Below are 56790 nucleotides of genomic sequence, written 5' to 3'. Positions count from 1 at the left end.
CATACAAACCATCCAGTTTGAGTTGGCGCAGGCTCCAGACGCTGGAGGCCAGATCGCCGACCACGGCGTCCACTTCATCGGTGGCCAGGGCCTGCAGCGCAGAGCTGACATTGGGCATCGCCACCAGGTTCAGGTCGGGATGATGGGTGCGCAGCAGTTCGTGGGGCGCGTAGTTTTCCACTACGGCGATTTTCAGGCCGTAAAGCTCCTCGAGCTTGCGCGGTTGCGGGCCGCCGACGTGGGCGAGGATGACGATCGGAAAGTCGAGATAAGGGCGGGTGAACGACAGGTAGCTCTGGCGTTCCGGGGTGGACATGATGCCCGGCAACAGGTCGATCTTGCCGTTTTTCGCTTGTTCGAGCACTACGGTCCAGCTCACCGGCTCGATGGGCGTGAGTTTGATCGCCAGGCGTTGGCGAATCACATCGATATAGTCCGCCGCCAGGCCCTGGTAGCGATTCTGGTCGTCGCGGAACTCGAAGGGCGGCCACGATGCATCGACACCCAGGCGCAGGTCCGGGTGAGCCGCCAGCCAGCTACGTTCTTCATCGTTCAGAGTCAGCGCGTCAGCCGTTGCGGTCCAGATCATCAGTGGCAGCAAAAAAAGCACGGACGCCAGTCTGGGCATAACGGTCTCGTTATGGCTCGGGGGGAATGTTTCGAGTGTAGACGGGCTGTGCGCGGGGGAGGGCGGAGCTGAGTATTTAATCTGCCATATAAACAAAACCCCCGGCCTGGGCCGGGGGTTCTGGTATCACTCGTCGAGGAAGGAGCGCAGATGCTCGCTTCGCGTCGGGTGGCGCAGCTTGCGCAGCGCCTTGGCTTCGATCTGACGGATCCGCTCGCGGGTCACGTCAAACTGTTTGCCGACTTCTTCGAGCGTATGGTCGGTGTTCATGTCGATACCGAAACGCATGCGCAGTACCTTGGCTTCACGGGCAGTAAGGCCGGACAGCACTTCGCGGGTCGCTTCTTTCAGGCTCTCAACAGTGGCGACATCGATTGGCGACTGCATGGTCGAGTCTTCGATGAAGTCACCCAGATGGGAGTCTTCGTCATCACCGATCGGGGTTTCCATGGAGATCGGCTCTTTGGCGATCTTCAATACCTTGCGGATCTTGTCCTCAGGCATTTCCATGCGTTCACCCAGCTCTTCCGGGGTCGGTTCGCGACCCATTTCCTGCAGCATCTGGCGGGAAATGCGGTTGAGCTTGTTGATCGTCTCGATCATGTGCACCGGAATACGGATGGTGCGGGCCTGGTCGGCGATCGAGCGAGTGATGGCCTGACGGATCCACCAGGTGGCATAAGTCGAGAACTTGTAACCACGACGGTATTCGAACTTGTCCACCGCTTTCATCAGACCGATGTTGCCTTCCTGGATCAGATCGAGGAATTGCAGGCCGCGGTTGGTGTACTTCTTGGCGATGGAGATCACCAGACGCAAGTTTGCTTCAACCATTTCTTTCTTCGCGCGGCGGGCCTTGGCCTCACCGATCGACATGCGACGGTTGATGTCCTTGATCTCGGCGATGGTCAAACCGGTCTCGGTTTCCAGCGCGGTCAGCTTCTGCTGGCAACGGATGATGTCCGGTTGCACGCGAGCAATGGCTTCGGCGTACTTGCTCTTGCCTTTGGCCAGGGCGTCGGACCAGCTTTCGTCGACTTCGTTGCCCGGGAACTGGCGCAGGAAGTCGGCGCGAGGCATACGTGCATCACGTACGCAGAGTTGCATGATCGCGCGCTCTTGCTGACGCAGACGATCCAGGGCACTGCGAACACGCTCGACCAGGGCTTCGAATTGCTTCGGCACCAGTTTGATCGGCATGAACAGCTCGGCCAGGGCCAACAGTTCGGCAATTGCCGCCTTGTTGTGACGACCGTGCTTTTTCAGGGCCTTGCGGGTGATTTCCATCTGGTCGGCGACAGCACCGAAGCGCTGTGCGGCAATGACCGGATCCGGACCGCTTTCGGCTTCTTCTTCGTCATCGGAAGCTTCGGCGTCGTCATCGTCGTCGGATTCTTCGGCTTTCGCCGCTTTCGCGTCGATCGGCGGCGGCACTTCGGCGGCAGGCGGCGCAATGCCGTCGTCCGGGTCGATGTAACCGCTCAGAACGTCGGACAGGCGACCGCCCTCGGTAGTGACGCGAGTGTATTCGGAAAGAATATGGTCAACCGTGCCAGGGAAGTGCGCGATGGCGCTCATCACTTCACGGATGCCTTCTTCGATGCGTTTGGCGATTTCGATTTCGCCTTCACGAGTCAGAAGCTCGACCGTACCCATTTCACGCATGTACATGCGCACCGGGTCGGTGGTGCGACCGATATCGGTCTCCACCGCCGCCAACGCAGCGGCTGCTTCTTCCGCAGCGGCCTCGTCGGTATCGGCGTCGGCCAGCATAAGGGCGTCCGCATCCGGAGCACTCTCGTGTACGGGGATCCCCATGTCGTTAATCATGCGGATGATGTCTTCCACCTGCTCCGGATCTGAAATATCCTCGGGCAGGTGGTCGTTGACCTCGGCGTAAGTCAGATACTTCTGCTCACGACCCAGTTTGATCAACTCAATAATACGAGACTGCTGTTGCGCTTTTCCGGACATAACACCCTATCCACTGAAGGTCTTGGCGGGCAAAAAACAAGCCGAGGATTATACCTGAGCTATGACCTCACGCGCCAGTTGAGGTCGGGTTTGATGCGGAAACATTGCGACTTAAAAGGTCGCGCAGTTGATTTTTCTCTTCGGCGCTCAGTTCGCTTTGACGCGCTTTCCTGAGCAGTTGTTCCAGATTTCGCTCGCGTTGGCGGGCTGACAAGCTAGTAATGGTGTCGAAAAACTGTTGTTCAAGGTTGTCTCCGTCAATCAGCCATTCCTTTTCCGCCAGCGCCTTGAGCAAGCGGCCCTGTTCGGTTCCGTGCCATCGCGCGATCAACTGAAATGAGTTTAGCTTGGGATTCTTCTGTACGGCTTCGAGCAGTGCCACCAGCAGTTGTGCGTTGGTCTGGTTCTCGTCCGCGAAGTGCCCGGCGTCCTCGACTTTCTCCGCCAGTTGCGGGTGATGCAGCAAGGTTCTCAGGGCGGCAAGGGTCGGTGGTTCGACGGCGGCCGGCACGCGCGGGGCACGGGGCTGGTCGCGATCGCCGCCACGCTTGCCATTCTTGTCCCACGGTTTCTTGTCCCATTTCTTGCCGCCGGCACCGGGTTTCTTCGGCGTCCATTCCTGCTGCGGCACATACATCTCTTGTGCCTGCGGCTGATGGTAGTCGCTGTAGTCCGGCATGGCGTCATAGTCGATGCCCGGGTCGTAGGCGGGCGGTGCTTCCTGCGGCGCGCTCTGGGCCAGCTGGCTGACGCTTTCACTGCTCAGGCCGGTGATCTCGGTCAGGCGCTGGCGCATCAGGATGCGCAGATTGGCGCCGGGGACCTTGTCGATCAGTGGTGCTGCGAGGGTGGCCATGTGGGCCTTGCCCTCCAGCGAGCGCGGGTCGGCTTCTTCGGTCAGTTGCTGGAAGAAGTAGTCCGCCAGCGGCTGTGCGTGCTGATTGATCCGGGCGCGGAAGGCGTCAGTGCCCTCGGCGCGAATCAACGTATCCGGGTCTTCGCCTTCAGGCAGAAACAGAAAGCGTGCACGGCGACCGTCCTGCAGGCAGGGCAGTGTGGCTTCCAGTGCGCGCCAGGCGGCATTGCGGCCAGCCTGGTCGCCGTCAAAGCAAAACAGTACGTTCGGCACGACGCGAAACAGGCGCTTGAGGTGTTCTTCGCTGGTGGCGGTGCCCAATGTCGCGACGGCATTGCGCAGGCCTTGTTGGGCCAGGGCGATGACGTCCATATAGCCCTCGACGACGATGATTTCGTCGAGGTTGCGATTGTTCTTGCGTGCTTCGTAGAGGCCGTAGAGTTCCTGGCCTTTATGGAACACGGGGGTTTCCGGCGAGTTCAGGTATTTCGGCTTGTCGTCACCGAGCACTCGTCCACCGAAAGCGATGATCCGTCCACGGGTGTCGCGGATCGGGAACATCACGCGATCGCGAAAGCGGTCGTAGCGTTTGCCGGTTTCGGCGTTTTCGATCAGCAGGCCGGCATCGATCATGGCTTTCTGCTGCAAGGTGTCGCTGCTCAAGTGTTTGAACAGGTTGTCCCATCCCGGCGGTGCGAATCCGAGGCCGAAGTCCCGGGCGATTTCGCCGGTCAGGCCGCGACCCTTGAGGTAGTCCACTGCAGCCTTGCGTGCCGGATGGCTTTTGAGCGCCTGTCGATAAAAGTCGGCGGCGGCTGTGAGCAGCGGGTACAGCGGTGAGTCGGTCGGCTGGCGCGGTTTGTTCGAGCGAACGCCTTCTTCGCGTGGGACTTCCATGCCGGCGGCTTTGGCCAGATCTTCGACAGCCTGGGGGAAGTCCAGGTTGTCGTGATCCATGAGAAAGCCGAGGGCGTTGCCGCCGGCGCCGCAGCCGAAGCAGTAATAGAACTGCTTATCGGGACTGACGCTGAACGACGGGGTTTTCTCTTTATGGAACGGGCAGCAGGCGGTGTAGTTTTTGCCGGCCTTCTTCAATTGCACGCGCGAGCTGACCACGTCGACGATGTCGGTGCGGTTCAGAAGGTCGTCAATGAAGCTCTGGGGAATCAGCCCGGCCATGGCGTTCTCGTCTGCGCTGTAATGGGTCCGATGCGAAAGGCGGCCGGACGCGGGTCAATGAGTGATGCGCGCACGTTGGGCGGCTCGACCGGTGTCGTTTGCGTAATCGCTGTCGGGAAGTGTATCTGCCGAAAATCCACTGACGTTAGTGCTCATCAGTCTTCGACTATTCGAAAATGTTGCGCTGAATCCGCTGACGGCTGGTAATCGGCCTCGGATAGCTCATGAAGCGGGCACGCAAGCTGGTGCCTTGGGCTGATCGTCGTAAGAGGAATCAGTGGGTGTGCTCGTCAGTAGCCTTGAAAGGCTCGTCAGAAAAGACGTGCACCGCTGGCAAAAGAGCCAGGCCTGACGCGGTGAAGCGGGTTTGTCTCGGTCGCATCTGCGGCTTCGACGGTGAAGCATCAAGCGTTTTACGCAAATGCCATTAGCCCGGCTGAGGGCCGGGCTTGGCAGAAGCTTGCTACGATCGTCTGTGTATTAGTACAGACGAACGGCGCGGCGCTGTTCGCGCTGAACTTTCTTGGCGTGACGCTTAACAGCAGCAGCTGCCTTGCGCTTACGCTCAGAAGTTGGCTTCTCGTAAAATTCGCGGCTACGAACTTCAGCCAGTACACCGGCTTTTTCGCAGGAGCGCTTGAAACGACGCAGAGCTACGTCGAAGGGTTCGTTCTCTTTAACTTTGACGGCTGGCATCCAGAGCTACCTTCATTCATTACCGGGGTCAACATCCTCGCGGCAAAAGAGCACTTGAAGACGTCGGTTTTTAAGGGTTGCGGATGTTAACCCCTCATCGCTCGGAATGCAAAGCCTCTGATCGAAAACCGCTGGTCGGGGCATCACGCGGCGACTATTATGCGCGCCTTCGAATTCAGCCTAAACAAGGCGCAAACCCATGCTAGTACTGGGATTAGAAACTTCCTGCGACGAAACCGGCGTCGCTTTGTACGACAGTGAACGCGGCCTGCTGGCCGATGCGCTGTTCAGTCAGATCGACCTGCACCGTGTCTATGGTGGCGTGGTGCCGGAGCTGGCCTCGCGCGATCACGTCAAGCGCATGCTGCCCCTGATTCGTCAGGTGCTGGCCGAGGCGGACTGCGTACCAACCGAGATCGACGCCATCGCCTACACCGCGGGTCCCGGCCTGGTCGGTGCGCTGCTGGTGGGGGCTTCGTGCGCCCAGGCGCTGGCCTTTGCCTGGGGCATTCCGGCCCTTGGCGTGCATCACATGGAAGGCCATCTGCTGGCGCCGATGCTGGAGCCAAAACCGCCGGAATTTCCGTTCGTCGCTTTGTTGGTGTCCGGTGGTCATACGCAGCTGGTTCAGGTCGATGGCATCGGCCAATACAGCCTGCTCGGCGAGACGCTGGACGATGCCGCGGGCGAAGCTTTCGACAAGACTGCAAAAATGATGGGCCTGAATTATCCGGGCGGACCGGAAATCGCCAAGCTGGCAGAGAAGGGCGTCGCAGGACGTTTCACCTTCCCGCGTCCGATGTGTGATCGCCCGGGCCTGGATTTCAGCTTCAGCGGCCTGAAGACCTTCGCCCTCAACACCTGGCAGCAGTGCGTCAGCGCCGGGGACGACAGCGAGCAAGCCCGTTGCGACATCGCGCTGGCGTTCCAGCAGGCCGTGGTGGAGACTTTGACCATCAAGTGCAAGCGTGCCCTCAAGCAGGCCGGCATGAAACGTCTGGTGATCGCCGGCGGCGTCAGTGCCAACAAGGCGCTGCGTGTTTCGCTGGAGAAGATGCTCGGCGACATGAAGGGCGATGTGTTCTATGCCCGTCCCGAGTTTTGCACCGATAACGGCGCGATGATTGCGTTTGCCGGCTGCCAGCGTTTGCAGGCCGGTCAGCAGGAGAGTCTGGCGATCAGCGTGCAGGCGCGCTGGCCGATGGAGCAGTTGTCGGCGCTGTGATGAGCGGCGCTCACGTGCGGTATTTAAAAATGCCGTTCGCGCCCGGCGAACAGGTCGCGTAGATTGCCCCGGTGGCGCCAGACGATCAGCAGTGTCAGCGTGCTCATCGGCAACAGCGCCGCCGGTTCCTGCCAGGCCAGCAACGGCAGGGTCAGCGGAGTGGCGATCAGCGCCGCCAGCGAGCTGGTGCGGGTCAGGTAGAACGTCAGCAGCCAGGCGCACACGGCCAGCAGCGCGGCGGGTGGATACAGCCCCAGCAGCATGCCGGCCGCCGTGGCAACGCCCTTGCCACCGCGAAAGCGGAAGTACAACGGGAACAGGTGACCGATCACGGCGCAGACGCCGATCCACGCCTGATCCTGCAGCGAAAGGCCCATTGCCGAAGCGATCAGCACCGGTAGCAGGCCTTTGCACAGATCACCCAGCAGGGTCAGGATCGCGAGTTTGCGTCCGGCCAGGCGCAGCATGTTGGTGGCGCCGGCATTACCCGAGCCACTCATTCGCGGATCCGGATTTCCGGTCAGGCGGCTGAGCAAAATGGCGAAGGACAGAGAGCCGAGCAGGTAGGCGAGGATCGCCAGTAACCAAAACATGCTAACTATTCCGGGCGAGGACGCCCTGATTCTAACGGCGCATTGCGCCCTTGTCGTGCAGTGGAGAAAAGTGCTTGGACAGAGTGTTTATCGAGGGCCTGGAAGTCGACACCGTGATCGGTGCCTACGACTGGGAGCGCGGCATCCGACAGTGCCTGCGTCTTGATCTGAGCTTCGCCTGGGACAATCGGCCGGCCGCCGCCGGTGACGACCTGACCCTGGCGCTCGATTACGCCAGTGTATCCACGCGGATCCAGGCCTTTGCCGAGCAATCCCGGTATCAACTGGTCGAGACTTTCGCCGAACGTCTGGTTGAAGTGCTGATGAGTGAATTCAAGATCACCTGGGTGCGCCTGAAGCTGACCAAGCCAGGTGCCGTACCGGCCGCCAAGGGTGGTGTGGGTGTGGAGATCGAGCGCGGATGCCGCTGACCCAGATCTATCTCGGGCTCGGTAGCAATATCGAGCGCGAAACCCATTTGCAGGCCGGTCTGGATGCCTTGTCCACGTTTCTGGTGGATATCCGCTGTTCGCCTGTGTTCGAAAGCCAGCCGGTGGGAATCAAGAGCGGGCCGTTCTTCAACTTCGTGGTGTCGGCGTTCACCGATCTGCCGTTGATCGAGCTGGATCGCCGCTTGAAGTTCATTGAAGCGGACAACGGTCGCTATGCGCCGGATCGCAAGGGCTTGCCGCTGGATATCGACGTGTTGCTGTACGGCGATCTGGCCGGCAACTTCGACGGGCTGATCCTGCCCCGGGCGGAAATCCTGAAAAATGCCTTTGTGCTGTGGCCGCTGTCTTTGATTGCGCCGGATCGGGTACATCCCGGTGTAGGAAAAAGCTTTGCCACATTGTGGGCCGAAGCGCAGATCGATCAGGTGCTGGCACCGGTCGGATTTGAATGGCGCGGTACTCAGCTCACGCCTTCAGGTCTGGCTTGAACGGTTTGATCCGCCCTGGCGAGGGCGGATCAAATGTTTTCAGGACGCCGCCGATTCCTTGTAAACCTTCAGCGCCTTGAGCCGTTCGCGCTTGAGTGCCTCGCCCAGTTCCGGGCCTTTGAATCCCTTCTCCAGCAACGGCTGCACTGCCACGCCGCGCGCCACATTGGCCGCACCGCGCAGGTAATCCGCCTGTGGATAACTGCGCTGCTCAAGCCCTTTGCGGCCTCGGGCATCCATCTCGCACGCGACGATGAATTCTTCGAAACGCTGTGGTCGACGGTAAACGTCAAAGCTTTGCAGCAACTCAAGCAAAGTCGACGCTTTCAACTCCAGGGCGCGATGCCCGTGGGTGTGATATTGGCCGACCAGCAAGGCCAACTCCTGACAGTCCTTCGGCGCCTTGAAGCGTTCGTTGACCGCTTTGATCAACGTCAGGCCTTTGTGCTCATGGGCGATGTGTCGTGGCCATTCCGCTTCTGGCGTCAGGCCTTTGCCGAGGTCGTGCAGCAGGCAGGCCCAGCGCACGGTCAGCGGCTGCTTGTGCAGGGCTGACTGCTCAAGCACGCTCAGGGTGTGAATACCGCTGTCGATTTCCGGATGATGGGCTTCCGGTTGCGGCACGCCGAACAAGGCATCGACCTCTGGCATCAGCACCTTCAAGGCGCCGCAATCGCGCAACACCTGAATGAACACCTGGGGCTGATCTTCCATCAGTGCGCGGGAAATCTCCTTCCAGCTGCGTTCGGCCGTAAGGGCTTCCAGTTCACCTGATTCGCTGAGCTGACGCATCAACTCCAAAGTTTCGGGCGCTACCTTGAAACCCAGCTCTGCGTAGCGGGCAGCAAAGCGCGCAACACGCAGAACCCTGAGCGGATCTTCGGCAAACGCGGGGGAAACGTGGCGCAGGATCCGCTCTTCAAGATCACGCTGACCGTGGTAGGGATCGGTCAGGTTTTGCTGATCGTCTTCGGCCATGGCATTGATTGTCAGGTCACGGCGGATCAGGTCTTCTTCCAGCGTGACCTCGGGGCTGGCGTGAAAGGTGAAGCCACCATAACCGCGACCGCTCTTGCGCTCGGTGCGGGCGAGGGCGTACTCCTCGCCGCTTTTCGGGTGAAGAAACACCGGGAAATCCGCACCGACCGGGCGATATCCCTTGGCAAGCATTTCTTCCGTGGTCGCGCCGACCACCACCCAATCGATATCGGTGACCGGTTTGCCCAGCAGGCGATCACGTACCGCACCGCCGACCTTGTAAATCTGCATAAAAAACCTCCGTTGGCCCGACAGGATAACCCTTGCGCCGGACTTTCGGAGGCCTGAACGGGATCAAAGATGAATGACGGCCAGGTCGAGTCGACCGTAGTCCCCCTCGCTGTGTTCGCTGCGGGGCGGAACGTGATGGGTTTTCATGATCTGGTCGCCCTGCAGGGTTTCCAGATGAATGTCGAAACCCCATAGCCGGTGCAGGTGTTTGAGGACCTCTTCGGTGGAATCGCCCAGCGGTTTGCGGTCGTGTTGCTGGTGGCGCAGGGTCAGCGAGCGGTCGCCGCGGCGATCGATGCTGTAGATCTGCACGTTCGGCTCGCGGTTACCCAGGTTGTACTGCGCTGCGAGCGTTTCGCGAATGATCCGGTAGCCACCCTCGTCATGGATCGCCGGTACCAGCAGATCGTCCTTCTGGTCGTCATCGAGGATGCTGAACAGCTTGAGGTCGCGGATCACCTTGGGTGACAGGTACTGCAGGATGAAACTCTCATCCTTGAAGCTGCTCATGGCGAACTTGATGGTCGACAACCAATCGCTGCCGGCGATTTCCGGGAACCAGCGACGGTCTTCTTCCGTGGGCTCTTCGCACATGCGGCGGATGTCGCGATACATCGCAAAGCCCAGTGCGTACGGGTTGATGCCGTTGTAATACGGGCTGTCGAACCCCGGCTGGAACACCACGCTGGTGTGGGACGTCAGGAACTCCATCATGAAGCCGTCGGTCACCAGGCCTTCGTCGTACAAATCGTTCATCAGCGTGTAGTGCCAGAACGTCGCCCAACCCTCGTTCATCACCTGGGTCTGGCGCTGTGGATAGAAATACTGGGCGATCTTGCGCACGATCCGCACGATCTCGCGCTGCCAGGGTTCCAGCAGCGGGGCGTGTTTCTCGATGAAATACAGGATGTTTTCCTGCGGTTCGGCCGGGAAGCGCGCGTTGTCCTTGTCGCTGTACTTGTCTGCGCCTTTGGGGATGGTGCGCCACAGGTCGTTGATCTGTTTCTGCAAGTGCTCCTCGCGATCCTTCTGCCGGCGCCGCTCTTCCTCCGCGGAAATCGGATACGGACGCTTGTAGCGGTCGACGCCGTAGTTCATCAGGGCATGGCAGGAGTCGAGCAGATCCTCCACCGCATCGATGCCGTGGCGCTCTTCGCACTGCATGATGTACTGCTTGGCGAACACCAGGTAATCGATAATCGAACTGGCGTCGGTCCAGGTGCGGAACAGATAGTTGCCCTTGAAGAAGCTGTTGTGGCCGTAGCAGGCATGCGCGACCACCAGCGCCTGCATGCAGATGGTGTTTTCCTCCATCAGGTAGGCGATGCACGGGTCCGAGTTGATCACGATCTCGTACGCCAGCCCCATCTGTCCGCGACTGTAGGATTTTTCGGTACTGAGAAAGTGCTTGCCGTAGGACCAATGGTGATAGCCAAGCGGCATGCCGACCGACGCATACGCGTCCATCATCTGTTCGGCGGTGATCACTTCGATCTGGTTGGGATAGGTATCCAGGGCATACCGGGCCGCGATACGGGCGATTTCACGGTCGTACGTCTGGATCAGCTCGAATGTCCATTCCGAGCCGGTGGAAATGGGTTGGCGCTTCTGCTCTTTGGCGGTCATGTCACTAACCTGCGCTGGAAGAGTTCACGGAAGACCGGATAGATATCCCCGGCCGAGACCAGTTGTTGCTGGGCAAAAGTGTCGGAAAAGGCTTCGGCGATGCGCTCGTACTCGTACCACAAGGCCTGATGTTCGCGCGGGGTGATCTCCACGTAAGTGTAGTACTGCACGAACGGCATGATCTGGTTGATCAGGATGTCGCGGCAGATCGGCGAGTCGTCGTTCCAGTTGTCGCCGTCGGAAGCCTGGGCGGCGTAGATGTTCCATTCGTTGCTTGGGTAGCGCTCGGCCATGATCTCCTGCATCAGCTTGAGTGCACTGGAAACGATGGTGCCGCCGGTTTCCCGGGAATAGAAAAACTCTTCTTCGTCCACTTCCCGGGCGCTGGTGTGGTGGCGGATGAACACCACGTCGATCTTGTCGTAGTTCCGCTTGAGGAACAGGTACAACAGGATGAAGAAGCGCTTGGCGATGTCCTTGGTCGCCTGGGTCATGGAGCCGGAAACGTCCATCAGGCAGAACATCACGGCCTTCGAGCTGGGGTTCGGCTGCTTGATCAGCAGGTTGTACTTGAGGTCGAAGGTATCGAGGAACGGCACCCGATGGATGCGCGCACTGAGTTTCTCGATTTCCGCCTCGAGATCCTGAATATCCCCGAAGTTATCCGGTTCTTCGCGTTTCAGTCGCGCCAGCTCTTCTTTGACTTCGCGCAGTTTGGCGCGGCTGCTGCCCGACAACGCAATGCGCCGTGCATGAGCCGAACGCAAGGTACGGATGATGTTGATCCGCGACGGGTTGCCCTCGTTGCTGATCCCCGCACGTACGGTCTTGAAGGTGTCGGTGCCGGTCAGGTTGCGCTTGACCAGGTTGGGCAGTTCGAGGTCCTCGAACATGAATTCGAGGAATTCTTCCTGGGTGATCTGGAAGACGAACTCGTCCATGCCTTCGCCGGAGTTGCCGGCCTTGCCTGGCCCACGGCCACCTCCGCCTCCCGGCGGACGGGCAATATGTTCGCCGGCGGTGAACTCCTTGTTGCCGGGATGGACCACGGTCTGCTTGCCGCCACGACCATGGTGAAGCACCGGCTCGTCGATATCGCGACCGGGAATGCTGATCTGCTCACCGTGCTCCATATCGGTAATGGAACGCCGGCTGACCGCCTCTTCGACAGCCTTCTTGATGTGGTCACGGTAACGCCGCAGGAAGCGCTGACGGTTCACCGTGCTCTTGTTCTTGCCATTGAGACGTCGGTCGATCACATAGCTCATAGGAGGCCCTCCGGGCAGCTTCAAGTAGTGAGCTGCGAGCCGCAAGTGCAGGCATATGCCCTGGCATCAGGCTCATGCGCTTTTTTACTTGCAGCTCGAAGCTTGTAGCTTGCAGCTGCTTTACTGCGATTTCCGGACCCGCAGATACCACTCGGAGAGCAGTCGTACCTGTTTGTCGGTGTAGCCGCGTTCGACCATTCGTGTAACGAAGTCGTTGTGTTTCTGTTGATCCTCTTTGCTGGCCTTGGCGTTGAAGCTGATGACTGGCAGCAGGTCCTCGGTGTTCGAGAACATTTTCTTCTCGATGACCACCCGCAGTTTTTCGTAGCTGAGCCAGGTCGGGTTCTTGCCGTTGTTGTTGGCCCGGGCGCGCAACACGAAGTTGACGATTTCGTTGCGGAAATCCTTCGGATTGCTGATGCCGGCCGGTTTCTCGATTTTTTCCAGCTCCTCGTTGAGGGCGACGCGGTTGAGGATCTCGCCGGTTTCCGGATCTCGGTACTCCTGATCCTGAATCCAGAAGTCCGCATACAGCACGTAGCGGTCGAAGATGTTCTGGCCGTATTCGCTGTAAGACTCGAGGTAGGCGGTTTGGATCTCCTTGCCGATGAATTCGATATAACGCGGCGCCAGGTATTCTTTCAGGTAGCGCAGGTAGCGCTCGCGGGTTTCGGCCTGGAACTGTTCCTGTTCGATCTGCTGTTCCAGCACATAGAGCAGGTGTACCGGGTTGGCGGCGATTTCGTGCGGATCGAAGTTGAAGACCTTGGACAGAATCTTGAACGCGAACCGGGTCGACAGACCATTCATGCCTTCGTCGACGCCCGCCGCATCGCGGTATTCCTGAATCGACTTGGCCTTCGGATCGGTGTCCTTGAGGTTTTCGCCGTCATACACGCGCATCTTCGAATAGATGTTGGAGTTTTCCGGCTCCTTCAGGCGTGAGAGCACGGTGAACTGCGCCAGCATCTTCAGGGTGTCCGGCGCGCAATGGGCCTTGGACAAGGAGCTGTTGAACAACAGCTTGTCGTAGATCTTCACTTCGTCACTGACCCGCAGGCAGTACGGCACCTTGACGATGTAGATCCGGTCGATGAAGGCTTCGTTGTTCTTGTTGTTGCGGAAGGTGTGCCACTCCGATTCGTTGGAGTGAGCCAGCAAAATCCCGGTGAAAGGAATCGCGCCCAGGCCTTCGGTACTGTTGTAGTTGCCTTCCTGAGTGGCGGTCAGTAACGGGTGCAGCACCTTGATCGGTGCCTTGAACATCTCGACGAATTCCATCAGGCCCTGGTTGGCCCGGCACAGCGCACCTGAGTAGCTGTAGGCGTCGGCGTCGTTCTGCGGGAATTCTTCGAGTTTGCGGATATCGACCTTGCCCACCAGCGCGGAGATGTCCTGGTTGTTTTCGTCACCCGGCTCGGTCTTGGCCACGGCGATCTGGTTGAGGATCGATGGGTACAGCTTGACCACGCGGAACTGGCTGATGTCGCCGCCGAATTCGGCCAGGCGCTTGGTGGCCCATGGCGACATGATGGTGTTCAGGTAGCGCCGTGGAATGCCGAAGTCTTCCTCGAGGATCGCGCCATCTTCGGTGGCGTTGAACAGACCCAAAGGCGATTCGAATACCGGCGAGCCCTTGATCGCGTAGAAGGGCACTTTTTCCATCAGTTGTTTCAGCTTCTCGGCCAAAGACGATTTACCGCCGCCGACAGGGCCGAGCAGATAGAGGATCTGTTTCTTCTCTTCCAGGCCCTGGGCGGCATGGCGGAAATACGACACGATCTGGTCGATGCATTCTTCCATCCCGTGGAAGTCTTCAAAGGCCGGATAGCGACGGATTACCTTGTTGGAAAAAATTCGCGACAGTCTCGAGTTGGTCGAGGTGTCGAGCAGCTCCGGTTCGCCGATGGCCAGCAATAGACGCTCGGCGGCAGAAACGTAGGCGCTACGGTCGTTCTTGCACAGCTCCAGGTACTCTTGCAGCGAGAGTTCTTCCTGGCGTGTGGACTCGAAGCGTTGTTGGAAGTGGCTAAAGATACTCATGACGTCACCTCGCTCGATACGTGGAGCCGACGCCGGATCACTCAGTCGATGCTGGCAAGCAGCCGCTGTGGCAGCTGATTGTTTACCCCCCAGAACACTTTCGCGGTCGACAACCTTGAAAGTCACTCCCGATGACCCGTGCGCCGGTGTACCGGCTCTCCCCTGTTTTGGATGGCCTGGGCTTAAGGATAGTTGGGAATTCGGGAGGTAAAGGCGAGATACGTAATTAGTTGTGGCAAGACCGTTCGTCTGCCGCCGCGGGCCCACGGGAGCCGGGGCCTGCGCGTTACAAAAAAATTATTCGGAGCTGCCTTGCGCGGTTTCCGAAGGAAAAGTCGTACGCCACAGTTCGAAGCCGCCGTCCATGCTGTAGACGTCGGAGAAGCCCTGGCTCACGAGGTAGGCCGCGGCACCCTGGCTCGAGTTGCCGTGGTAGCAGACCACGACGGTCGGAGCATCGAGGTCGGCGCCCTGGATGAAAGCATGCAGGGAATGATTATCCAGATGTTTCGAGCCGCTGATGTGCAGGGCGGCGAAGGTCGCCGGGTCGCGGACGTCGACCACGACTGCACCTTGCTCGCGCAGGGCCTGGGCCTGCTCCGGGGGAATACGTTTGAATTCGCTCATGGCGGGTTCCTGTTGCTCGGCTGAAAGCGCAGTCTAACGCGGGACGCTGACTGGCGAAGTTTCGGGGATAAGTGGTGCGACGGTTGGGGCAAGGCCACCATGCTCATCGCATTTGCATGACAGGCGTTCGCCGCTGTCGACGTTCATCAGGGTCAGACTGCCGCCCCAGACACAACCGGTGTCCAGTGCGCAGATGCCTGGCTCATGGACATTGCCTTCCAGCGCCGCCCAGTGACCGAAGATGATCCGCAGACCTTTGGTCTTCCGATCCTTGTGCTGGAACCAGGGCTTATATCCCGGTGGCGCGGTGTCGAGGCCTTCCTTGCTCTTGAGGTCAAGCTTGCCTTCGGCGGTGCAGAAGCGCATGCGCGTGAAATAGTTGGTGATGACTCGCAGGCGGGTGACGCCTTTGAGATCGTTGTCCCACTTCGCCGGTTCGTTGCCGTACATGCCGTCGAGGTAGGCGGGAAACAGATTGTCGTCGCGCAGGGCGGTTTCGACCTCGGCGGCGCACTTCAGAGCGCGCCGCAGCGACCATTGCGGCGGGATGCCGGCGTGGGCCATGGCGACATCACGCACTTCGTCGTAGTGCATCAGCTTTTGCTGACGCAACCACTCCATCAGCACCGGGCCGTCGGGGGCTTCGATAATCTCGCGCAGGGTGTCGGACTTTTTCAGGCGCTCGATCTTTTTAGCGGCCGCCAGCAGGTGCAGGTCGTGATTGCCCAGCACGCAAACCAGCGATTCGCGCATGCCATATAGAAAACGCAGGGTTTCCAGCGATTGCGGGCCACGGTTGACCAGGTCGCCGACCAGCCACAGCCGATCGATCGACGGATCGAACGCAACCTGCTTGAGCAGGCATTTCAGCGGTTCGAGGCAGCCTTGCAAGTCCCCCACGGCATACGTCGCCATCAGTGCAGGGCTCCGGGGACGGCGAGGCGGAAGGGCTTGATGATTGCGTCGAAATGTTTGCCGTCGCTGGCAACCATTTCGTAAGTGCCTTGCATGGTGCCGACCTTGGTGGTCATGACCGTGCCGCTGCTGTACGTGTGGCTTTTGCCTGAATCGATCAGTGGTTGCTGGCCGACGACACCGGCGCCGCGGACTTCTTCGACATGGCCGTCGCCGTCAGTGATCACCCAGTGACGCGACATCAGGCGTGCGGGCTGCTCGCCATTATTCTGCACGGTGATGGTGTAGGCGAAGGCGAAGCGGTCGTGCTCGGGTTGCGATTGGTCTGCCAGATAGTGGGTAACGACGCTGACATCGACCTGATAACGAGGATCGGACATGCAAAAGGGCCTTAAATGAAGCGGAACGCGAGGGGTAGCTGATGGGGAATCAGTCTAGGCAAGTATCGGGCAGTAAACCAGAGTGGCGTCCTGCCCGATAGCGTTCACGGCTGTCAGTCGGCGGCGGGGGTTGCCGGGATCTGTACCGCGAGCTGGTCGGCCAGACGTACGAATGCCGCCAGATCCAGTTGCTCGGGACGCAGACTGCCATCAACGCCGGCGGCTTCGATTTCAGCGTTGCTGAGCAGTTGTTTGAGGGTGTTGCGCAGGGTTTTGCGGCGCTGGTTGAAAGCTTCGCGAACCACGCGTTCGAGCAGGCGATGATCCTTGGCCGGGTGCGGCAGAACCGCGTGCGGCACCAGGCGAACGATGGCCGAGTCGACTTTCGGTGGCGGGTTGAATGCGCCTGGCCCCACGTTGAACAGATGCTCTACGCGGCAATGGTACTGAACCATGATCGACAACCGACCCCAGTCACCACCACCCGGACCTGCGGCCAGACGCTCGACCACTTCCTTCTGCAGCATGAAGTGCATGTCGCGAATAATGCCGGCGTTGTTCAGCAGGTGGAAAATCAGCGGCGTGGAGATGTTGTACGGCAGGTTACCGACCACGCGCAGGCTGTTCGGCGCAGCGTTCAGGCTGTTGAAGTCGAACTTCAGCGCATCGCCCTGATGCAGGTTGAAATTGCTCTTGCCGGCGAACTGCTGGTTGAGGATCGGGATCAGGTCCTTGTCCAGCTCCACTACGTCCAGCTGTGCGCCGGAGTTGAGGATGCCGGCAGTCAATGCGCCCTGGCCCGGGCCGATCTCCAGCATGCGGTCGCCGGCCTTGGCACTGATGGAGCGCAGGATGCGGTCGATGACGCCGGCATCATGCAGGAAGTTCTGGCCAAAGCGTTTGCGCGCCTTGTGTTGGTATTGCTCGGTCATAAACGGGTCTCGGCCATCTGGTAGGCGGTTTCCAGGGCGACTTGCAGGCTGCCGGTGTCGATCCTGCCGCTGCCGGCCAGATCCAGGGCGGTGCCATGGTCGACCGACGTGCGGATGATCGGCAGGCCCAGGGTCACGTTGACCGCAGCGCCGAAGCCTTTGTACTTCAGCACGGGCAGGCCCTGGTCGTGGTACATCGCCAGCACCGCGTCGCAGTGCTCCAGATATTTGGGGGTAAACAGAGTGTCGGCAGGCAGCGGGCCACGAAGGTCCATGCCCTCGCCGCGCAGGCGCTCCAATGTGGGTTCGATGATGTCGATTTCTTCATGGCCCAGGTGTCCGCCTTCACCGGCGTGCGGATTGAGCCCGCAGACCAGGATGCGCGGTTGGGCGATGCCGAATTTTTGTTGCAGGTCGGCGTGCAGAATCCGCGTGACCCGTTCCAGCCGCTCCAGCGTGATCGCATCGGCGATGGCGCGCAAGGGCAGGTGAGTGGTGACCAGCGCCACGCGCAAACCGCGGGTGGCGAGCATCATCACCACTTGGGCGGTGTGGGTCAGGTCGGCGAGAAATTCGGTGTGACCGGAAAACGCGATACCCGATTCGTTGATCACGCCCTTGTGAACCGGGGCGGTGATCATCCCGGCGAAATCACCGTTCAGGCAGCCATTGCCGGCGCGGGTCAGGGTTTCGAGGACGAATGCGGCGTTGGCCTTGTCCAGTTGCCCGGCGACCACCGGGGCGCTGAGTGGGGTGTCCCAGACATAGAGGCTGTTGGCGGGCGCCGGAGCGTCCGGCCAGTGGTCAGGCGCAACGTCCAGCAAACTGACGGCCAACCCCAGCTGCGCGGCCCGCTCTTGGAGCAGGTCGCGGCTGGTGATGGCAATCAGGGGGTGTGGCTGGGCTTGCGAGGCGAGCAGCAGGCACAGGTCGGGACCGATGCCGGCCGGTTCGCCGGGTGTCAGCGCGAAACGCTTGGGTTTCACTGCGCTGCCTGGTCTGCACCAGGGAGTTTGATCTCTACGTACGCTTCGTCACGGATCTGACGCAGCCAGGTTTGCAGCTCTTCGTCGTATTTGCGGTTACGCAGTACGGTCATCGCTTGCTGCTCACGGGCCTGTTCGGTGCTGTCGGTGGCGCGACGGCCAAGGACTTCCAGAACGTGCCAGCCGTACTGGGTCTGGAACGGCTTGGACAGCTGACCCTGCTGGGACTTGGCCATCACGGCGCGGAATTCCGGTACCAGTGCGTTCGGGTCGATCCAGTTCAGGTCGCCGCCGTTGAGGGCAGAACCCGGGTCTTCCGAGTACTTCTTGGCCAGTTCGGCAAAATCTTCACCGGCTTCGATGCGCTTATAGAGCGACTGAGCCAGTTCCTTGGTCTTGGCTTCGTCGCGAACCGGACTTGGCTTGACCAGAATATGGCGCACATGCACTTCGTCGCGCATCTGGCTTTCGCCACCACGTTTTTCCAGCAGCTTCAGGATGATGAAACCACCTGGGGTGCGTGCCGGTTGAGTGATGTCGCCGATAGCCATGCGGCTCAACTCACGGTCGAACGGCGGTGGCAGTTGAGCGGCTTTACGCCAGCCCATATCGCCGCCTTCCAGAGCGTTGTCACTGGCGGAGTTGGCCACGGCCATCTGGCCGAAGTCAGCGCCTTGCTTGAGCTGCTGGTAAACGTCCATCGCCTTGCGTGCAGCACTCTGAATCGCTTCGGAGTTGGCGCTTTCCGGGGTCGGGATCAGGATGTTGGCCAGGTGCAGCTCTTCTGACAGTTGCATCTTGCCCAGGTCGGAGGCGAGGAAGTTCTTCACTTCCTGTTCCGAGACCTGAATGCGCTCGGCCACGCGGCGCTGACGCACACGGCTGATGATCATTTCACGACGGATCTGCTCGCGAGCGTCGTTGTAAGACAGACCATCGCGAGACAGGGCGATGCGGAACTGCTCCGGGGTCATGTTGTTGCGCTGGGCAATGGTGCCAACCGCCTGGTTCAGTTCTTCATCGGTGATGCGGATGCCGGAACGTTCGCCGATCTGCAGTTGCAGATTTTCAACGATCAGGCGCTCGAGCACCTGTTGATCCAGCACGCCCGGAGGCGGCAGACCGCCGCCACGCTTGGCGATGGTTTGCTGAACTTCGTGGACGCGTTGATCCAGCTGGCTCTGCATGACCACGTCGTTGTCGACGATGGCCACAACCTTATCGATGGACTGCACCGCGGCGTTGGCCGCGGTACCCAGGAACAGCGCGCCCAGCATCAGCGGGCGCAGACAATCAGAAAGCTTGGTCTTCACGTTGACGATAACCTTGGATGCCTTTGTCGAGGAAGCTCTCTACCTTGGCGCCGGTGAGGCCGCCGAGTCCCTTCAGAACAATTTGGAGGAAGACGCCGTGGTCGCCTTTTTCGTTTTCCGGGGCGTTCTGACTGAATTCGTCATAGCTGACCCAGTAACGGTTGATCAGGCGCAGTTTCCAGCAGCAGTTGTCATATTCGAAACCACCGAAGGCTTCCAGCGTGCGATTGCGGTTGTAGTCGTACTGCCAGCGGCTGATCGCGCTCCACTGCGGAACGATCGGCCAGATGACCGAGAAGTCATGCTGCTGGATCTTGTAGTAGTCCTTCACGTAGCCAGGCTGGCCTGGGGTGCCGTAGTCACCGCCACCCACCGACCATTTACCGGTGTTCTGGTCGTAACGGACCTGGTCGTTGCGATAGCGATAGCCGACGTTGACCACCTTGTTCGGGTTGTCTTCAGGCTGGTAGTGGAACATCGCGCTACCCGAACGCGGGCTGCGGCTGTCCGGATCCCAGTTGTAGTCGGCCGTGGTGCGCCAGTCGCGGTTCCAGCGGTATTCGTATTCCAGTGCGTAAGGCGAAACATCGGACTTGGCATCATCCCGATCGTTGAACGCAATACCCGGGAGCTGAACCTTGCGGTCCTTGAAGTACAGAGCCTGGCCAACGCTGATGCGTTGACGCTCGAATCCGTCGTCTTCGATCCAGCGATTGGTCACGCCCAGCGACAGTTTGTTCTCGTCGCCGACACGGTCGGAGCCGGAGAAGCGGTTGTCGCGGAACAGCGATGCATAGTTGAAGGTGTATTCGCTGGTGTCGAAGACTGGAATGTCCGACTGGTCTTTCTCGGGGACATAGAGATAGAAAAGGCGCGGTTCCAGTGTCTGACGGTAGTTCTTGCCGAACCATTGAGTATTGCGGTCAAAGTACAGGCCGCTGTCGATACTGGCGATTGGCACACCACGGTTTTGGCTGCTGCTGAATTTTTCGCCGGCCAGCAGGGTGTTTTTGCCTTGCTGATCCAGATCAAGCTGGTACTGGGTGTATTGGTACTTGAGCGACGGCTTCAAGAACCCGTAAGTCCAGTTCATAGGCAGGCTGACACCTGGCTTCAGGTTCAGGCGGTCACCGTTGGCACGGGCCAGTCCGGCCACGTTGCTATCCAGACGTGGCGAGACAGTGCCGTCTTCGTTTACAAAGTCGCCGTTTTTCAGGTCGCGATCAAACCGTACGATCTCGGTTTCGTAATCGAATTTCAGACCTTGCGGGTGATACGGCAGCTGACCATTGAAGGTGATCTGCGGCAGGCGGTCATACGGTGTGATGTTCGATACGGTTGCCAGCTGGTACGCCTGGGCATTCAAACGGGCGGTGTAGCTGTCGCCACGATAAGTGACCGAGCCCTGCTGGTTCACGTAGTCGGCACTTTTCACGCCGATCTGGTCGGTCTGCAGATCCTGGAAGTAATACGGATCGCTGATCTTGGTGTAGTCCACCTGGGTGAACACGCGGGAGTCGAGACCACCCTTGTGTTGCCAGTTGTACATGTAGCGAGTCTTGTCGTAGTCGGTCTGGCCCTTGCGCTCGTCGTCCTCGTCGTTGAGGTACGCCGCACCGAACTGGCCTTCGCTCGACTTGGTCAGGTAACGGAACTCGCCTTCCACCAGCATGCCACGCTTGCTCATGTAGCGCGGATACAACGTGGCATCGTAGTTCGGCGCCAGGTTGAAGTAGTACGGGGTCACCAGCATGAAGCCGGTGTCGCTGCCGGTGCCGATGGTCGGCGGCAGGAAACCCGACTGACGACGATCGTCGATCGGGAAGTAGATGTACGGGGTGTACAGGACCGGAATGTCCTTGACCCGCAGTGTCACGTTGGTCGCGGTACCGAAACCGGTGGCAGGGTTCAGGGTGATGTTGTTGCCCTTGAGCTGCCAGGCGTTGCTGTTCGGTTCGCACGTGGTGTACGTGCCGTCCTTCAGACGAATGATCGCGTTTTCGGCACGCTTGGCGTACAGCGCGTTACCGCGGATGCGCGATTTGTGCATCACGTATTCGGCGTTGTCGACCTTGGCTTCACCAGTGTCGAGCTGCACATCGGCGTGGTCGCCGACGATCAGCGCGCCGTTGTCGCGAATGCGCACGTTGCCCGCCAGTTCGCCACGGCTTTCGGCCTGATACAGGTTGGCCTCATCGGCTTCGACCTGCATGCTGCCCTGACGCATGACCACGTCACCGGCCAGACTCGCGACCTGCGAATCCTGCTGATAACGCGATGCCTTGGCGCCGATGAAGGTCGGGGCGTCACTTTTATTCGTCTTGTCATTCATGCCAGGACGAATCGGTTCGATATAGGAACCAGAGCAGTAAGGACCGGTCTCGGCCAGTTGGGCGGCGGTGAGCTTCTCGCGCGGAACCCAGTCGAGGTGACTGTAGTCTTCGCTACGGGATTTCAGGCCGCGGCCCTTGGACTCGGTAACCAGTACCGGCTTGGGCCCGGACTCCGCGGTGGAGCCGTTCTGGGCCGGAGCTTCGCCAGCGGCGCTGACGGCACTGCCGTCGTGCACGGGACGCGGCGGCAAGGCAGCGGCCGGCGTCTTCGGCGAGCAGGCCCAGCCACCCGTTGCCGACACGGCGCAGTCATACTGCTCGGCGGCAACAACGAATGAACTGGCCAGAGGTTGCATAGCCAGCAGACTGCCGGTTACCAACAACGGAAATTTTTTACGAAACGCGGGGGATTTCAATGCCATCTTATTAGTCCGGGCTTCCTGCGTGCCATCTGCCCGCGGTGTGGGCCGCACGCCTCTCGATGGTCTGAAAAAGATGCTGGATAATAAAGCATGACCCGCTTGACGGCTAGCGCCGTCGGAGACCCTTGCAATGCCTGATCAAGATGTACGCTTGCAACACCTGAAAGTTTGGCTCGATGAACAGTTGGCAACCCTTTTTGCAGATCAGGGCTGGGGAGCCGTACCCCCGGCCACGTTGACCGCGGCCAGCAGCGACGCGAGTTTCCGCCGGTATTTCCGTTGGGAAGGCGCGGGTCGCAGCTTCGTCGTGATGGACGCGCCGCCGCCTCAGGAAAACTGCAAACCGTTCGTGGATATCGCCTTTTTGCTGGCGAAATCCGGTATCAACGTGCCGAAAATTTATGCCGAAGACCTCGAACGTGGCTTTCTTTTGCTCAATGACCTGGGCAACCAGACCTATCTGGACGTGATCGACAGCGAAAATGCCGACGCGTTGTTCAGCGATGCCCTGCAAGCGCTGCTGGCTTTTCAGCAGCTGCCGATGGTGGCGCCGCTGCCGAGCTATGACGTCGCGTTGTTGCGCCGCGAGCTGGAACTGTTTCCCGAGTGGTACGTGAAACGCGAGTTGGGCGTCGAGTTCGATGCAACCCAACAGCAGCAGTGGCAAAAGGTCAGCGAGCTGCTGATCGACAGCGCCCTGGCCCAGCCGAAAGTGTTGGTGCACCGCGACTACATGCCGCGCAACCTGATGCTCAGCGAGCCTAATCCCGGCGTGCTGGATTTCCAGGACGCGGTGTATGGTCCGGTGACCTACGACGTGACCTGCCTGTTCAAGGACGCATTCCTCAGCTGGCCAGAAGAGCGTGTGCGCGGCTGGCTGGAAAGCTACTGGCAGCAGGCATCGGCGCTGAACATCCCGGTGCAGCCGGACTTCGAAGAGTTTCTGCGCGCCAGCGATCTGATGGGCGTGCAGCGTCATCTGAAAGTCATCGGCATCTTCGCCCGCATCTGCCATCGCGACGGCAAGCCGCGTTACCTCGGTGATGTGCCGCGTTTCTTCTCTTATATAGAAGCGGTCATCGCCCGCCGTCCCGAGTTGGCGGATCTGCAGGCACTGCTCGCCAGCCTGCGTGGTGGAGTGACGGCATGAAGGCAATGATTCTGGCGGCCGGCAAAGGCGAGCGCATGCGCCCGCTGACCCTGACCACCCCGAAGCCGCTGGTGCGTGCCGGCGGCGTGCCGCTGATTGAATATCACCTGCGTGCCCTGGCCGCAGCCGGTTTCAATGAGATCGTGATCAACCATGCCTGGCTCGGCCGGCAGATCGAAGATCATCTGGGCGATGGTTCGCAGTTCGGCGTGTCGATCCAGTACTCGCCGGAGGGCGAGCCACTGGAAACCGGCGGCGGCATTTTCCGCGCCTTGCCGCTGTTGGGCGACGACGCGTTTCTGGTGGTCAACGGTGATATCTGGACCGATTACGACTTCAGCGTGCTGCATCAGCCGATCACCGGGCTGGCGCATCTGGTGCTGGCGGACAACCCGGCCCATCACCCGACAGGCGACTTCACCCTGACCGACGGCCAGGTGCGTGATGGCCAGGCCGAGGCGGCAACCCTGACCTACAGCGGCATCGCCGTATTGCACCCGCAGTTGTTCGATGGCTGCAGCGACGGTGCCTTCAAACTGGCGCCGCTGCTGCGTAAAGCCATGGCGGACGGGCAGGTGACCGGCGAGCGACTGAAAGGTCGCTGGGTCGATGTCGGCACGCACGAGCGTCTGGCCGAAGCCGAAGCCTTGATAGAAGCGAGTCGCTGATATGTTGTGGCCAGGGACTCTGATTGGAGCCGGAGCGGGTTTTGCTATCGCGAGCATTCCGGGGGCCATGCTTGGGGCTTTGTTGGGGCAGGCGCTGGATCGGCGCCTGCATTTGCAGAGCTGGGGGCATTTGCGGGAAAAACTCGGCGGCCGGCCGATGCTGCGCAACGACGAACTGTTATTCGTGTTGCTCGGGCGTCTGGCCAAGAGCGACGGGCGGGTCACGGACGGTCACATCCAGCAGGCGCGGCATGAGATGCGCGCGCTGGAAATGAGCGAGCCGGCACAGCGCCGGGCGATTGCCGCGTTCAATCGCGGCAAGTCCGGCAACGACAATCTGCGCGGTTATCTGCGTCGATTGAGCACTCAACCCCATGCCGCTGAAGGTGTATTGCGCGCCTGCTGGCGAATGGTCTTCGCCGATGGTCGGGCCGGCGTCAGCGAGCGGGAATTGCTGGCGCAGTGGGGCAAGTGGCTGGGCTGGACGACCCAGCAGATCCAGGCGCTGGCGGCGGACTACGAGCCACACAAGCGTCCGATCGTCAGCGCGGCGGTGAGTTATCAGGAGGCGATGCGCCTGCTCGGCGTCTCAGCCACCAGCGAACCGGCGCAGATCAAGCGTGCCTATCGGCGTCTGCTCAGCCGGCATCACCCGGACAAGGTGGCCGGTACGGGCGCTACGCCGGCGCAGGTGCGCGAGGCCACCGAGAGGACCCGTGAATTGCACAATGCCTACACGTTGATTCGCGAACGGCGGGATTTTCGCTAGGCATAAAAAAATCGCAGCGTTGGGCTGCGATTTTTTTATGCGCTTTGTCAGTCCGGGCTCTGCGGATTCAACCAGCCACGCACCCGGCGGAACAACTGCTCCTGCTCGGCCTTGTTGTCCGGCAAAGCCTTGAGTGCGACCTGACTGAACGCGGAGGTCTTCAGTCGCTTGCTCGCCTGCATGCGCTCCAGTGCCGCGTTGCGGTCCAGCGCTTTATCCATGTAGAAAATGTCGGCGGTCGGCAGCTTCAGGGTCGGTGTCAGTTCCACCAGTTCCGGTTTGGCCTTGGCCGGGGTCTGCGCGGCCACCAGCATCAGCTTCTCGACCTGCGAGCTTTGTCTCTCGCTCATGTAGCGAGCGGCCCAGTAAGCACCGGTGCCATGGCCGAGGACGACGATGCTGCGCGCGCTCTGTTGTTCGGCGTAGGCCAGCGCGGCGTCGATGCGGGCGAAAATTCGCTCGGCGTCGGCCTTGGACTGTTCCTCGGTGGATTCAGCAACGACCTTGTCGGCCACATCGGCTTCGCCACCGGCGGCTTGTTCGATCGGCTCGGCGGTGGTCGAATCCTTGCTGCCCGGGTCGGCGGTTTTCGCTGCGGCGGGTGCTTCGACCACGCGCGGCGCGATGGCATCGCTTTGCAGATCGGGCAGGGTGATACTCAGGCTGCTCCACTCGACGTCCGGCAACTTGCGGCGCAACGGGCCGATCGCCTGGGGCCAGTCGGCGGTTTCGCCGGCGCCGGGAATGAGGATCACTGCGCCTTTGGGTTCGGCGGTGTTGGCCGGTTTCCACAGGGCGAGGAAGGTGTCGCTGCCGGCTTGCAGTTGCTGTTGTTCCTGGGCCGGAACCTTGCGTTCGAGTGCCGCGGCTTCTTCCTGACTACGCTCAAGCAGTGGCTGGCGTTCGACCGGTTTTTCTTCGGCGGCTTTTTCTGCGGCGGGGGCGGGTGCCGGATCCGCGGCTTCGACGGAAAACGCACAAGGCAGGATCAGCGACAGGCACAATGCTGGCATTGCCAGGCGATAGACAGGGGGCATCGGTTATTCCAGGCCAGAAGTTATCCCGGCAGCCTAATGGGTTGGTCAGAATTTGTCAGTGTATGAGACTTCAATGATGCGTTTTTGCTGCCTGTGGGTTATCGGCTGTCTGGCGTTTCCCTTGATGGGCTGGGCGGCGCCTGCGCCACCGAGCCACCTCGCGCGGTTATCGGCGAGCGAACAACAGTGGCTCGCACAGCACAACGAATTGCGTGTCGGTCTGGTGCTGCAGGCGCCGTACGCGCAATACGACCGGCGCTTGCAGCGGCTGTCGGGGGCCAATGTCGAAGTGATGAAGGCATTGGCCCGTGCGCTGAATGTCGAGCTGAGCTGGCGCAACTTTCAGGATCTGGCACAACTCGAGGCCGCTGCCCGGGACGGCGAAATCGACATCGCCCCAGGCCTGACCCAGACTCCGGGCGGGCTGCGTCTGTGGCAGTTTTCCGATCCGTACATGCGCGTGCCGCAACTGGTGGTCAGCGACCAGAAAAGCAGCGCGACCGTGGAACTGGAAAAACTCGACAGCCAGACCCGCGTCGCCGTGCGCATGCCCGGCGTAACCGCCGATTATCTGCGCGGCAACTATCCGCACCTGAATCTGCAAGGCGTACCGATGGAGCGTCAGGCGCTGCAACTGTTGCTGAGTCAGCAGGCGTCCTACGCGGTGGTCGATGAGGCGCAGCTCGGGCGGCTGTCGGCGGAACCGGAGTTTGCCGGGCTGGTGGTGGTCGGTGACATCGGTCTGCCGCAACTGCTGCGCATCGGCACCCGTCGCGACTGGCCGGAACTGGCCGGGATCGTCGAGAGTGCCTTGCGCGCAATTCCGGCCAAGGATCTGGAGCGCCTGCATGCCCAATGGCTGCAACCCAAATATCCGCGACTCTCCGAATCGCCGGGCTTCTGGCAGAACCTGAGCCTGTTGTTCGCGGTGCTGCTGCTCAGCTGCGTGGCCATCGTCTTCTGGCAGCGCCGCCAGCAGCGCAGTCTTGAACAGCGCCTGCTCGACGCGCGTGAAGACATCGCCCTGCGCGCCGCCAGCGAAGAAGCCCTGCGTCTGACTCAGTTTTCCATCGATCAGAGCACCGTCGGCATTCTCTGGGTCAACTGGGACAGCCATGTGCGCTACGCCAACCGTGCGGCAGAAAACATGCTCGGTTATCCACAGGGCGCCATCATCGACCGGCCGTTGATCGACTTCGAACCGGGCCTGCACATGGATCGCTGGCTCAATCTGTGGAAACGCGCCCGAGCCAGCGAAGAAGGGCCGCTGAGCTTTGAAACCAATTGTGTGCGGGCCGATGGCAGTGTGCTGCCGGCGGACGTGTCGCTGAGCTTCCTGCGTTTTCGCGATGGCGAATACCTGGTGGTTTATCTCACCGATGTCACCGAGCGCCGTCGTGCCCTGGCTGCGTTGCAGGAAAGTGAGGCGCGGTTGCAAGGTATCGCGGCCAATGTGCCGGGGCTGGTGTTCCGTCTCGAGCGCGCACCGGTGACCGGGCAGATCGACTTTGCCTACATCAGCGAGGGCAGCGAAAGTCTGGTCGGCTACGCGCCGGCCGCCATCGCCCATCGCGACATGGGCCTGCGCAGTCTGGTGCATCCGGATGACCGGGCCGCTTATCACCAGACTCAGGACCAGGCGCTGGACACCGACAGCGACTGGTCGTGGCAGGGCCGGATTCTCACGCGCCAGGGCGAGCAGCGCTGGGCTGAGATCAAGGCCATCACCCGTCAACTGGAGGGCGGTGCCTATGTCTGGGACGGCATTGTCTGGGACATCACCGAAAGTAAACGCATCGAACTGGAGCTGGCGGCCTCCCGCGAACAACTGCGCGAACTGTCGGCGCACCTGGAAAGCGTGCGGGAAGAGGAAAAGGCGCGCATCGCCCGGGAGGTTCACGATGAACTGGGGCAGATGCTGACGGTGCTGAAACTGGAAACGTCGATGTGCGAACTGGCCTACGCGCAACTTGATCCGGGTCTGAACGAGCGCTTGAACAGCATGAAGCGCCTGATTGCCCAGTTGTTCCAGCTGGTGCGGGATGTGGCGACGGCGCTGCGCCCGCCGATCCTCGATGCCGGGATCGCCTCGGCCATCGAGTGGCAGGCGCGGCGCTTCGAGGCGCGCACGCAGATTCCGTGTCTGGTGCAGGTGCCGGACAACCTTGCGCCCCTCAGTGACGCCAAGGCCATCGGCCTGTTCCGCATTCTTCAGGAGGCGCTGACCAACGTCATGCGCCATGCCCAGGCGCATACTGTGGAACTGACGCTGACGCAGGAAGGCAACGAATTGTGTCTGACGGTCAGCGATGATGGCGTAGGATTTGTCGCCGCTGCCGGCAGGCCGACATCCTTTGGACTGGTGGGCATGCGCGAGCGGGTGTTGATCATGGGCGGGCAGCTGTCACTCGACAGCGAGCCGGGCGAGGGCACCACGCTGAGCGTGCGGGTGCCACTGGATGAGGAGAAGTAAGTGATCCGTGTACTGGTAGCCGAAGACCACACCATCGTTCGCGAAGGCATCAAGCAATTGATCGGCCTGGCCAAGGATCTGCAGGTGGTGGGGGAGGCGAGCAACGGCGAGCAATTGCTGGAAACCCTGCGCAATGTGCCCTGCGAAGTGGTGTTGCTGGACATCTCGATGCCCGGCGTCAACGGGCTCGAAGCGATTCCACGAATCCGCGCGCTGAACCATCCGCCGGCGATTCTGGTGCTGTCGATGCACGACGAAGCACAGATGGCCGCCCGGGCGCTGAAGGTCGGCGCCGCCGGTTATGCCACCAAGGACAGCGATCCGGCACTGCTGCTGACGGCAATTCGCAAGGTCGCGGCGGGCGGGCGCTACATCGACCCGGAGCTGGCCGACCGCATGGTCTTCGAAGTCGGCCTGACCGATGCGCGGCCGCTGCACTCGTTGCTGTCGGAGCGCGAGTTCTCGGTGTTCGAACGCCTGGCCCAGGGTGCCAACGTCAACGACATCGCCCAGCAACTGGCCCTGAGCAGCAAGACCATCAGCACCCACAAGGCGCGGCTGATGCAGAAACTCAACATCACTTCGCTCGCCGAGCTGGTGAAGTACGCGATGGAACACAAGCTGCTCTGAGCGGCATATCCAATAGCGACAGGCGCTTTTGCCGGTTCTGACGGCTTGAGCCCCGACCCATGCGTCGGGTTTGCCAAAACGCGCCATCCTTGTAGGGCAATCCCTACCCCCGGCCTTCCATCCGGCTGAGGCGATTCTCTCCTGCGCCCCGATTTGCGTGACTGCAAGCAGCCACTAGGCTTAATCCCACAGCAGTCATCAATAACAAAGGTGTGGGTATGAGCCAGGTCGAATCAAACGCAGGGGCCAGCGATGTGCTGGTCAGCTTTCGTGGAGTGCAGAAGAGCTACGACGGCGAGAACCTGATCGTCAAAGACCTCAACCTGGACATCCGCAAGGGCGAATTCCTCACCTTGCTCGGGCCGTCCGGCTCCGGCAAGACCACCAGCCTGATGATGCTCGCCGGTTTCGAAACCCCGACCGCCGGTGAAATCCTCCTCGCCGGGCGGGCGATCAACAACGTCCCGCCGCACAAACGCGACATCGGTATGGTGTTCCAGAATTACGCGCTGTTCCCGCACATGACCGTCGCTGAAAACCTGGCGTTTCCGCTGACCGTGCGCGGCCTGAACAAGAGCGACGTCAGCGACAAGGTCAAGAAAGTCCTGAGCATGGTGCAGCTTGATGCGTTCGCATCGCGTTACCCGGCGCAACTGTCCGGCGGCCAGCAACAGCGTGTGGCGCTGGCCCGTGCGCTGGTGTTCGAGCCGCAACTGGTGTTGATGGACGAACCCCTCGGCGCCCTCGACAAACAGCTGCGTGAACACATGCAGATGGAAATCAAACACCTGCACCAGCGCCTCGGCGTGACCGTGGTCTACGTGACCCACGACCAGGGCGAAGCCCTGACCATGTCCGATCGTGTCGCCGTATTCCATCAGGGCGAAATCCAGCAGATCGCCCCGCCGCGCACCCTCTACGAGGAACCGAAAAACACCTTCGTCGCCAACTTCATCGGCGAGAACAACCGCCTCAACGGTCGCCTGCTCAGCCAGAACGGCGAGCGCTGCGTGGTCGAGCTGGGGCGCGGGGAAAAGGTCGAGGCGCTGGCGGTCAACATCGGCCAGACCGGCGAGCCGGTCACCCTGTCGATCCGTCCGGAGCGCGTCAGCCTCAACGGTTCGAGTGACCAATGCGTCAACCGCTTCTCCGGGCGGGTGGCCGAATTCATCTATCTGGGCGACCACGTCCGGGTGCGCCTGGAAGTCTGCGGCAAGACCGACTTCTTCGTGAAACAACCGATTGCCGAGCTCGATCCAGCGCTCGCGGTCGGCGACGTGGTTCCGCTTGGCTGGCAGGTCGAGCACGTTCGCGCGCTCGACCCTCTTCTAGAGGCGCATTAAGCGCCCCGGCAATACCAACACCAACCCTGCACGTGGAGAGAACAATAAATGTTGAGATCCCTGAAGTTCACAGCCCTGACCCTGGGCCTGATGGGTGCGGCAAGCGCAATGGCCGCCGGCCCGGATCTGACCGTGGTGTCGTTTGGCGGGGCGAACAAGGCGGCGCAAGTCAAAGCCTTCTACGCACCGTGGGAAGCGGCGGGCAACGGCAAGATCGTCGCCGGCGAGTACAACGGTGAGATGGCCAAGGTCAAAGCCATGGTCGACACCAAGAGCGTGTCCTGGGATCTGGTAGAGGTTGAATCGCCGGAGCTGTCCCGTGGCTGCGACGAAGACATGTTCGAGCAACTCGATCCTGCGCTGTTCGGCAAATCCGAAGACTACGTCAAAGGCGCGATCCAGCCGTGCGGCGTGGGCTTCTTCGTGTGGTCGACCGTGCTGGCCTACAACGCCGACAAGCTGAAAACCGCACCGACCAGTTGGGCGGATTTCTGGGACACCAAAAAATTCCCGGGCAAACGTGGCCTGCGCAAAGGCGCCAAGTACACCCTCGAATTCGCACTGATGGCCGACGGCGTAGCGCCGAAAGACGTGTACAAGGAACTGGCCAGCAAGGGCGGTCAGGATCGCGCGTTCAAGAAACTGGATGAGTTGAAACCGAACATCCAGTGGTGGGAAGCCGGCGCCCAGCCGCCGCAATACCTCGCTTCCGGTGACGTGGTCATGAGCTCGGCCTACAACGGTCGTATCGCTGCCGTGCAGAAAGAATCCAATCTGAAAGTGGTGTGGAACGGCGGTATCTACGACTTCGATGCGTGGGCCATCCCGAAAGGCCTGGACGCCAAGCGCGCCGAAGCGGCGAAGAAATTCATCGCGTTCTCGGTGCAGCCGCAACAGCAGAAGACCTACTCGGAAAACATCGCCTACGGCCCGGCCAACTCCCAGGCTGTGCCGTTGCTGGACAAGGCAATCCTGAAAGACATGCCGACCACCCCGGAAAACATCGCCAATCAGGTGCAGATCGACGTCAGCTTCTGGGCTGACAACGGCGAGCAACTGGAGCAGCGCTTCAACTCCTGGGCTGCGAAGTAACCACGTCACACGGGCCGACGGCTACCGGATGATCATTCCCACGTCGAGGCGTCGAACCGTCCGCGTGGGAATGTCGCCCGGGACGCTCCGCGTCCCTGTGACGCAGAGCGTCACTGAATGCGTTCCCACGCAGAGCGTGGGAACGATCAGTACCCAAAGTTCGAGGCGGTATTCGCCGCTTTTGTAACGATCAAAGATTTGCGGAGTACGTCATGGCCATCGCCGTTCCCCTGAACGAGGGCAACAGCCCCACCTTGAAGCAGCGGCTCAAGCACGCCGAGCGGGTCAACCGCTGGAAGGCCCAGGCGCTGATCGCGCCGCTGGTGCTGTTTCTGTTGCTGGTGTTCCTGGTGCCGATCGTGGCGCTGCTCTATAAAAGTGTCGGCAACCCGGAAGTGGTTGGCGGCATGCCGCGCACCGTAACCGCGATTGCTGCGTGGGACGGCCGAGGCCTGCCCGCAGAACCGGTCTACAAAGCCGCCAGCGAAGACCTCGCCGAAGCGCGCAAAAACCAGACCCTGGGCGATCTGTCCAAGCGCCTGAACATGGAGTTGGCCGGCTATCGCAGCCTGCTGACCAAAACCGCCCGCTCGCTGCCATTCGCCAGCGAACCGGCCTCTTATAAAGAAGCGCTGGAGGGCCTCGACGAGCGTTGGGGCGATCCGGCCTACTGGCAAGCGGTTAAGCGCAACACCAGCAGCATCACTCCGTTCTACTTGCTGGCGGCGGTGGATCACCGCATCGACGACCTCGGCGAAATTGCCCCGGCCACCCCGGATCAGGCGATCTACCTCGACATCTTCGCCCGGACCTTCTGGATGGGCCTGATCATCACCGTGATCTGCCTGGTGCTGGCCTATCCGCTGGCCTACCTGCTGGCCAACCTGCCGTCGCGTCAAAGCAACCTGCTGATGATTCTGGTGCTGCTGCCGTTCTGGACTTCGATCCTGGTGCGGGTCGCCGCGTGGATCGTGTTGTTGCAATCTGGCGGTTTGATCAACAGCGCGTTGATGGCGATGGGCATCATCGATAAACCGCTGGAGCTGGTGTTCAACCGCACCGGGGTCTACATCTCGATGGTGCACATCCTGCTGCCGTTCATGATCCTGCCGATCTACAGCGTGATGAAAGGCATCTCGCCGACCTACATGCGCGCCGCGATCTCGCTGGGCTGCCATCCGTTCGCCAGTTTCTGGCGGGTGTACTTCCCGCAGACCTACGCCGGTGTCGGCGCCGGTTGCCTGTTGGTGTTCATCCTCGCCATCGGCTACTACATCACCCCGGCGCTGCTGGGCAGCCCGAACGATCAGATGGTCAGCTACTTCGTCGCGTTCTACACCAACACCAGCATCAACTGGGGCATGGCCACTGCGCTCGGCGGGCTGTTACTGCTGGCGACCGTGGTGCTTTATCTGATCTACAGCTGGCTGGTGGGCGCTAGTCGCCTGCGCCTGAGCTAAGGGGAATTTGAAATGCTGAGTCCTTATATGTCGCCCGTCGAGCGGGTGTGGTTCTACAGCTTGCGGATCCTCTGCGGCTTGATCCTGTTGTTTCTGATCCTGCCGGTGCTGGTGATCGTGCCGCTGTCGTTCAACTCGGGCAGTTTTCTGGTGTACCCGTTGCAGGGCTTTTCGCTGCACTGGTATCAGGACTTCTTCGCCTCGGCGGAATGGATGCGCGCGTTGAAGAACAGCATCATCGTCGCCCCGGCCGCGACCGTGCTGGCGATGGTATTCGGCACGCTGGCGGCCATCGGCCTGACCCGTGGCGACTTCCCCGGCAAGCCGCTGGTGATGGCGCTGGTGATTTCGCCGATGGTGGTGCCGGTGGTGATCATCGGTGTGGCCAGTTACCTGTTCTTCGCGCCGCTGGGCCTGGGCAACAGTTTCTTCTCGCTGATCGTGGTGCACGCGGTGCTCGGTGTGCCGTTCGTGATCATCACGGTGTCGGCGACGTTGCAGGGTTTCAACCATAACCTGGTGCGGGCGGCGGCCAGCCTTGGTGCTTCGCCATTGACCACGTTCCGTCGGGTGACCTTGCCGCTGATTGCGCCGGGGGTGATTTCCGGGGCGCTGTTTGCCTTTGCGACCTCGTTTGATGAAGTGGTGGTGACGCTGTTTCTTGCAGGTCCCGAGCAGGCGACGTTGCCTCGGCAAATGTTCAGCGGGATTCGCGAGAACCTGAGTCCGACGATTGCTGCGGCTGCGACGTTGTTGATTGCCTTCTCGGTGATTCTGTTGCTGACGCTGGAATGGCTGCGTGGGCGGAGTGAGAAGCTGCGTACTGCTCAGGTCTGAGCCCAGCTCGATATTGTTCCCTCGCTCCGCGTTCCAGCTCCCGAATGGAACGCGGAGCGTCCCTGGCTGCATTCCCACGCGGAGCGTGGGAACGATCAGTGTGCGGGTTGCCATTCATGCGCTGAATGACAGACAACCCGATTTCCCCAGCTACGCTTGTGCTCAGCTCCCACATCTATAAGAGGCTGCGCACGATGAGTCTTTCCTCGTTCAAGATTGCTCACAAACTGATCACCGGCGCCGGGGCCATCGAGCAGCTGGCGGCCGAACTCACGCGGCTGGATATCGACAACCCGCTGATCGTCACCGACGCCGCATTGGTCAAGTCCGGCACGGTGGAGCTGGCGCTGGCGCAGATCGGTGAGCGCGAGTACGAAATCTTCGACCGGGTGCTGCCGGATCCGGAGATCGCCATCGTCGAGGATTGCATGCGTGTCTACCGAGAGGGCGGGCATGACGGGTTGATCGGCCTCGGTGGCGGCAGTGCCATCGACATCGCCAAGAGCGTTGCGGCGTACGCCGGTTATCACGGTGCACTGGAGGATCTGTTCGGCGTCGATCAGGTGCCGCGCAAAGGCCCACCGTTGATTGCGATCCCGACCACTGCCGGCACCGGTTCTGAAGTGACCAACGTCGCCATCCTTTCGGACAAGGTCGCGCAACTGAAGAAAGGCATCGTCAGCGACTACCTGTTGCCGGACGTGGCGTTGGTCAGTCCGCAAATGACGCTGACCTGTCCGCGCAGTGTCACCGCCGCCAGTGGCGTCGATGCGCTTGTGCATGCCATCGAGTCCTATCTGTCACTGAATGCCTCGCCGATCACCGATTCGCTGGCCATCGGCGCGATCAAGTTGATCGCCCGATCCTTGCCCAAGGCCTACGCCAATCCCTCCAACCTGCAAGCCCGAGAGGACATGGCCACCGCCAGCCTGATGGCCGGCATGGCGTTCGGCAATGCCGGGGTCGGCGCGGTGCATGCGCTGGCGTATCCGCTGGGCGGGCGTTTCAACATTGCCCACGGCGTCAGCAATGCGCTGTTGCTGCCGTATGTCATGACCTGGAACAAGATGGCCTGCGTCGAACGGATGCAGGATATTGCCGAAGCCATGGGGGTGAAGACCGCTCATCTGAGTCTCAATGAAGCGGCCGACAGCGCCGTCACGGCAATGACCGAACTGTGCGCTGCGGTAGAAATCCCGCAGGGTCTGCGCAGTTTCGGCGTGCCTGAAGAAGCGATCCCGGCCATGGCCGTAGAGGCCGCCGGCATCGAGCGCCTGATGCGCAACAACCCGCGCAAGCTCAGCGCCGCCGACATCGAGAAGATCTACCGGGCGGCGTACTGAGAACCCGCCGGTCATCGGTCATGGCACAACCCAATCATCGCGGTCACGGTGCGCGCGCGGAAACTTGAGGTATACAATGCGCGCCATCGTGATTTAGCTCAGAAAAGGTGCGTCATGCAGCCCTTCGTTATTGCTCCGTCGATTCTTTCCGCCGACTTCGCCCGCCTGGGCGAGGAAGTGGACAACGTTCTGGCCGCCGGTGCCGACTTCGTCCACTTCGATGTCATGGACAACCACTACGTACCGAACCTGACCATCGGCCCGATGGTCTGCGCCGCGCTGCGCAAGTACGGCGTGACCGCGCCGATCGACGCCCACCTGATGGTCAGCCCGGTGGATCGCATCGTCGGCGACTTCATCGAAGCCGGCGCCACCTACATCACCTTCCACCCGGAAGCCACGCTGCACGTCGATCGTTCGCTGCAACTGATCCGTGAAGGCGGCTGCAAATCCGGTCTGGTGTTCAACCCGGCAACCCCGCTGGACGTGCTCAAGTACGTGATCGACAAGGTCGACATGGTCTTGCTGATGAGCGTTAACCCGGGCTTCGGCGGGCAGAAATTCATTCCCGGCACCCTCGACAAGCTGCGCGAAGCGCGGGCGATCATCGATGCCTCGGGCCGTGACATCCGCCTGGAAATCGACGGCGGCGTCAACGTCAACAACATTCGCGAAATCGCCGCTGCCGGTGCCGATACCTTCGTGGCCGGCTCGGCGATCTTCAATGCGCCGAACTATCAGGAAGTCATCGACAAGATGCGTTCCGAACTGGCGCTGGCTCGCCCATGAGCGGTTTTGAGCAGCTGTTCCCGGGGCAACTGCCGCGGTTGGTGATGTTCGATCTGGATGGCACGCTGATCGATTCGGTACCCGACCTGGCGGCGGCTGTGGATAACATGCTGCTCTCCCTCGGGCGCAAGCCTGCCGGTATCGAGTCGGTGCGCGAGTGGGTCGGCAACGGTGCGCCGGTGCTGGTGCGCCGCGCCTTGGCCGGCGGCATCGATCATTCCTCCGTGGATGACGTCGAAGCCGAGCACGCGCTGGAAGTTTTCATGGAGGCCTACGGCGCCAGCCATGAGCTGACCGTGGTCTATCCCGGCGTGCGCGACACCCTGAAATGGCTGCACAAGCAGGGCGTGGCCATGGCGCTGATCACCAACAAGCCGGAGCGCTTCGTCGCGCCGCTGCTGGATCAGATGAAGATCGGCCGCTACTTCAAGTGGATCATCGGCGGCGACACCCTGCCGCAGAAGAAGCCCGATCCGGCGGCGCTGTTCTTTGTCATGAAGATGTCCGGTATCCCGGCCTCGCAATCGCTGTTCGTCGGCGATTCGCGCAGCGACGTGCTGGCGGCGAAAGCGGCGGGGGTCAAATGCGTCGGGCTGAGTTATGGCTACAACCATGGCCGGCCGATTGCCGAGGAATCCCCGGCGCTGGTGATCGACGATTTGCGCAAGCTAATTCCCGGTTGCTTGGATACGGCCGCTGAGATAACGTTGCCCGACGCTTCTCAATCCCCTTCTGGAAACGCCATCGTGGTGGTCACCCGCAAACTCTGGATGAAAGTCATCAAGGCCCTGGCCCGCTGGCGTTGGCGCGCCTGACTTGTTCCTGGCCGGCCTGCCGGCGCGTTTGCACACCTGACTGATTTGCCCCTCACACCACGAGGCACCCTATGATCCGCGAAGAATTCCTGCGTCTGGCCGCTGACGGCTATAACCGCATTCCGCTGGCCTGCGAAACCCTGGCCGACTTCGACACCCCGCTGTCGATCTACCTGAAACTGGCCGACCAGCCCAACTCCTACCTGCTCGAATCAGTGCAGGGCGGCGAGAAATGGGGCCGTTACTCGATCATCGGCCTGCCGTGCCGCACCGTGCTGCGGGTTCACGACCATCACGTGAGTATCACCGTCGATGGCGTCGAGACCGAAAGCCATGACGTCGAAGATCCGCTGGCCTTCGTCGAAACCTTCAAGGCCCGCTACAACGTGCCGACCATTGCCGGTCTGCCGCGCTTCAACGGCGGTCTGGTGGGTTACTTCGGTTACGACTGTGTGCGCTATGTAGAGAAGCGCCTCGGCAAATGCCCGAACCCGGATCCGCTGGGCGTGCCGGACATTCTGCTGATGGTTTCCGACGCGGTGGTGGTGTTCGACAACCTCGCCGGCAAGATGCACGCGATCGTGCTGGCCGACCCGGCGCAGGCCGATGCCTACGAGCAGGGCCAGGCGCAATTGCAGGAGTTGCTGGAAAAACTGCGTCAGCCGATCACCCCGCGCCGTGGCCTGGATTTCAGCAAGCAGCAGGCGGCCGAGCCGGTGTTCCGCTCCAGTTTCACCCAGGACGACTACGAAAAAGCCGTCGACACCATCAAGGAATACATCCTCGCCGGTGACTGCATGCAGGTCGTGCCGTCCCAGCGCATGTCGATCGACTTCAAGGCGGCGCCGATCGATCTGTACCGCGCACTGCGTTGCTTCAACCCGACGCCGTACATGTACTTCTTCAACTTCGGCGATTTCCACGTCGTCGGCAGTTCGCCCGAAGTGCTGGTACGGGTCGAAGACAACCTGATCACCGTGCGCCCGATTGCCGGCACCCGTCCTCGCGGGGCGACCGAAGAGGCGGACGTGGCGCTGGAAGAAGACCTGCTGTCCGACGACAAGGAGATCGCCGAGCACCTGATGCTGATCGACCTCGGTCGTAACGACACCGGGCGCGTATCGGAAATCGGCTCGGTGAAGCTCACCGAGAAAATGGTCATCGAGCGTTATTCCAACGTGATGCACATCGTGTCCAACGTCACCGGTCAGTTGAAGGCCGGGTTGACGGCGATGGACGCACTGCGGGCGATCCTGCCGGCGGGCACCTTGTCCGGCGCGCCGAAGATCCGTGCGATGGAAATCATCGACGAGCTGGAGCCGGTCAAGCGTGGCGTGTATGGCGGCGCGGTCGGGTACTTCGCCTGGAATGGCAACATGGACACCGCGATTGCGATCCGTACCGCCGTGATCAAGAACGGCGAGCTGCACGTGCAGGCTGGTGGCGGCATCGTCGCCGACTCGGTGCCGGCGCTGGAATGGGAAGAAACCATCAACAAGCGCCGGGCGATGTTCCGCGCTGTTGCACTGGCCGAGCAAACCCCGGACTGAGTGATTGCTGATTCGGCCATAAAAAAACGCGGCGCCTGTGAGGGCGCCGCGTTTTTTATGGCCTGCGAATCAGAAGTCGAGTGCTACGCCGACGTTGATCCCTTGCTGGGTGAAGTCGTCATCCTTGCGGATGTCGTAGCTCGCGCGAAATGCCAGATCCTTGGTGAGGTTGTGGCTCACGCCCAGGTTCAGGCGGTTGAGGTTGGTCTGAGGTGTATAGCCGGCCAGGGTGTAGCGATTGTTCGGCAGGCTGTTGAGGTTCATCGTCACATGCTGGGTGTCGTCGTTGTACTCGCGTTCGTGGGCCAGTTCGCCGAACACCTGGGTCTGCGAGGTGATCTGGTACTTGCCCTGAATCCCGAGGCCCAGGCGCCGGGAAATGCGTGACTGGTCATCGAACGTCAGTGCCGTGGAGTCGGCGCCGTTTTCCGAATAGCCATCGACTTCAACCTTGGCGAAGTCGGCGCTGACGAACGGCGACAGATGCCATGGGCTGCTCGCTTCTGGCGCAATGTCGTAGCCCACGCGTCCGCTGAAGGCCAGGACATAGCCGTCGGTATCGCCTTTCTCGCCGCGTTCGTTGACCCCCAGCTGGAATTTGCGTTTGAGGCTGTCGTAATCCAGATGCCCGGCGGTCACGGCGGCGTCACCCCACCAGCGGTTCTGCTGGTACTGGGCGAATGCGGTGCCCAGATAAGTGTTCAGCTTGTAGTCGGAGTCGTTGTCGCCGGCCTCGAGCTTCTGATTGTAGAAACCGGCCGCCACGCCCACACGCCAGGCGTCGTTGAGACGGTAGCTGCCGCCGATGTTCAGGTTGTAACCGTTGCCGTCGGCGCTGGCGCCGCTGCGTTGGCTGTCGAAGTCCTGATGCTGGCCGCCACCGGCGACAATCGCCCGCCATTGGCCAACGGCCTGCCAGTTTTCCCAATCTGCCAGCCACTGGTTGCGCAGTTCATCCTGATGCGAGCGCAGGGTGCCTTGGGCCATTTGCGGCAACAGGGTCGCTTCCCATGGTGCGGCCAGCAGCGAGTAGGCGTAATCGGCAATCAGGCGCTGCCCGGCTTCGGTCGGGTGGACGGCGTCGTTGTAGATCAGCTTGGACGGATCCGGGGTGGCGCTGTTGATCCCGTACCGCGCGTTCTCCGTGCAGCTGTTGCCGCTGAAGCAGGTGCCGACCAGATTCTGGTCAGTTGCCAGGCCGAACTGCGCCGGATTGGCAAATGCCTCTTTGAGCAGAACCGGGACGTTCAGCGGAATGACGTTGGCGTTGACGCTCTGCAACTGGCTGACCAGTTCGGTGTTGAACTGGGCGCTGAGTTGCGAGGTGAAGGCTTGTAGCGGCGAGCCGTTGATGGCCGGAGTCAGGCCGATGTCCGGCAACAGCCAGACCATGATGTAACGGGCGCCGGCGCCTTGCAGTGTGCGTACGCTGTCGACCAGTCGATCGGCAGCGGCATTCGCCTGAGGAAGACTGGTGACGCGGCCCTGGAGGAAATCGTTGCCACCCCCGGTCAGGTAATACAGGGCATTCGGGTCGGCGCGGAAACCGTTCGACGGCAGATAACCGGCGCGGGTGCGTTCGCCGGTGGCGGACTGGCTGGTGATCGAGTCGAGAATCTGGTCGGTACGGTAGCCGCCGACAGCCCAGTTGTTACCGTCCGGCTGGCCTTGGCCGGCACGAACTGCTGAGGACGAGGAGGCGGTCTGGTCCGGGGTGAAGCCGAGACGGCCTCCGAGCAATTGGGTGGAATTGAGTGAGTAGAACTCACCGCTGCCGTCCTGATAGTTCGGGCCCGTGCGGTTGGTGTAGCGTTCGGTGGCGCCGGCCGGGCCGCCGCTGTCGGTGAAAGTCCCCGCATCGCTCAGGCTGTCGCCGAAGACCACGAAATTCGAATAAGGATTGGGTGCGGCGTTCGCCTGGGCGCAGGCCATCGCGAGCAGGCATCCGGCGAGCGGTACAAACAACGTCTGTTTGATCATGAGCAAGTCCGTTTATTTATTGTTGTAGTGAACGAAACGACAGTACCAAAAACTTCCGGCGATTTGCCATCGGTCGTCAACCCTCCCATTGTTTTATCCCCCACGGCCCCGGCCATATTGCACGCTCCGCCCAGCTAAGTTACTGTGCCGAAACGTATGAACGAGACCTTCCCCGTGTTGATCACCAGCAAACTTCTGGATCAAGTCATCAAGGCACACGCCCGCTGGCGTTGGCGCGCCTGAATCTATTCTGCCGGCCCCGCCGGATCTGTATCGCTTTGCCTTCCTTGCCCGTTTGAAATGCCGCTGTGCCGACGCGACCTGCGCGCCTGACCGTGTGCAGCGCCTGGCAAGTCATCCGAAGGCTGTCTTCAAGTCAGAATTCAAGAGGTTCGAAACGCCATGTTGCTGATGATCGACAACTACGACTCCTTTACTTACAACGTTGTGCAATATCTCGGCGAGCTGGGTGCCGAGGTCAAGGTGGTGCGCAACGACGAACTGACCATCGCCGAAATCGAAGCGCTCAACCCTGAGCGGATCGTGGTTTCCCCGGGCCCGTGCACACCGACCGAAGCCGGCATCTCCATCGAAGCCATCAAGCACTTCGCCGGCAAACTGCCGATCCTCGGCGTCTGCCTCGGTCACCAGTCCATCGGTCAGGCTTTTGGCGGCGATGTCGTCCGCGCCCGGCAGGTGATGCACGGTAAGACTAGTCCGGTATTCCACGAGGACAAGGGTGTGTTTGCCGGGCTGAATCGCCCGCTGACCGTCACCCGCTATCATTCCCTGATTGTTAAACACGAAACGTTGCCCGATTGCCTGGAGCTGACGGCGTGGACCCAGCACGATGACGGTTCGGTCGACGAAATCATGGGCCTGCGTCACAAGACCCTGAATATCGAGGGCGTACAGTTCCACCCGGAATCGATCCTCACCGAACAGGGCCATGAACTGTTCGCCAACTTCCTCAAACAAACCGGCGGCACGCGCTAAGGACTTCCCATGAATATCAAGACAGCCCTGAGCCGTATCGTCGATCACCTTGACCTCAGCACCGATGAAATGCGCGACGTGATGCGCGAAATCATGACCGGCCAATGCACGGACGCGCAGATCGGCGCGTTCATGATGGCCATGCGCATGAAGAGCGAGAGCATCGACGAGATCGTCGGCGCCGTGTCGGTGATGCGCGAACTGGCGGACAAGGTCGAACTCAAGACCCTCGACGGCGTGGTCGATGTGGTCGGCACCGGCGGTGACGGGGCGAATATTTTCAACGTGTCGACCGCGTCTTCCTTTGTGGTCGCTGCTGCTGGCTGCACCGTGGCCAAACACGGTAACCGTGCCGTATCGGGCAAGAGCGGCAGTGCCGACCTGCTGGAAGCCGCCGGCATCTACCTCAACCTGACCCCGGTTCAGGTGGCGCGCTGCATCGATAACGTCGGCATCGGTTTCATGTTTGCCCAGACTCACCACAAAGCCATGAAGTACGCCGCCGGCCCGCGTCGCGATCTCGGTCTGCGCACCCTGTTCAACATGCTCGGCCCGCTTACGAATCCGGCCGGTGTGAAACATCAGGTGGTGGGCGTGTTCACCCCGGCGCTGTGCCGGCCGTTGGCTGAAGTCTTGCAGCGTCTGGGCAGCAAGCACGTGCTGGTGGTGCATTCGAAGGACGGTCTGGACGAGTTCAGTCTGGCGGCGCCGACCTTTGTCGCCGAGCTGAAGGACGATCAGATCACCGAATATTGGGTCGAGCCGGAAGATCTGGGCATGAAGAGCCAGAGCCTGCACGGCCTGTCGGTCGAAGGCCCGGAAGCGTCGCTGGCGCTGATCCGCGATGCACTGGGCAAGCGCAAGACCGAGAACGGCCAGAAGGCTGCCGAAATGATCGTGCTCAATGCCGGTGCGGCGCTGTACGCCGCCGACCTGGCGACAAGTCTGAAAGAGGGCGTGGCACTGGCCCACGACGCTCTGCACACCGGTCTTGCTCGGGAAAAACTCGAGGAGTTGGGTGCCTTTACCGCGGTATTCAAAGTGGAGAATGAGGGATGAGTGTACCGACGGTTCTGGAAAACATTCTGGCCCGCAAGGTTCAGGAAGTCGCCGAGCGTAGCGCTCGTGTGAGCCTGAGCGAGCTGGAAAGTCTGGCCAAGACGGCCGATGCACCCCGTGGTTTTGCCCAGGCATTGCTGGCGCAGGCCAAGAAGAAACAACCGGCGGTCATCGCCGAAATCAAGAAGGCGTCGCCGAGCAAAGGCGTGATCCGCGAGAACTTCGTTCCCGCCGAGATCGCCAAAAGCTACGAGAAGGGCGGGGCGACCTGCCTGTCGGTGCTGACCGATATCGACTATTTCCAGGGCGCCGATGCCTACCTGCAACAGGCCCGCGCGGCGTGCTCGCTGCCGGTGATCCGCAAGGACTTCATGATTGATCCGTACCAGATCGTCGAAGCCCGTGCCTTGGGCGCCGATTGTGTGCTGTTGATCGTCTCCGCACTGGATGACGTGAAAATGGCCGAACTGGCTTCGGTGGCCAAGGACGTCGGCCTCGATGTGCTGGTGGAAGTGCACGACGGCGATGAACTGGAGCGCGCATTGAAAACTCTCGACACGCCGCTGGTCGGGGTCAACAACCGCAACCTGCACACCTTTGACGTGAGCCTGGAAACCACCCTCGACCTGCTGCCGCGCATCCCGCGCGATCGTCTGGTCATCACCGAGAGCGGCATCCTCAACCGTGCCGATGTCGAGTTGATGGAAATCAGCGATGTTTACGCGTTCCTGGTCGGCGAAGCGTTCATGCGCGCCGAAAGTCCGGGCATCGAACTGCAGCGTCTGTTCTTCCCTGAACGCGGCGTTCCGGTGAGTGGTTCGACCCTCGACTGATCGAGTCTTTGCAGGCGCCCGTCCCTTTGTGGGAGCGGGCTTGCCCGCGAAGGCGGCATAAGATTCACCTCAGACTCAACGTCCTATGGAAACCTTATGATCCCCACTTCCCTGACCATCGAAGCCGGCCTGCAAGCCGAACAGGATCTGCTGGCCTCGGTCTGCGCTGGCGATGCCGAATTCGGCTTGTTGTTCTGGCAGCCCAGCGACCGCGCCTTGGTCATGCCGCGCCGTTTGAATCGCCTCTCCGGATTCGATCACGCCTGCGAAGTCTCCGCCGCGGCCGGTTGGCCGGTGTTGCTGCGTGAAACCGGCGGCGAACCGGTTCCGCAATCGGCGTCGACCATCAATATTGCGCTGGTCTACGCACCGCCTCGCAGTGAAGGCGATCTGAACCGCATCGAAACCGGTTACCGGAGGTTGTGTGATCCGATCTGTGAGTTGCTGGATGAGTTGGGCGGCACTTCGTCGTTGGGTGAAATCGACGGTGCGTTCTGCGACGGTCGCTTCAACGTCAATCTCGACGGCCGCAAGATGGTCGGCACCGCTCAGCGCTGGCGCCAGAGTCAGGGTGGTCAGCGTCCGGTGGGATTGGTGCACGGGGCGATGCTGGTGGATGACGAACGTGAGTCGATGGTCGCGGCGGTCAACCGATTCAACGAGGCGTGTGGCCTGGAGCAGCGGGTACGTGCCGCCAGCCACATCGCTCTGCACGAAAAATTCCCGGCGCCCCATGCACTGGCACGCCTCGATGAACTCTTTCGTTTGATGCTGGCGCAGATCTACGCCGGCTGAGCTATAGAACTCAGCGAGTGCCGAAGACCACCATGGTCTTGCCTTTCACATCGACCAGGTTGCGCTCCTCAAGATCCTTGAGCACGCGACCGACCATCTCTCGAGAACAACCGACAATCCGGCCGATTTCCTGACGGGTCACCTTGATCTGCATGCCGTCCGGGTGAGTCATGGCGTCCGGTTGTTTGCACAGCTCCAGCAGGCAGCGAGCGACACGGCCGGTGACGTCGAAGAACGCCAGGTCGCCGACCTTGCGTGTGGTGTTGCGCAGGCGTTGTGCGATTTGTCCGCTGAGGACGTAAAGAATGTCCGGATCCTGTTGCGACAACTCGCGGAACTTGGCGTAGCTGATTTCCGCGACTTCGCATTCAACCTTGGCCCGCACCCAGGCGCTGCGCTGCTGTTCCTGGCCGGCTTCTTCGAACAGGCCCAGCTCGCCGAAGAAATCCCCTGCATTCAGGTACGCGATGATCATCTCGCGGCCGTCGTCATCCTCGATCAGGATCGTGACCGAACCGCGGATGATGAAGTACAGCGTGTCGGAGCGATCCCCGGCGCAGATGATGTTGCTCTTGGCCGCGTGACGGCGGCGCTGGCAATGCATCAGCAGCTTGTCGAGGTTCTTGATTTTGGGTGTGGGGGTAATACCAACCATGGTTGTATCCCGAAAAGACTGCACGGTTATATTTGGTTTTTATATGAGGCGCTGAGGCGGTCGCTACACAGTCTGGCGAAGGCGCCAGTGAATTGGCGCCAGCTTACCAGACACTTCGTCGAAATTTCGAGAAATCACCTACGTTAAAGGTGCATTCGTCCTAGGAACGTGCTCGCTGTCCGGGCGGGGCCCTGTGCTAAGCTGGCGACCCTTTTTTCTACAGTGGAGTCTTGGCGATGAAGGCACGCATCCAATGGGCTGGCGAAGCCATGTTCCTCGGCGAATCCGGCAGCGGTCATGTCGTGGTCATGGATGGTCCGCCGGACGCCGGTGGTCGTAATCTGGGTGTCCGCCCCATGGAAATGCTCCTGCTGGGTGTCGGCGGTTGCAGCAATTTCGACGTGGTCAGCATTTTGAAGAAGTCCCGTCAGGCCGTTGAAAGCTGCGAAGCCTTTCTGGATGCCGAACGCGCGACCGAAGATCCGAAAGTGTTCACCAAGATCCACATGCACTTTGTGGTCAAGGGCCGGGGCCTGAAAGAAGCCCAGGTCAAACGCGCCATCGAACTGTCCGCCGAGAAGTATTGTTCGGCCTCGATCATGCTCGGCGCCGCCGGCGTAGCGATCACCCACGACTACGAAATCGTTGAACTCGGCTGAGCCGACATTCAACTATCATAAAAGCAGTGCAGACTCTGGCGATCCCCCGCTGACGTCTGCATAATGCGCCACTTTTTTCAGGGCCGTGATCAGTCAACCGACGGGTCATCCGCCTGAACAGATAACCAAAATCGCCATCGCGAAGAGGTGTTAACCGTCCTACGCAGGTGCGTTGTTCGCACTTGACGGGCATGCTTGATCACGCGGCCGTGCCGCATACATAGAGAGTTTTTAACGGTGAAAAGCAAACTCAAGCTCCACGGGTTCAATAACCTGACAAAGACCTTGAGCTTCAACATCTATGACATCTGCTACGCGGAAACCCCGCAAGACCAGCAGGCTTACGTCGAGTACATCAATCAAGAGTACAACGCCGAACGCCTGACGCAGATTCTCACGGAAGTTGTCGAAATCATTGGTGCCAACATTCTGAACATTGCGAGTCAGAACTATGAGCCTCAGGGTGCCAGCGTCACGATTCTGATCTCGGAAGAGCCGGTGACCCCGACCGAAAGCCAGATCGAAGAATCCCCGGGCCCGTTGCCCGAAATCATCCTGGCCCACCTCGACAAGAGCCACATCACGGTGCACACCTACCCGGAAATCCATCCGGACGCCGGTATCGCGACCTTCCGTGTGGACATCGACGTGTCGACCTGTGGTGTCATTTCACCGCTCAAAGCGCTCAACTTCCTCATTCACCAGTTCGATTCGGACATCGTGACCGTGGATTACCGTGTGCGCGGCTTCACCCGTGACGTTGAAGGTAACAAGCACTTCATCGACCACGAGATCAACTCGATCCAGAACTACCTCTCCGAAGACACCCGCGACGCGTATCAGATGACCGACGTGAACGTGTACCAGGAAAACCTGTTCCACACCAAGATGCTGCTGAAAAACTTCGAACTGGACAACTACCTGTTCGGCGACGCCACCAGCAATCTGTCTTCCGAGCAACGTGCTCAGGTGACCGAGCGTGTGAAGCACGAAATGCTGGAAATCTTCTACGCGCGCAATATGCCGAGCTAAGAAATCCAGGCACAAAAAAAGGCGACTGCTTTGCGGCAGTCGCCTTTTTTATGGGCGTTTTTCAGATCCGGTAAGTGCTCTTGGTCATCACTTTGGCCAGCAGGCTCATGCCGAACTTCACCGGCGCCGGAAAGCGGAAACCGCCAGCCTCCAATGCACTTTCCGCATGATGCTCTTCATCAATACGCATCTGCTCCAGAATCGCCCGGGATTTTTCGTCCTCGGCCGGCAGTTGCTCCAGATGCTCGTTCAGATGCTTGCAGACCTGATGCTCGGTCGCCGCGACAAACCCGAGGCTGACCTTGTCGCTGATCAGCCCGGCCACTGCACCGATGCCGAACGACATGCCATAGAACAGCGGATTGAGCACGCTGGTGTGGCTGCCCAGCTGGTGAATGCGCTGTTCGCACCAGACCAGATGATCGATCTCTTCTTCGGCCGCATGCTCCATGGCCTCGCGCACCTGTGGCAGCTTGGCGGTCAGCGCCTGGCCCTGATACAGCGCCTGGGCGCAGACTTCACCGGTGTGGTTGATGCGCATCAGGCCGGCGACATGGCGGGTGTCTTCATCGCTCATCTGCACATCGGGCTGCACGATCGCCGGCGACGGACGGTACGGCTGGCCGCTGAAGGGCAGCAGGGTACGCATCGCGGCATCGGCTTGCAGCAGAAGACGATCAATGGGCGAGTAGTGACGTTGGGTAGTCATGCTGACCTCCGGGAAGAATCTCGGCGGCCAGTTTAACCGAATCGGCCGGGGAAGGTTTGCGCTGGGTCATGTGGGAGCGGGGCGCTCCCACCGATCGTTGGGTTCAATCAGCCCGGCGGCCAGTTCATCTGGCGTTGACCGAGCACGTGCATGTGAATGTGGTAGACAGTCTGCCCGCCCATTTCATTGCAGTTCATCACCACCCGGAAGCCTTCCTCGCAACCCAGTTCCAGCGCCAGACGCTGGGCGGTGAACAGGATATGCCCGGCCAGTGCCTTGTCGTCTTCGGTCAGGTCATTGAGGGTGCGTACCGGTTTCTTCGGGATCACCAGAAAATGCACCGGTGCCTGTGGGGCGATATCGTGGAACGCCAGAACCTGGTCGTCCTCGTAAATGATCTTCGCCGGGATTTCCCGGTTGATGATCTTGGTGAACAGAGTATCCACAGCTGTTTTCTCCGTTGTTTGGGCTGGCCTGAGTGTACTCATAGGGGGATTAGCCCGCCCAGTGTTTTGCCGTAGGGCTTTTCAGCGCGGGCAGTAAGCCTTGTTGACCATGCCGACAATCGTGCGATTGAGCCAGCGCGAACCGAGCCGTGGCAGAAAGGCGAACCAGCGGTTTCGGCGTCCGGGAATGATGATCGCGCGGTTTTTCTCCAGGGCGCGCACGGTATACAGCGCGACCTCCTCGGGGCTCATCAGCAGTTTGCTGGCGTTGAGTTTGTCGTTGTTCAGTTGCGCGGTGCGAAAGAACGCGGTGCGGGTCGGGCCGGGACAGAGCACCGACACCTTGACCGCACACTTCTTCAATTCCACCCGCAGTGCTTCCGAGAAGTGCAGAACATACGCCTTGCTGGCGTAATAGGTGCTCATCCACGGCCCGGGGTTGAAGGCCGCCACCGACGCGACATTGAGAATCTGCCCGCCGCCCTGCAACGCCATGCTGTTGCCGATGGCATGGCAGAGGCGGGTGAGCGCGAGGATGTTCACTTCGATCAGGTCCTGCTCGGTCATCCAGTCCTGGGCGAGGAACGGGCCGCAAGTGCCGATGCCGGCGCAATTGACCAGCAGATCGATCTGCCGGTCGCCTTCTTCAAGCTCCAGCAGAAAGCCGGACAGGCGCAGCGGCTCGCCGAGATCACAGGCGCGGAACAGTACCTCCACGCCGAAGCGCTGGGTCAGTTCAATCGCAATGCTTTCCAGCTGATCACGCTGGCGAGCCACCAGAATCAGGCTGCGGCCACGGCGTGCCAGGGCTTCGGCCATGGCCAGGCCGATGCCGCTGGAGGCGCCGGTGATCAGAGCGTAACGGGTCATGCAAATCTCCATCGCAACAGCGCCGCGCCGTCGACGCAGGTGTCACGGCGGGGAGCGTTGTTCATTCTTTCGCAGAGTCTACAGGGGCGAGAGCAGCTTCGGCTGCATCGTCTGCCGAATTCGCGGCCGGCTCGACTTCGACATCGATTTCATCGGTGGTCACCGAACCGCTCTCATAGCTGCTTTCAAGACTGCTTTCGTATTCCTGCTGGATGGCGGTAATCCCACCCAGCAAGCCGCCCATGAAAAACAGCCCGATAAACACGATCCACAAAGAGCACAGCACTTTGACTGCCGTACTGTTCGGCGGAGGTGGTGGGCCATAGCGGTTGGCGCCGGTATTGCCCGGCACGACCATGATCACCAGCGGGAAGAAGCTGCCCACGAACGGAACAAGGGTCAGCAGCCAGAGCCATCCCGACCAGCCGATATCGTGCAAGCGCTGAATGCTGAACAGGATGCCGACGATCGCGAAGGCCAGAAACAGGAAGAAGGCGAGAAGACCGCCGATGATCAGGCCGGTCGTCGAGTCGGCGCTGACCAGGCCCAGACCGATCAGCGCGAATACGCTGACGATTGGCAGGGCGACCAGGCTCAACACCATCGACCATGCAAGGTAACGCAAGCGACCGATCCGGCCTTCAACGCTGAGCGGCTTGAGAGGCGCGAATGCCGGCAGGCTTTCACCGACGGCGGCGCGAGGGGGCGCATAAGGCGAGTCAGGCTCCGCGACGGCAGCGCTTTGCTCGTGGACATCCGACAGATTCAGCTCGATGGGCGTTTCCGCTTCGATCCGGGCGTCGATCCCGGTCTTGCCCAGCGCTTGCAGATAGGTCTGCGCATCGCTGTGCGACAGATCACGCTTGAGCGCGACGGTGCGGCCATTGAACAGGCGCTCGATGGCGGCGACATCGCTTTTGAACAGATCGGCCAGGTTCAATTTGGCCGTGGTGATATCGACGCCGGGCTGGAGCGCGCCGTCGAAAACGATCTTGTAACGGGGTTCGCTCATGGCCGAGGCATCCTTGTCGCGAGATAAATTGAGTCTAAGGCCAGTCAGACAGCGACCGGCCAGGTTTCATTCAGCGCGGCCAGCGTTTCGGCAGTTGCGCTGCGTGCTCCAGGGCTTGGCGGTACTCGGCATCGAGACGCGCCACCAGTTGATCCACGCTTGGCAGATCGTCGATTTGCCCCACGCCCTGACCCGCAGACCACACGGTTTTCCAGGCCTTGGCTTCGTCGTTGATCGGCTTGAGCTTGTCGCCGAAATTCACTTCACCCTTGCCTTGCAGGGCTGCCATGTCGAAACCGGCGGCCTCCAGGCTTTGGCGCATGAAGCTGGCCGGAACACCGGACACGGCAGGAGTATGAATGATGTCGGCGGCTTTGGCAGTCAGCAGCATCTGCTTGTAGGCGTCAGGCGCATGACTTTCAGTGGTGCCGATAAATCGCGTGCCGAAGTAGGCCAGATCCGCGCCGAGCAGTTGTGCGGCGAGAATCTCATGCCCATGGTTCAAACATCCTGCAAGCAACAGGGTCTTGTCGAAGAACTCGCGGATCTCGGCGATCAGCGAAAACGGACTCCAGGTCCCGGCGTGCCCACCGGCACCGGCTGCAACAGCGATCAAACCATCGACACCGGCCTCGGCGGCTTTCTCGGCATGGCGGCGGGTCGTCACGTCGTGGAAGACCAGACCGCCGTAACTGTGCACGGCGTCTACTACTTCCTTCACCGCGCCGAGGCTGGTGATGACGATAGGTACCTTGTGCTGGACGCAGATGTCCAGGTCCGCCTCCAGACGTGGATTGCTCTTGTGAACAATCAGATTCACGGCATAAGGCGCCGGGTTCTCCAGTGTCGCCAGGCCTGCTTCGATCTGCTCCAGCCAGGCCTTGAACCCGCTGCTTTCGCGTTGGTTCAGCGCCGGGAAGCTGCCAACCACGCCGTTGCGGCAGCACGCCAGCACCAGTTCAGGATTGGAAATCAGGAACATCGGTGCCGCCACCACAGGCAGGCGCAGACGTTGTTCGAGCAGAGCGGGCAGCGACATCGGAAGTACCCCGGAAAGTTGTATTTGTTGAAGTTAGAACGGCTTGACCACGACCAGAATTACGATAGCCAGCAATAGCAGAACCGGCACTTCATTGAACCAGCGATAAAAGACATGGCTGCGGGTGTTCTCGCCACGGGCAAAACGTTTTACCTGCGCGCCGCACATGTGGTGGTAGCCGATCAACAGCACGACCAGGGTCAGTTTGGCGTGGATCCAGCCACCGCTGCTGAAGATGCCCGGGTTCAGGTAGATCAGCCAGCCGCCGAAGATCAGCGCGGCGATCATTGCCGGGCCCATGATGCCGCGATAGAGCTTGCGCTCCATGATGCTGAAGCGTTCCTTGCTGATCGTGTCTTCACTTTGCGCGTGATAAACGAACAGTCGCGGAAGATAGAAGAGGCCGGCAAACCAGCACACGATGCTGACGATATGAAGCGCTTTGATCCACAGATAGAGCATATTGGGTTATTCCCTGATTCACGGTAGGTCGGATAGTAGAGGCTTGAGCGTCCGCACGTCACCTTGACGGTTGTCGCAGGGGCGCGCGGCCCCTATTATCGACGGCTTTCCAGTGGGTTCGTTGAGGGCAGGTTTATGGTCAAGGTCGGTATCGTCGGCGGCACGGGTTACACCGGTGTCGAACTGCTGCGTCTGTTGGCACAGCATCCGCAGGCAGAAGTGGTGGTGATCACTTCCCGATCCGAGGCCGGTCTGGCCGTGGCTGACATGTACCCGAACCTGCGCGGTCACTACGACGGTCTGGCATTCAGCGTGCCGGACATCAAGACGCTGGGCGCTTGCGACGTGGTGTTCTTCGCGACTCCGCACGGCGTTGCTCACGCACTGGCCGGCGAATTGCTGGCGGCCGGCACCAAGGTCATCGACCTGTCGGCAGACTTCCGTCTGCAGGACGCCGATGAATGGGCCAAGTGGTACGGCCAGCCGCACGGCGCGCCCGAGCTGCTGGACGAAGCGGTTTACGGCCTGCCGGAAGTCAATCGTGAGCAGATCAAGAAAGCACGCCTGATCGCGGTGCCGGGTTGCTATCCGACCGCGACGCAGCTGGGTTTCCTGCCGTTGCTTGAGGCGGGCATTGCCGACTCTTCCCACCTGATCGCCGACTGCAAATCCGGTGTCAGCGGTGCCGGTCGTGGTGCTGCCGTAGGCTCGCTGTACTCCGAGACGTCGGAAAGCATGAAGGCCTATGCGGTGAAAGGTCACCGTCATCTGCCGGAAATTCGTCAGGGGCTGCGTCGTGCTGCAGGCAAGGACGTCGGTCTGACTTTTGTGCCTCACCTGACGCCGATGATTCGTGGCATTCACTCCACGCTCTACGCGACTGTGGTGGACCGCTCGGTGGATCTGCAGGCGCTGTTCGAGAAACGTTATGCCAATGAGCCGTTCGTCGACGTGATGCCGGCTGGCAGCCATCCGGAAACCCGCAGCGTGCGTGGCGCCAACGTCTGCCGAATCGCGGTTCACCGTCCACAGGATGGTGATCTGGTGGTGGTGCTTTCTGTGATCGACAATCTGGTCAAGGGCGCGTCGGGTCAGGCGGTGCAGAACATGAACATCCTGTTCGGGCTGGATGAGCGTCTGGGCCTGTCCCACGCCGGCATGCTGCCGTAACGACTGATCTTGCTTGGTAAAAAGGCCCGTCTAACGGGCCTTTTTGCATTCTGGTCGGTTGATCTGCTTTATTGATATACCGTAACAATAGTTGACCGATTTTCTAGGACAAGCGGATAATGCGCGTCATCACGCATTATGGCGGCGTAACGCCGGGAGATAGTCAGCATGAGCGTCGAATCCTTCACCCCCACGGCTTTGCAATTCACTCAAGGTGCCGCGCACAAGGTGAAGAGCCTGGTCGATGAAGAGGGGAATGATCGCTTGAAGCTGCGCGTATTCGTTACGGGCGGCGGTTGTTCAGGGTTTCAGTACGGCTTCACCTTCGATGAAGATGTGGCCGAGGACGACACCATCGTCGAGCGCGAAGGCGTCAGTCTGGTGGTTGATCCGATGAGCTTCCAGTACCTGGCAGGTGCCGAGGTGGATTATCAGGAGGGTCTGGAAGGTTCGCGTTTCGTGATCAAGAACCCGAATGCCACCACCACTTGTGGTTGCGGCTCCTCGTTCTCGATCTGATAGCGTTTCACCGAACACAATAAAACGCCGCAGAACCTCACGGTTCTGCGGCGTTTTGTTATCTGCGATTTGTCAGTTGGGGTAGATGGCGCCGAGTACGCGCAGGCCTTTGGCGCCGGTGACGCTCGGGCGATTGGCGGCGATCCCTTCCAGACAGCAGTGAGCCAGCCAGGCGAAGGCCATGGCCTCGACCCAGTCCGGATCAATGCCATGAGTCGACGTGCTGGCGACCTTGGCGTTCGGCAGCAACCCGGCCAGACGATTCATCAGTGTTGCGTTGTGAGCGCCACCGCCGCAGACCAGCAGTTCCCGAGTGTCGGACTGAGCGCTTTGCAGTGAATCGACAATAGTCAGTGCGGTGAGCTCCAGCAGCGTCGCTTGCACGTTCTCCGCCGGGAACACTGGCAGGCGCGAAAGGTGTTGCTCCAGCCAGGGCAGGTTGAAGACTTCGCGGCCGGTGCTCTTTGGGCCTTGCGTCACGAAAAACGGATCGCTGAGCAGGGCTTTCAGCAGGGTGGGCTCAACCTTGCCGCTGGCTGCCCATTGCCCGTTGCGGTCGTAGTTCTCGCCTCGTTGCTGATGAATCCAGGCATCCATCAGCACATTCCCAGGCCCACAGTCGAAACCGGCTACAGGCTTGTTCGGCTCAATCAGACTGAGATTGCTGAAACCGCCGACATTCAGGACCGCGCGGTTACCGGTACGCTCTTCGAACAACGCTTCATGAAAGGCCGGAACCAGCGGGGCCCCCTGGCCACCGGCGGCTACATCGCGGCTACGGAAGTCGCTGACGACGGTGATGCCGGTCAGTTCGGTGAGCAGGGCGGGGTTACCGATCTGTACGGTGAAACCGCGTGCCGGTTCATGGCGAATGGTCTGGCCGTGGCTGCCGATCGCGCGAATGGCTTCAGGCTTGAGCTGTTGCTGTTCGAGGAGGGTATGGATCCCTTGCGCGGCGAGCTTCACCCAATTCTGCTGGGCAATCGCTGAACGGGCGATTTCGTCAGGGCCGCTGGCGCACAAGCCAAGCAGCTCGGCGCGCAGGGTGTCAGGCATGGGGATGTAGTGCGTGGCGACCAGATTGATCGCCGAGGATTGCTCGATCAGGGCGATGTCCAGCCCGTCGAGACTGGTGCCGGACATCACGCCGATATAAAGAGCCATGGCTTAACGTTTGCTCGAAGCCAGCATGGTGGCTTTTTCCTGATCCATACGAGCCATCAATGGCTGGCTCTGCGCCAGGAAGCGAGCGCGTTCGGATTTGGCGATCGGGTCGGCCATCGGCAGCTTCTGGCCCAATGGATCAACGTGGACACCGTTGACCTGGAACTCATAGTGCAGGTGCGGGCCGGTGGACAGGCCGGTGGTGCCGATGTAACCGATCACCTGGCCCTGTTTAACTGTGCCGCCGGTCTTCACGCCCTTGGCGAAGCCCTGCATGTGTCCATACAGCGTACGGTAAGTGTTGCCGTGCTGGATGATCACGGTGTTGCCGTAACCGCCGCGACGGCCGGCCAGCAGCACTTTGCCGTCGCCGGCAGCCTTGATCGGCGTACCGCGCGGGGCGGCGTAGTCGACGCCTTTGTGGGCACGGATCTTGTTGAGGATCGGGTGTTTGCGGCCCATGGAAAATTTAGAGCTGATGCGGGCGAAGTCCACCGGTGTACGGATGAACGCCTTGCGCATGCTGTTGCCATCTGCGGTGTAGTAGCTGCTGTTGCCCTGCTTGTTGGTGTAACGCACGGCAGTGTAAGTCTTGCCGCGGTTGGTGAAGCGGGCGGACAGGATCGGACCGTTGCCAACGGCTTTGCCGTTGACCACTTTCTGTTCATAGATCACATCGAACTCGTCACCCTGGCGGATATCCTGGGCGAAGTCGACGTCGTAGCCAAAGACACTGGCCATGTCCATGGTCAGGCTGTGGGACAGGCCTGCGCGGGCGGCGGACTGCGACAGCGAGCTGTTGATCACACCGTGTACATAAGCGGTGCGAACAGTCGGTTTGGCGGTAACGCGGTTGAACACATAACCCTTGTCATTCTTGGTCAGGGTGATGGTTTCAACGTCGCTGACCTTGCTGTGCAGGTTGGTCAGCTGACCTTGGGGATTCAATTCGAATTCGAGTTTCTGGCCATGTTTGAGCTGACTGAACTGCTTGGCTTGTCTATCACTGGCCAGCACTTCATGGACGGCCGCGGCCGGGAGGCCAACTTTCTCGAACAGTGTAGAAAGCGTATCGCCCTTGGAGACGATCACTTCCCTGTGATTTGGGGCCTTCTTTTCTTCAGCTACCGGTGTCGGCGCTGGTGCGGCCTGAGCGGTTTCCTGCGTCTCTTCGGCGCTGTTTTCGATCTGCGCGAAAGGGGAAGCTACGGACTCATTTGTGGCTTGAGCTGCGTCGGCAGCGTCTTGATCTTGTGTCAGTTGTTCAGCAGGACTTTCCAGTTCAAGGCTCAGCGTTGTCTTTTTGGCTTCAACATCACTGGATGGAAACACCAGGAGCGCCAAGCTGAGAAGGGCGGCGATCCCACTTGCGGCGAGCAGGTGGGTCTTCGGGTAAAGCGGTGGCGCTTTAGACGGTTCAGTGGTCATAAGTAATTTGACTTTGAAAAAGATGAATTGGAAAAGATGAATGACATGATGAAGATGAAATAACTGTATAAAATATAACCAAATCATCTCTGAAGCAAGTCTGCGGACGCCCTGTCCGTGGATTGGTGTCCGTGCGCCGGGCAAAACTTGTATTTGGTGCGCGATCTTGTATGGTTGGTTCCCTTTGAATCTGAGCCTTGCGGGTCTGTTATGAAGTCGGTTGAAGAGCAGCTAGCGCTGATTAAACGTGGTGCGGAAGAACTGTTGGTCGAGTCCGAGCTGATCGAAAAGCTCAAGCGTGGCCAGCCGCTGCGAATCAAGGCCGGCTTCGATCCAACTGCGCCGGATCTGCACCTTGGTCACACTGTGCTTATTAATAAGCTGCGCCAGTTCCAGGAGCTGGGGCATCAAGTGATCTTCCTTATTGGTGATTTCACCGGAATGATCGGTGATCCGAGCGGCAAGAGCGCCACTCGCCCTCCATTGACCCGTGAGCAGGTCCTGGAAAACGCCGAGACCTACAAGGCCCAGGTGTTCAAGATTCTTGATCCGACGAAAACCGAAGTCGCGTTCAACTCTACCTGGATGGATCAGATGGGGCCTGCGGACTTTATTCGTCTGACTTCGCAGTACACCGTTGCTCGTATGCTCGAGCGTGATGACTTCGACAAGCGCTACACCACCAATCAGCCGATTGCCATTCACGAATTCCTCTATCCGCTGGTGCAGGGTTATGACTCGGTTGCTTTGCGCGCTGACGTTGAACTGGGTGGTACCGATCAGAAGTTCAACCTGCTGATGGGGCGTGAGCTGCAGCGTGGTTATGGCCAGGAAGCGCAGTGCATCCTGACGATGCCGTTGCTTGAAGGTCTGGATGGCGTGAAGAAGATGTCCAAGTCGCTGGGCAACTACGTCGGTATCCAGGAAGCGCCGGGTGTCATGTACAGCAAGCTGGTCTCGATTCCTGATGCGTTGATGTGGCGCTACTTCGAGTTGCTCAGCTTCCGTTCAATGGATGAGATCAATGCGTTCCGTGCTGATGTGGAGGCGGGCGCTAATCCTCGCGATATCAAGATCAAGCTGGCCGAGGAGATTGTTGCGCGCTTCCACGGTGAAGAGGCTGCGGCCAATGCTCACCGTGGTGCGGGTAACCGTATGAAGGATGGCGAGCTGCCGGATGATCTGCCAGAGATCGAACTGACAGCTGCCGAGGATATGCCGATTGCTGCTGTCCTTAATAAAGCGGGTCTGGTGAAGAACTCGGCAGCTGCTCGTGATCTGCTGGCTTCCGGTGGTGTGCGTGTAGATGGTGAGGTGGTTGATCGTTCCTTTATATATGTACTGGGCGCGACTCACGTTTGCCAGGCCGGCAAGAAGGCTTTCGCACGGATTACGCTGAAATCTGAGTAAAGTTGAAATAAGGGGTTGACGGCGAATTCCAGAGGTCTATAATTCGCCCCACTTCCGGCGCAGTCGAAACGGAAAACTCCTTGAAATTCAATGAGTTAAGCGGGTTTTGAATGTGGGTCGCTTCAGTTCATCGAAGCCTGGAAGGAGTTGGAAATGCCGGTTTTCTGGTGCTTTCAACGGTTCGATCTTCTCGGTCGAAAGCGGAGAAAAAGAGGTGTTGACAGCAGCGTGTAACGCTGTAGAATTCGCCTCCCGCTAACGAGAGATCGGAAGCGCAAGTGGTTGAAGTTGTTGAAGAAATCTTCGAAAACTTCTGAAAATAATCACTTGACAGCAAATGAGGCTGCTGTAGAATGCGCGCCTCGGTTGAGACGAAAGATCTTAACCAACC

52 protein-coding genes (1 of these 52 only partly in view) are annotated in these 56790 nt (G+C 60.4%); 25 read left to right on the top strand and 27 right to left on the bottom strand.

Annotation, left to right across the window (positions count from 1 at the left end; translation table 11 throughout):
• The 4 genes from AC07Y2_RS01810 to rpsU form a co-directional block, all read right to left on the bottom strand.
• Window positions 1-628, bottom strand: partial view of a bifunctional diguanylate cyclase/phosphodiesterase gene (locus AC07Y2_RS01810; RefSeq protein ID WP_039768065.1) — the beginning only. 3119 nt of this gene lie to the left of the window's left edge; the window shows 628 of its 3747 coding nt (coding positions 1-628); the start codon lies at window positions 626-628; its stop codon lies beyond the left edge, outside the window.
• A 126-nt stretch (window positions 629-754) separates the two neighbouring features.
• A complete protein-coding gene (gene rpoD / locus AC07Y2_RS01805) occupies window positions 755-2602 on the bottom strand; it encodes an RNA polymerase sigma factor RpoD (protein WP_039768067.1) in 1848 nt (615 codons plus the stop codon).
• Window positions 2603-2669: 67 nt separating this feature from the next.
• Window positions 2670-4637 (bottom strand): DNA primase, encoded by a 1968-nt coding sequence (gene dnaG / locus AC07Y2_RS01800; RefSeq protein ID WP_103385416.1) that lies wholly within the window; start codon window positions 4635-4637, stop codon window positions 2670-2672.
• Between the two features lie 480 nt (window positions 4638-5117).
• On the bottom strand, window positions 5118-5333 hold the full coding sequence (gene rpsU / locus AC07Y2_RS01795; RefSeq protein WP_002551877.1) for a 30S ribosomal protein S21: 216 nt from the start codon (window positions 5331-5333) through the stop codon (window positions 5118-5120).
• Window positions 5334-5532: 199 nt separating this feature from the next.
• On the opposite strand from rpsU, the gene tsaD reads away from it, so the two are divergent.
• Window positions 5533-6558 carry a tRNA (adenosine(37)-N6)-threonylcarbamoyltransferase complex transferase subunit TsaD gene (gene tsaD / locus AC07Y2_RS01790; RefSeq protein WP_039768071.1) on the top strand — a complete coding sequence of 342 codons (1026 nt, stop codon included), beginning with the start codon at window positions 5533-5535 and terminating at the stop codon, window positions 6556-6558.
• Window positions 6559-6581: 23 nt separating this feature from the next.
• On the opposite strand, the gene plsY is transcribed toward tsaD, so the two are convergent.
• On the bottom strand, window positions 6582-7151 hold the full coding sequence (gene plsY, locus AC07Y2_RS01785; protein WP_007959895.1) for a glycerol-3-phosphate 1-O-acyltransferase PlsY: 570 nt from the start codon (window positions 7149-7151) through the stop codon (window positions 6582-6584).
• Between the two features lie 74 nt (window positions 7152-7225).
• On the opposite strand from plsY, the gene folB reads away from it, so the two are divergent.
• Together folB and folK are read left to right on the top strand one after the other, a co-directional pair.
• Complete coding sequence (gene folB / locus AC07Y2_RS01780) at window positions 7226-7582, top strand: dihydroneopterin aldolase (protein WP_064380331.1); 357 nt, start codon at window positions 7226-7228, stop codon at window positions 7580-7582.
• Window positions 7573-8091 carry a 2-amino-4-hydroxy-6-hydroxymethyldihydropteridine diphosphokinase gene (gene folK, locus AC07Y2_RS01775; protein ID WP_039768074.1) on the top strand — a complete coding sequence of 173 codons (519 nt, stop codon included), beginning with the start codon at window positions 7573-7575 and terminating at the stop codon, window positions 8089-8091. Before folB ends, folK begins: the two co-directional genes overlap by 10 nt.
• A 39-nt stretch (window positions 8092-8130) precedes the next feature.
• Here the strand turns inward: folK and AC07Y2_RS01770 are convergent, their stop codons facing one another.
• From AC07Y2_RS01770 to AC07Y2_RS01720, 11 genes are all read right to left on the bottom strand, one after another.
• On the bottom strand, window positions 8131-9360 hold the full coding sequence (locus AC07Y2_RS01770; RefSeq protein ID WP_039768076.1) for a multifunctional CCA addition/repair protein: 1230 nt from the start codon (window positions 9358-9360) through the stop codon (window positions 8131-8133).
• Between the two features lie 63 nt (window positions 9361-9423).
• Complete coding sequence (locus tag AC07Y2_RS01765) at window positions 9424-10986, bottom strand: SpoVR family protein (RefSeq protein WP_039768077.1); 1563 nt, start codon at window positions 10984-10986, stop codon at window positions 9424-9426.
• On the bottom strand, window positions 10983-12254 hold the full coding sequence (locus AC07Y2_RS01760; protein ID WP_007959907.1) for a YeaH/YhbH family protein: 1272 nt from the start codon (window positions 12252-12254) through the stop codon (window positions 10983-10985). The genes AC07Y2_RS01765 and AC07Y2_RS01760 overlap by 4 nt, the downstream gene beginning before the upstream one ends.
• 120 nt (window positions 12255-12374) lie before the next feature.
• Window positions 12375-14297: a PrkA family serine protein kinase gene (locus AC07Y2_RS01755; protein WP_039768078.1), complete on the bottom strand. Its 1923-nt coding sequence runs from the start codon at window positions 14295-14297 to the stop codon at window positions 12375-12377.
• Between the two features lie 297 nt (window positions 14298-14594).
• Window positions 14595-14924 (bottom strand): thiosulfate sulfurtransferase GlpE, encoded by a 330-nt coding sequence (gene glpE / locus AC07Y2_RS01750; protein ID WP_039768079.1) that lies wholly within the window; start codon window positions 14922-14924, stop codon window positions 14595-14597.
• A 33-nt stretch (window positions 14925-14957) separates the two neighbouring features.
• On the bottom strand, window positions 14958-15839 hold the full coding sequence (locus AC07Y2_RS01745) for a symmetrical bis(5'-nucleosyl)-tetraphosphatase (protein ID WP_074692226.1): 882 nt from the start codon (window positions 15837-15839) through the stop codon (window positions 14958-14960).
• Complete coding sequence (apaG, locus tag AC07Y2_RS01740) at window positions 15839-16219, bottom strand: Co2+/Mg2+ efflux facilitator ApaG/CorD (RefSeq protein ID WP_039768081.1); 381 nt, start codon at window positions 16217-16219, stop codon at window positions 15839-15841. Before apaG ends, AC07Y2_RS01745 begins: the two co-directional genes overlap by 1 nt.
• 113 nt (window positions 16220-16332) lie before the next feature.
• A complete protein-coding gene (gene rsmA / locus AC07Y2_RS01735; protein WP_039768082.1) occupies window positions 16333-17151 on the bottom strand; it encodes a 16S rRNA (adenine(1518)-N(6)/adenine(1519)-N(6))-dimethyltransferase RsmA in 819 nt (272 codons plus the stop codon).
• A complete protein-coding gene (gene pdxA / locus AC07Y2_RS01730; protein ID WP_103385417.1) occupies window positions 17148-18137 on the bottom strand; it encodes a 4-hydroxythreonine-4-phosphate dehydrogenase PdxA in 990 nt (329 codons plus the stop codon). Before pdxA ends, rsmA begins: the two co-directional genes overlap by 4 nt.
• Complete coding sequence (gene surA, locus AC07Y2_RS01725) at window positions 18134-19450, bottom strand: peptidylprolyl isomerase SurA (protein WP_146040473.1); 1317 nt, start codon at window positions 19448-19450, stop codon at window positions 18134-18136. The genes pdxA and surA overlap by 4 nt, the downstream gene beginning before the upstream one ends.
• Entirely contained in the window at window positions 19431-22205 is a 2775-nt protein-coding gene (locus AC07Y2_RS01720) for an LPS-assembly protein LptD (RefSeq protein WP_103385418.1), read from the bottom strand. Before AC07Y2_RS01720 ends, surA begins: the two co-directional genes overlap by 20 nt.
• Window positions 22206-22335: 130 nt before the next feature.
• On the opposite strand from AC07Y2_RS01720, the gene AC07Y2_RS01715 reads away from it, so the two are divergent.
• From AC07Y2_RS01715 to AC07Y2_RS01705, 3 genes are read left to right on the top strand one after another with little or no spacing between them, the layout of a single operon-like run.
• Complete coding sequence (locus tag AC07Y2_RS01715; RefSeq protein ID WP_103385419.1) at window positions 22336-23355, top strand: aminoglycoside phosphotransferase family protein; 1020 nt, start codon at window positions 22336-22338, stop codon at window positions 23353-23355.
• Window positions 23352-24023, top strand: a complete 672-nt coding sequence (gene murU / locus AC07Y2_RS01710) for an N-acetylmuramate alpha-1-phosphate uridylyltransferase MurU (protein WP_103385420.1) — start codon at window positions 23352-23354, stop codon at window positions 24021-24023. The genes AC07Y2_RS01715 and murU overlap by 4 nt, the downstream gene beginning before the upstream one ends.
• Window position 24024: 1 nt before the next feature.
• Window positions 24025-24792 carry a TerB family tellurite resistance protein gene (locus tag AC07Y2_RS01705; RefSeq protein ID WP_064599825.1) on the top strand — a complete coding sequence of 256 codons (768 nt, stop codon included), beginning with the start codon at window positions 24025-24027 and terminating at the stop codon, window positions 24790-24792.
• Between the two features lie 47 nt (window positions 24793-24839).
• Here the strand turns inward: AC07Y2_RS01705 and AC07Y2_RS01700 are convergent, their stop codons facing one another.
• Window positions 24840-25829: an alpha/beta hydrolase family protein gene (locus tag AC07Y2_RS01700; RefSeq protein WP_074692237.1), complete on the bottom strand. Its 990-nt coding sequence runs from the start codon at window positions 25827-25829 to the stop codon at window positions 24840-24842.
• A 73-nt stretch (window positions 25830-25902) separates the two neighbouring features.
• Here AC07Y2_RS01700 and AC07Y2_RS01695 point away from each other — a divergent pair, with 73 nt between their 5' ends.
• From AC07Y2_RS01695 to trpE, 10 genes are all read left to right on the top strand, one after another.
• The gene (locus AC07Y2_RS01695) at window positions 25903-28302 is read left to right on the top strand and encodes a PAS domain-containing sensor histidine kinase (RefSeq protein ID WP_085612927.1); all 2400 of its coding nucleotides are present in this window, start codon (window positions 25903-25905) and stop codon (window positions 28300-28302) included.
• On the top strand, window positions 28303-28932 hold the full coding sequence (locus AC07Y2_RS01690) for a response regulator (protein ID WP_007959929.1): 630 nt from the start codon (window positions 28303-28305) through the stop codon (window positions 28930-28932). It begins immediately after the preceding gene.
• Window positions 28933-29150: 218 nt separating this feature from the next.
• Window positions 29151-30275, top strand: coding sequence for an ABC transporter ATP-binding protein (locus AC07Y2_RS01685; protein ID WP_007959931.1), 1125 nt, complete (start codon window positions 29151-29153; stop codon window positions 30273-30275).
• Between the two features lie 48 nt (window positions 30276-30323).
• Window positions 30324-31367, top strand: a complete 1044-nt coding sequence (locus AC07Y2_RS01680; RefSeq protein ID WP_007959933.1) for an ABC transporter substrate-binding protein — start codon at window positions 30324-30326, stop codon at window positions 31365-31367.
• 212 nt (window positions 31368-31579) lie between these two features.
• Window positions 31580-32827 (top strand): ABC transporter permease, encoded by a 1248-nt coding sequence (locus tag AC07Y2_RS01675; RefSeq protein WP_007959935.1) that lies wholly within the window; start codon window positions 31580-31582, stop codon window positions 32825-32827.
• Between the two features lie 12 nt (window positions 32828-32839).
• Window positions 32840-33664, top strand: coding sequence for an ABC transporter permease (locus AC07Y2_RS01670; protein WP_103385421.1), 825 nt, complete (start codon window positions 32840-32842; stop codon window positions 33662-33664).
• Between the two features lie 194 nt (window positions 33665-33858).
• Complete coding sequence (locus AC07Y2_RS01665) at window positions 33859-35007, top strand: iron-containing alcohol dehydrogenase (protein WP_103385422.1); 1149 nt, start codon at window positions 33859-33861, stop codon at window positions 35005-35007.
• A 114-nt stretch (window positions 35008-35121) separates the two neighbouring features.
• Window positions 35122-35796 (top strand): ribulose-phosphate 3-epimerase, encoded by a 675-nt coding sequence (gene rpe, locus AC07Y2_RS01660; RefSeq protein WP_007918813.1) that lies wholly within the window; start codon window positions 35122-35124, stop codon window positions 35794-35796.
• Window positions 35793-36611 carry a phosphoglycolate phosphatase gene (locus AC07Y2_RS01655; RefSeq protein ID WP_007956306.1) on the top strand — a complete coding sequence of 273 codons (819 nt, stop codon included), beginning with the start codon at window positions 35793-35795 and terminating at the stop codon, window positions 36609-36611. Before rpe ends, AC07Y2_RS01655 begins: the two co-directional genes overlap by 4 nt.
• Before the next feature lie 71 nt (window positions 36612-36682).
• Window positions 36683-38161, top strand: a complete 1479-nt coding sequence (trpE, locus tag AC07Y2_RS01650; protein WP_039768096.1) for an anthranilate synthase component I — start codon at window positions 36683-36685, stop codon at window positions 38159-38161.
• Window positions 38162-38230: 69 nt separating this feature from the next.
• Here trpE and estP read toward each other — a convergent pair whose 3' ends face one another.
• Window positions 38231-40141: an esterase EstP gene (gene estP / locus AC07Y2_RS01645; protein ID WP_103385423.1), complete on the bottom strand. Its 1911-nt coding sequence runs from the start codon at window positions 40139-40141 to the stop codon at window positions 38231-38233.
• A gap of 402 nt (window positions 40142-40543) precedes the next feature.
• Here estP and AC07Y2_RS01640 point away from each other — a divergent pair, with 402 nt between their 5' ends.
• The 4 genes from AC07Y2_RS01640 (at window position 40544) to AC07Y2_RS01625 (ending at window position 43824) form a co-directional block, all read left to right on the top strand.
• Window positions 40544-41137 carry an aminodeoxychorismate/anthranilate synthase component II gene (locus AC07Y2_RS01640; RefSeq protein WP_007956309.1) on the top strand — a complete coding sequence of 198 codons (594 nt, stop codon included), beginning with the start codon at window positions 40544-40546 and terminating at the stop codon, window positions 41135-41137.
• Between the two features lie 9 nt (window positions 41138-41146).
• Complete coding sequence (gene trpD, locus AC07Y2_RS01635) at window positions 41147-42196, top strand: anthranilate phosphoribosyltransferase (RefSeq protein ID WP_039768098.1); 1050 nt, start codon at window positions 41147-41149, stop codon at window positions 42194-42196.
• A complete protein-coding gene (trpC, locus tag AC07Y2_RS01630; protein WP_103385424.1) occupies window positions 42193-43029 on the top strand; it encodes an indole-3-glycerol phosphate synthase TrpC in 837 nt (278 codons plus the stop codon). Before trpD ends, trpC begins: the two co-directional genes overlap by 4 nt.
• 96 nt (window positions 43030-43125) lie before the next feature.
• A complete protein-coding gene (locus AC07Y2_RS01625; protein ID WP_039768101.1) occupies window positions 43126-43824 on the top strand; it encodes a lipoate--protein ligase family protein in 699 nt (232 codons plus the stop codon).
• Window positions 43825-43834: 10 nt separating this feature from the next.
• Here AC07Y2_RS01625 and crp read toward each other — a convergent pair whose 3' ends face one another.
• Window positions 43835-44479, bottom strand: coding sequence for a cAMP-activated global transcriptional regulator CRP (gene crp / locus AC07Y2_RS01620; protein ID WP_011336190.1), 645 nt, complete (start codon window positions 44477-44479; stop codon window positions 43835-43837).
• A gap of 236 nt (window positions 44480-44715) precedes the next feature.
• Here crp and AC07Y2_RS01615 point away from each other — a divergent pair, with 236 nt between their 5' ends.
• Both AC07Y2_RS01615 and speD read left to right on the top strand, forming a co-directional pair.
• Entirely contained in the window at window positions 44716-45138 is a 423-nt protein-coding gene (locus AC07Y2_RS01615) for an OsmC family protein (RefSeq protein ID WP_016772921.1), read from the top strand.
• Window positions 45139-45375: 237 nt separating this feature from the next.
• Complete coding sequence (speD, locus tag AC07Y2_RS01610) at window positions 45376-46170, top strand: adenosylmethionine decarboxylase (RefSeq protein WP_007956315.1); 795 nt, start codon at window positions 45376-45378, stop codon at window positions 46168-46170.
• Window positions 46171-46231: 61 nt separating this feature from the next.
• Here speD and coq7 read toward each other — a convergent pair whose 3' ends face one another.
• The 6 genes from coq7 to hemJ form a co-directional block, all read right to left on the bottom strand.
• On the bottom strand, window positions 46232-46879 hold the full coding sequence (gene coq7 / locus AC07Y2_RS01605) for a 2-polyprenyl-3-methyl-6-methoxy-1,4-benzoquinone monooxygenase (RefSeq protein WP_007956317.1): 648 nt from the start codon (window positions 46877-46879) through the stop codon (window positions 46232-46234).
• 107 nt (window positions 46880-46986) lie between these two features.
• On the bottom strand, window positions 46987-47325 hold the full coding sequence (locus AC07Y2_RS01600) for a histidine triad nucleotide-binding protein (protein WP_007956318.1): 339 nt from the start codon (window positions 47323-47325) through the stop codon (window positions 46987-46989).
• An 81-nt stretch (window positions 47326-47406) separates the two neighbouring features.
• Entirely contained in the window at window positions 47407-48195 is a 789-nt protein-coding gene (locus AC07Y2_RS01595; protein ID WP_007956321.1) for an SDR family NAD(P)-dependent oxidoreductase, read from the bottom strand.
• A gap of 61 nt (window positions 48196-48256) precedes the next feature.
• A complete protein-coding gene (locus AC07Y2_RS01590; RefSeq protein ID WP_103385425.1) occupies window positions 48257-49207 on the bottom strand; it encodes a DUF805 domain-containing protein in 951 nt (316 codons plus the stop codon).
• Between the two features lie 70 nt (window positions 49208-49277).
• Window positions 49278-50246: an NAD(P)H-dependent flavin oxidoreductase gene (locus AC07Y2_RS01585; protein ID WP_039768107.1), complete on the bottom strand. Its 969-nt coding sequence runs from the start codon at window positions 50244-50246 to the stop codon at window positions 49278-49280.
• Window positions 50247-50279: 33 nt separating this feature from the next.
• A complete protein-coding gene (gene hemJ / locus AC07Y2_RS01580) occupies window positions 50280-50708 on the bottom strand; it encodes a protoporphyrinogen oxidase HemJ (protein ID WP_103385426.1) in 429 nt (142 codons plus the stop codon).
• A gap of 135 nt (window positions 50709-50843) precedes the next feature.
• Here hemJ and argC point away from each other — a divergent pair, with 135 nt between their 5' ends.
• Both argC and erpA read left to right on the top strand, forming a co-directional pair.
• Window positions 50844-51878, top strand: coding sequence for an N-acetyl-gamma-glutamyl-phosphate reductase (gene argC, locus AC07Y2_RS01575; RefSeq protein WP_103385427.1), 1035 nt, complete (start codon window positions 50844-50846; stop codon window positions 51876-51878).
• 168 nt (window positions 51879-52046) lie between these two features.
• A complete protein-coding gene (gene erpA, locus AC07Y2_RS01570; protein ID WP_003228776.1) occupies window positions 52047-52397 on the top strand; it encodes an iron-sulfur cluster insertion protein ErpA in 351 nt (116 codons plus the stop codon).
• A 72-nt stretch (window positions 52398-52469) separates the two neighbouring features.
• Here erpA and AC07Y2_RS01565 read toward each other — a convergent pair whose 3' ends face one another.
• The gene (locus AC07Y2_RS01565) at window positions 52470-53561 is read right to left on the bottom strand and encodes an anhydro-N-acetylmuramic acid kinase (RefSeq protein WP_103385428.1); all 1092 of its coding nucleotides are present in this window, start codon (window positions 53559-53561) and stop codon (window positions 52470-52472) included.
• 3 nt (window positions 53562-53564) lie between these two features.
• Window positions 53565-54989, bottom strand: a complete 1425-nt coding sequence (locus tag AC07Y2_RS01560; protein WP_103385429.1) for a peptidoglycan DD-metalloendopeptidase family protein — start codon at window positions 54987-54989, stop codon at window positions 53565-53567.
• Between the two features lie 210 nt (window positions 54990-55199).
• Between AC07Y2_RS01560 and tyrS the strand changes: the two genes are divergently transcribed.
• Window positions 55200-56399 carry a tyrosine--tRNA ligase gene (gene tyrS, locus AC07Y2_RS01555; protein ID WP_103385430.1) on the top strand — a complete coding sequence of 400 codons (1200 nt, stop codon included), beginning with the start codon at window positions 55200-55202 and terminating at the stop codon, window positions 56397-56399.
• Window positions 56400-56790: the final 391 nt, after the last annotated feature.

This window comes from Pseudomonas sp. GW456-12-1-14-TSB6, from assembly GCF_059424205.1.
Note: the sequence above shows the minus strand (reverse complement) of the source record. Positions and strands in the feature narration are given on the sequence as shown.

Excerpts from the sequence above, each read along its gene's own strand:
- murU (WP_103385420.1), top strand. The coding sequence starts at position 23,352 with ATGAAGGCAATGATTCTGGCGGCCGGCAAAGGCGAGCGCATGCGCCCG.
- AC07Y2_RS01760 (WP_007959907.1), bottom strand. The coding sequence starts at position 12,254 with ATGAGCTATGTGATCGACCGACGTCTCAATGGCAAGAACAAGAGCACG.
- AC07Y2_RS01590 (WP_103385425.1), bottom strand. The coding sequence starts at position 49,207 with ATGAGCGAACCCCGTTACAAGATCGTTTTCGACGGCGCGCTCCAGCCC.
- AC07Y2_RS01665 (WP_103385422.1), top strand. The coding sequence starts at position 33,859 with ATGAGTCTTTCCTCGTTCAAGATTGCTCACAAACTGATCACCGGCGCC.
- AC07Y2_RS01720 (WP_103385418.1), bottom strand. The coding sequence starts at position 22,205 with ATGGCATTGAAATCCCCCGCGTTTCGTAAAAAATTTCCGTTGTTGGTA.
- AC07Y2_RS01560 (WP_103385429.1), bottom strand. The coding sequence starts at position 54,989 with ATGACCACTGAACCGTCTAAAGCGCCACCGCTTTACCCGAAGACCCAC.
- rpsU (WP_002551877.1), bottom strand. The coding sequence starts at position 5,333 with ATGCCAGCCGTCAAAGTTAAAGAGAACGAACCCTTCGACGTAGCTCTG.
- tsaD (WP_039768071.1), top strand. The coding sequence starts at position 5,533 with ATGCTAGTACTGGGATTAGAAACTTCCTGCGACGAAACCGGCGTCGCT.
- tyrS (WP_103385430.1), top strand. The coding sequence starts at position 55,200 with ATGAAGTCGGTTGAAGAGCAGCTAGCGCTGATTAAACGTGGTGCGGAA.
- estP (WP_103385423.1), bottom strand. The coding sequence starts at position 40,141 with ATGATCAAACAGACGTTGTTTGTACCGCTCGCCGGATGCCTGCTCGCG.
- AC07Y2_RS01565 (WP_103385428.1), bottom strand. The coding sequence starts at position 53,561 with ATGGCTCTTTATATCGGCGTGATGTCCGGCACCAGTCTCGACGGGCTG.
- erpA (WP_003228776.1), top strand. The coding sequence starts at position 52,047 with ATGAGCGTCGAATCCTTCACCCCCACGGCTTTGCAATTCACTCAAGGT.
- folK (WP_039768074.1), top strand. The coding sequence starts at position 7,573 with ATGCCGCTGACCCAGATCTATCTCGGGCTCGGTAGCAATATCGAGCGC.
- AC07Y2_RS01640 (WP_007956309.1), top strand. The coding sequence starts at position 40,544 with ATGTTGCTGATGATCGACAACTACGACTCCTTTACTTACAACGTTGTG.
- AC07Y2_RS01700 (WP_074692237.1), bottom strand. The coding sequence starts at position 25,829 with ATGCCCCCTGTCTATCGCCTGGCAATGCCAGCATTGTGCCTGTCGCTG.
- AC07Y2_RS01680 (WP_007959933.1), top strand. The coding sequence starts at position 30,324 with ATGTTGAGATCCCTGAAGTTCACAGCCCTGACCCTGGGCCTGATGGGT.
- AC07Y2_RS01765 (WP_039768077.1), bottom strand. The coding sequence starts at position 10,986 with ATGACCGCCAAAGAGCAGAAGCGCCAACCCATTTCCACCGGCTCGGAA.
- AC07Y2_RS01755 (WP_039768078.1), bottom strand. The coding sequence starts at position 14,297 with ATGAGTATCTTTAGCCACTTCCAACAACGCTTCGAGTCCACACGCCAG.
- argC (WP_103385427.1), top strand. The coding sequence starts at position 50,844 with ATGGTCAAGGTCGGTATCGTCGGCGGCACGGGTTACACCGGTGTCGAA.
- AC07Y2_RS01685 (WP_007959931.1), top strand. The coding sequence starts at position 29,151 with ATGAGCCAGGTCGAATCAAACGCAGGGGCCAGCGATGTGCTGGTCAGC.
- coq7 (WP_007956317.1), bottom strand. The coding sequence starts at position 46,879 with ATGACTACCCAACGTCACTACTCGCCCATTGATCGTCTTCTGCTGCAA.
- AC07Y2_RS01625 (WP_039768101.1), top strand. The coding sequence starts at position 43,126 with ATGATCCCCACTTCCCTGACCATCGAAGCCGGCCTGCAAGCCGAACAG.
- crp (WP_011336190.1), bottom strand. The coding sequence starts at position 44,479 with ATGGTTGGTATTACCCCCACACCCAAAATCAAGAACCTCGACAAGCTG.
- plsY (WP_007959895.1), bottom strand. The coding sequence starts at position 7,151 with ATGTTTTGGTTACTGGCGATCCTCGCCTACCTGCTCGGCTCTCTGTCC.
- AC07Y2_RS01695 (WP_085612927.1), top strand. The coding sequence starts at position 25,903 with ATGATGCGTTTTTGCTGCCTGTGGGTTATCGGCTGTCTGGCGTTTCCC.
- rsmA (WP_039768082.1), bottom strand. The coding sequence starts at position 17,151 with ATGACCGAGCAATACCAACACAAGGCGCGCAAACGCTTTGGCCAGAAC.
- AC07Y2_RS01585 (WP_039768107.1), bottom strand. The coding sequence starts at position 50,246 with ATGTCGCTGCCCGCTCTGCTCGAACAACGTCTGCGCCTGCCTGTGGTG.
- AC07Y2_RS01770 (WP_039768076.1), bottom strand. The coding sequence starts at position 9,360 with ATGCAGATTTACAAGGTCGGCGGTGCGGTACGTGATCGCCTGCTGGGC.
- AC07Y2_RS01670 (WP_103385421.1), top strand. The coding sequence starts at position 32,840 with ATGCTGAGTCCTTATATGTCGCCCGTCGAGCGGGTGTGGTTCTACAGC.
- trpD (WP_039768098.1), top strand. The coding sequence starts at position 41,147 with ATGAATATCAAGACAGCCCTGAGCCGTATCGTCGATCACCTTGACCTC.
- AC07Y2_RS01715 (WP_103385419.1), top strand. The coding sequence starts at position 22,336 with ATGCCTGATCAAGATGTACGCTTGCAACACCTGAAAGTTTGGCTCGAT.
- apaG (WP_039768081.1), bottom strand. The coding sequence starts at position 16,219 with ATGTCCGATCCTCGTTATCAGGTCGATGTCAGCGTCGTTACCCACTAT.
- trpC (WP_103385424.1), top strand. The coding sequence starts at position 42,193 with ATGAGTGTACCGACGGTTCTGGAAAACATTCTGGCCCGCAAGGTTCAG.
- rpoD (WP_039768067.1), bottom strand. The coding sequence starts at position 2,602 with ATGTCCGGAAAAGCGCAACAGCAGTCTCGTATTATTGAGTTGATCAAA.
- trpE (WP_039768096.1), top strand. The coding sequence starts at position 36,683 with ATGATCCGCGAAGAATTCCTGCGTCTGGCCGCTGACGGCTATAACCGC.
- AC07Y2_RS01705 (WP_064599825.1), top strand. The coding sequence starts at position 24,025 with ATGTTGTGGCCAGGGACTCTGATTGGAGCCGGAGCGGGTTTTGCTATC.
- AC07Y2_RS01675 (WP_007959935.1), top strand. The coding sequence starts at position 31,580 with ATGGCCATCGCCGTTCCCCTGAACGAGGGCAACAGCCCCACCTTGAAG.
- AC07Y2_RS01595 (WP_007956321.1), bottom strand. The coding sequence starts at position 48,195 with ATGACCCGTTACGCTCTGATCACCGGCGCCTCCAGCGGCATCGGCCTG.
- AC07Y2_RS01655 (WP_007956306.1), top strand. The coding sequence starts at position 35,793 with ATGAGCGGTTTTGAGCAGCTGTTCCCGGGGCAACTGCCGCGGTTGGTG.
- AC07Y2_RS01615 (WP_016772921.1), top strand. The coding sequence starts at position 44,716 with ATGAAGGCACGCATCCAATGGGCTGGCGAAGCCATGTTCCTCGGCGAA.
- rpe (WP_007918813.1), top strand. The coding sequence starts at position 35,122 with ATGCAGCCCTTCGTTATTGCTCCGTCGATTCTTTCCGCCGACTTCGCC.
- hemJ (WP_103385426.1), bottom strand. The coding sequence starts at position 50,708 with ATGCTCTATCTGTGGATCAAAGCGCTTCATATCGTCAGCATCGTGTGC.
- dnaG (WP_103385416.1), bottom strand. The coding sequence starts at position 4,637 with ATGGCCGGGCTGATTCCCCAGAGCTTCATTGACGACCTTCTGAACCGC.
- AC07Y2_RS01745 (WP_074692226.1), bottom strand. The coding sequence starts at position 15,839 with ATGGCGACGTATGCCGTGGGGGACTTGCAAGGCTGCCTCGAACCGCTG.
- glpE (WP_039768079.1), bottom strand. The coding sequence starts at position 14,924 with ATGAGCGAATTCAAACGTATTCCCCCGGAGCAGGCCCAGGCCCTGCGC.